General features: G+C 33.1%; 62 protein-coding genes and 1 pseudogene (1 of these 63 running past the window's edge). 10 read left to right on the plus strand and 53 right to left on the minus strand.

Annotation, left to right across the window (positions count from 1 at the left end; translation table 11 throughout):
- Positions 1 to 56 precede the first annotated feature (56 nt).
- From J2S15_RS06000 to J2S15_RS06035, 8 genes are all read right to left on the minus strand, one after another.
- A complete protein-coding gene (locus J2S15_RS06000; RefSeq protein WP_307406410.1) occupies positions 57 to 890 on the minus strand; it encodes a tyrosine-type recombinase/integrase in 834 nt (277 codons plus the stop codon).
- A 603-nt stretch (positions 891 to 1,493) separates the two neighbouring features.
- Complete coding sequence (locus J2S15_RS06005) at positions 1,494 to 2,561, minus strand: MraY family glycosyltransferase (RefSeq protein ID WP_307406411.1); 1,068 nt, start codon at positions 2,559 to 2,561, stop codon at positions 1,494 to 1,496.
- Between the two features lie 14 nt (positions 2,562 to 2,575).
- Positions 2,576 to 3,565: a rod shape-determining protein gene (locus J2S15_RS06010; RefSeq protein WP_307406413.1), complete on the minus strand. Its 990-nt coding sequence runs from the start codon at positions 3,563 to 3,565 to the stop codon at positions 2,576 to 2,578.
- Positions 3,566 to 3,706: 141 nt separating this feature from the next.
- The gene (locus tag J2S15_RS06015; RefSeq protein ID WP_307406414.1) at positions 3,707 to 3,907 is read right to left on the minus strand and encodes a DUF1146 domain-containing protein; all 201 of its coding nucleotides are present in this window, start codon (positions 3,905 to 3,907) and stop codon (positions 3,707 to 3,709) included.
- Positions 3,907 to 5,136, minus strand: coding sequence for an O-antigen ligase family protein (locus J2S15_RS06020; protein ID WP_307406416.1), 1,230 nt, complete (start codon positions 5,134 to 5,136; stop codon positions 3,907 to 3,909). Before J2S15_RS06020 ends, J2S15_RS06015 begins: the two co-directional genes overlap by 1 nt.
- Before the next feature lie 131 nt (positions 5,137 to 5,267).
- Complete coding sequence (locus J2S15_RS06025; protein WP_307406418.1) at positions 5,268 to 5,777, minus strand: hypothetical protein; 510 nt, start codon at positions 5,775 to 5,777, stop codon at positions 5,268 to 5,270.
- A gap of 40 nt (positions 5,778 to 5,817) precedes the next feature.
- Complete coding sequence (locus tag J2S15_RS06030) at positions 5,818 to 7,404, minus strand: PTS transporter subunit EIIC (RefSeq protein ID WP_307406420.1); 1,587 nt, start codon at positions 7,402 to 7,404, stop codon at positions 5,818 to 5,820.
- A gap of 101 nt (positions 7,405 to 7,505) precedes the next feature.
- The gene (locus tag J2S15_RS06035; RefSeq protein ID WP_307406423.1) at positions 7,506 to 8,870 is read right to left on the minus strand and encodes a Sapep family Mn(2+)-dependent dipeptidase; all 1,365 of its coding nucleotides are present in this window, start codon (positions 8,868 to 8,870) and stop codon (positions 7,506 to 7,508) included.
- Positions 8,871 to 8,961: 91 nt separating this feature from the next.
- Between J2S15_RS06035 and J2S15_RS06040 the strand changes: the two genes are divergently transcribed.
- A complete protein-coding gene (locus J2S15_RS06040; protein WP_307406424.1) occupies positions 8,962 to 10,503 on the plus strand; it encodes a BglG family transcription antiterminator in 1,542 nt (513 codons plus the stop codon).
- Between the two features lie 6 nt (positions 10,504 to 10,509).
- Here the strand turns inward: J2S15_RS06040 and J2S15_RS06045 are convergent, their stop codons facing one another.
- The gene (locus J2S15_RS06045; RefSeq protein WP_307406426.1) at positions 10,510 to 10,986 is read right to left on the minus strand and encodes a PTS sugar transporter subunit IIA; all 477 of its coding nucleotides are present in this window, start codon (positions 10,984 to 10,986) and stop codon (positions 10,510 to 10,512) included.
- A gap of 211 nt (positions 10,987 to 11,197) precedes the next feature.
- Here J2S15_RS06045 and J2S15_RS06050 point away from each other — a divergent pair, with 211 nt between their 5' ends.
- Complete coding sequence (locus J2S15_RS06050) at positions 11,198 to 11,914, plus strand: ribulose-phosphate 3-epimerase (RefSeq protein ID WP_307406428.1); 717 nt, start codon at positions 11,198 to 11,200, stop codon at positions 11,912 to 11,914.
- A 38-nt stretch (positions 11,915 to 11,952) separates the two neighbouring features.
- Complete coding sequence (locus J2S15_RS06055) at positions 11,953 to 12,576, plus strand: YitT family protein (protein ID WP_307406429.1); 624 nt, start codon at positions 11,953 to 11,955, stop codon at positions 12,574 to 12,576.
- A gap of 37 nt (positions 12,577 to 12,613) precedes the next feature.
- On the opposite strand, the gene J2S15_RS06060 is transcribed toward J2S15_RS06055, so the two are convergent.
- Both J2S15_RS06060 and J2S15_RS06065 read right to left on the minus strand, forming a co-directional pair.
- Complete coding sequence (locus J2S15_RS06060) at positions 12,614 to 13,426, minus strand: Cof-type HAD-IIB family hydrolase (protein WP_307406431.1); 813 nt, start codon at positions 13,424 to 13,426, stop codon at positions 12,614 to 12,616.
- Between the two features lie 3 nt (positions 13,427 to 13,429).
- The gene (locus J2S15_RS06065; protein WP_307406432.1) at positions 13,430 to 14,557 is read right to left on the minus strand and encodes an iron-containing alcohol dehydrogenase; all 1,128 of its coding nucleotides are present in this window, start codon (positions 14,555 to 14,557) and stop codon (positions 13,430 to 13,432) included.
- 201 nt (positions 14,558 to 14,758) lie between these two features.
- Between J2S15_RS06065 and J2S15_RS06070 the strand changes: the two genes are divergently transcribed.
- Positions 14,759 to 15,385, plus strand: a complete 627-nt coding sequence (locus tag J2S15_RS06070) for a transaldolase family protein (protein WP_307406433.1) — start codon at positions 14,759 to 14,761, stop codon at positions 15,383 to 15,385.
- A gap of 35 nt (positions 15,386 to 15,420) precedes the next feature.
- Here J2S15_RS06070 and J2S15_RS06075 read toward each other — a convergent pair whose 3' ends face one another.
- Entirely contained in the window at positions 15,421 to 15,900 is a 480-nt protein-coding gene (locus J2S15_RS06075; RefSeq protein WP_307406435.1) for an FUSC family protein, read from the minus strand.
- A gap of 88 nt (positions 15,901 to 15,988) precedes the next feature.
- A complete protein-coding gene (gene nagA, locus J2S15_RS06080; protein ID WP_307406437.1) occupies positions 15,989 to 17,131 on the minus strand; it encodes an N-acetylglucosamine-6-phosphate deacetylase in 1,143 nt (380 codons plus the stop codon).
- 188 nt (positions 17,132 to 17,319) lie between these two features.
- Between nagA and J2S15_RS06085 the strand changes: the two genes are divergently transcribed.
- Positions 17,320 to 17,919: a hypothetical protein gene (locus J2S15_RS06085; RefSeq protein ID WP_307406439.1), complete on the plus strand. Its 600-nt coding sequence runs from the start codon at positions 17,320 to 17,322 to the stop codon at positions 17,917 to 17,919.
- A gap of 46 nt (positions 17,920 to 17,965) precedes the next feature.
- Here the strand turns inward: J2S15_RS06085 and J2S15_RS06090 are convergent, their stop codons facing one another.
- The gene (locus J2S15_RS06090; protein ID WP_307406441.1) at positions 17,966 to 18,844 is read right to left on the minus strand and encodes a PhzF family phenazine biosynthesis protein; all 879 of its coding nucleotides are present in this window, start codon (positions 18,842 to 18,844) and stop codon (positions 17,966 to 17,968) included.
- Between the two features lie 80 nt (positions 18,845 to 18,924).
- Positions 18,925 to 20,241: a class II D-tagatose-bisphosphate aldolase, non-catalytic subunit gene (locus tag J2S15_RS06095; RefSeq protein WP_307406443.1), complete on the minus strand. Its 1,317-nt coding sequence runs from the start codon at positions 20,239 to 20,241 to the stop codon at positions 18,925 to 18,927.
- 169 nt (positions 20,242 to 20,410) lie between these two features.
- Here J2S15_RS06095 and J2S15_RS06100 point away from each other — a divergent pair, with 169 nt between their 5' ends.
- The 4 genes from J2S15_RS06100 to J2S15_RS06115 all read left to right on the plus strand — a co-directional run bounded on the left by J2S15_RS06100 (position 20,411) and on the right by J2S15_RS06115 (position 24,603).
- Positions 20,411 to 21,136, plus strand: a complete 726-nt coding sequence (locus J2S15_RS06100; RefSeq protein WP_307406445.1) for a MurR/RpiR family transcriptional regulator — start codon at positions 20,411 to 20,413, stop codon at positions 21,134 to 21,136.
- Between the two features lie 116 nt (positions 21,137 to 21,252).
- A complete protein-coding gene (locus J2S15_RS06105; RefSeq protein WP_307406448.1) occupies positions 21,253 to 22,794 on the plus strand; it encodes a PTS transporter subunit EIIC in 1,542 nt (513 codons plus the stop codon).
- Between the two features lies 1 nt (position 22,795).
- The gene (locus J2S15_RS06110) at positions 22,796 to 24,133 is read left to right on the plus strand and encodes a 6-phospho-alpha-glucosidase (RefSeq protein WP_307406450.1); all 1,338 of its coding nucleotides are present in this window, start codon (positions 22,796 to 22,798) and stop codon (positions 24,131 to 24,133) included.
- Positions 24,115 to 24,603 carry a PTS sugar transporter subunit IIA gene (locus tag J2S15_RS06115; protein ID WP_307406452.1) on the plus strand — a complete coding sequence of 163 codons (489 nt, stop codon included), beginning with the start codon at positions 24,115 to 24,117 and terminating at the stop codon, positions 24,601 to 24,603. Before J2S15_RS06110 ends, J2S15_RS06115 begins: the two co-directional genes overlap by 19 nt.
- 27 nt (positions 24,604 to 24,630) lie before the next feature.
- On the opposite strand, the gene pfkB is transcribed toward J2S15_RS06115, so the two are convergent.
- From pfkB to J2S15_RS06250, 27 genes are all read right to left on the minus strand, one after another.
- Positions 24,631 to 25,557 carry a 1-phosphofructokinase gene (gene pfkB, locus J2S15_RS06120; RefSeq protein ID WP_307406454.1) on the minus strand — a complete coding sequence of 309 codons (927 nt, stop codon included), beginning with the start codon at positions 25,555 to 25,557 and terminating at the stop codon, positions 24,631 to 24,633.
- A gap of 9 nt (positions 25,558 to 25,566) precedes the next feature.
- The gene (locus J2S15_RS06125; protein ID WP_307406456.1) at positions 25,567 to 26,370 is read right to left on the minus strand and encodes a PTS system mannose/fructose/sorbose family transporter subunit IID; all 804 of its coding nucleotides are present in this window, start codon (positions 26,368 to 26,370) and stop codon (positions 25,567 to 25,569) included.
- Positions 26,370 to 27,140, minus strand: coding sequence for a PTS mannose/fructose/sorbose/N-acetylgalactosamine transporter subunit IIC (locus J2S15_RS06130; RefSeq protein ID WP_307406458.1), 771 nt, complete (start codon positions 27,138 to 27,140; stop codon positions 26,370 to 26,372). Before J2S15_RS06130 ends, J2S15_RS06125 begins: the two co-directional genes overlap by 1 nt.
- 1 nt (position 27,141) lies before the next feature.
- Complete coding sequence (locus J2S15_RS06135) at positions 27,142 to 27,615, minus strand: PTS sugar transporter subunit IIB (protein ID WP_307406460.1); 474 nt, start codon at positions 27,613 to 27,615, stop codon at positions 27,142 to 27,144.
- On the minus strand, positions 27,593 to 28,030 hold the full coding sequence (locus J2S15_RS06140; protein WP_307406462.1) for a PTS sugar transporter subunit IIA: 438 nt from the start codon (positions 28,028 to 28,030) through the stop codon (positions 27,593 to 27,595). Before J2S15_RS06140 ends, J2S15_RS06135 begins: the two co-directional genes overlap by 23 nt.
- A gap of 1 nt (position 28,031) precedes the next feature.
- A complete protein-coding gene (locus J2S15_RS06145) occupies positions 28,032 to 29,093 on the minus strand; it encodes a tyrosine-protein phosphatase (protein WP_307406464.1) in 1,062 nt (353 codons plus the stop codon).
- Positions 29,094 to 29,344: 251 nt separating this feature from the next.
- Positions 29,345 to 30,145 (minus strand): MurR/RpiR family transcriptional regulator, encoded by an 801-nt coding sequence (locus J2S15_RS06150; protein ID WP_307406466.1) that lies wholly within the window; start codon positions 30,143 to 30,145, stop codon positions 29,345 to 29,347.
- Positions 30,146 to 30,322: 177 nt separating this feature from the next.
- Positions 30,323 to 31,237, minus strand: a complete 915-nt coding sequence (locus tag J2S15_RS06155) for a GNAT family N-acetyltransferase (RefSeq protein WP_307406468.1) — start codon at positions 31,235 to 31,237, stop codon at positions 30,323 to 30,325.
- Positions 31,234 to 31,515, minus strand: coding sequence for a hypothetical protein (locus tag J2S15_RS06160; RefSeq protein ID WP_307406470.1), 282 nt, complete (start codon positions 31,513 to 31,515; stop codon positions 31,234 to 31,236). Before J2S15_RS06160 ends, J2S15_RS06155 begins: the two co-directional genes overlap by 4 nt.
- 18 nt (positions 31,516 to 31,533) lie before the next feature.
- Complete coding sequence (gene whiA / locus J2S15_RS06165) at positions 31,534 to 32,469, minus strand: DNA-binding protein WhiA (protein ID WP_307406472.1); 936 nt, start codon at positions 32,467 to 32,469, stop codon at positions 31,534 to 31,536.
- Positions 32,470 to 32,474: 5 nt separating this feature from the next.
- A complete protein-coding gene (locus tag J2S15_RS06170) occupies positions 32,475 to 33,416 on the minus strand; it encodes a gluconeogenesis factor YvcK family protein (RefSeq protein ID WP_307406474.1) in 942 nt (313 codons plus the stop codon).
- Positions 33,416 to 34,279 (minus strand): RNase adapter RapZ, encoded by an 864-nt coding sequence (rapZ, locus tag J2S15_RS06175; protein ID WP_307406476.1) that lies wholly within the window; start codon positions 34,277 to 34,279, stop codon positions 33,416 to 33,418. The genes J2S15_RS06170 and rapZ overlap by 1 nt, the downstream gene beginning before the upstream one ends.
- Positions 34,280 to 34,362: 83 nt before the next feature.
- Positions 34,363 to 35,016 (minus strand): MBL fold metallo-hydrolase, encoded by a 654-nt coding sequence (locus J2S15_RS06180; protein ID WP_307406478.1) that lies wholly within the window; start codon positions 35,014 to 35,016, stop codon positions 34,363 to 34,365.
- Positions 35,017 to 35,119: 103 nt separating this feature from the next.
- Complete coding sequence (locus J2S15_RS06185) at positions 35,120 to 35,365, minus strand: SemiSWEET transporter (protein ID WP_307406480.1); 246 nt, start codon at positions 35,363 to 35,365, stop codon at positions 35,120 to 35,122.
- 32 nt (positions 35,366 to 35,397) lie between these two features.
- Positions 35,398 to 36,816, minus strand: coding sequence for a glycoside hydrolase family 1 protein (locus J2S15_RS06190; RefSeq protein ID WP_307406481.1), 1,419 nt, complete (start codon positions 36,814 to 36,816; stop codon positions 35,398 to 35,400).
- Positions 36,817 to 36,959: 143 nt separating this feature from the next.
- Positions 36,960 to 38,336 carry a PTS cellobiose transporter subunit IIC gene (celB, locus tag J2S15_RS06195; protein ID WP_307406483.1) on the minus strand — a complete coding sequence of 459 codons (1,377 nt, stop codon included), beginning with the start codon at positions 38,334 to 38,336 and terminating at the stop codon, positions 36,960 to 36,962.
- A gap of 18 nt (positions 38,337 to 38,354) precedes the next feature.
- The gene (locus J2S15_RS06200) at positions 38,355 to 38,864 is read right to left on the minus strand and encodes a hypothetical protein (protein ID WP_307406484.1); all 510 of its coding nucleotides are present in this window, start codon (positions 38,862 to 38,864) and stop codon (positions 38,355 to 38,357) included.
- A 21-nt stretch (positions 38,865 to 38,885) separates the two neighbouring features.
- A complete protein-coding gene (locus tag J2S15_RS06205; RefSeq protein WP_307407286.1) occupies positions 38,886 to 39,200 on the minus strand; it encodes a PTS sugar transporter subunit IIA in 315 nt (104 codons plus the stop codon).
- Positions 39,201 to 39,227: 27 nt separating this feature from the next.
- Positions 39,228 to 41,225 carry a BglG family transcription antiterminator gene (locus J2S15_RS06210; RefSeq protein ID WP_307406485.1) on the minus strand — a complete coding sequence of 666 codons (1,998 nt, stop codon included), beginning with the start codon at positions 41,223 to 41,225 and terminating at the stop codon, positions 39,228 to 39,230.
- Positions 41,226 to 41,236: 11 nt separating this feature from the next.
- The gene (locus tag J2S15_RS06215) at positions 41,237 to 41,557 is read right to left on the minus strand and encodes a PTS cellobiose transporter subunit IIB (RefSeq protein WP_307406487.1); all 321 of its coding nucleotides are present in this window, start codon (positions 41,555 to 41,557) and stop codon (positions 41,237 to 41,239) included.
- Positions 41,558 to 41,746: 189 nt separating this feature from the next.
- Positions 41,747 to 42,613 (minus strand): PTS system mannose/fructose/sorbose family transporter subunit IID, encoded by an 867-nt coding sequence (locus tag J2S15_RS06220; protein ID WP_307406489.1) that lies wholly within the window; start codon positions 42,611 to 42,613, stop codon positions 41,747 to 41,749.
- A gap of 1 nt (position 42,614) precedes the next feature.
- Positions 42,615 to 43,403, minus strand: a complete 789-nt coding sequence (locus J2S15_RS06225; RefSeq protein WP_307406491.1) for a PTS mannose/fructose/sorbose/N-acetylgalactosamine transporter subunit IIC — start codon at positions 43,401 to 43,403, stop codon at positions 42,615 to 42,617.
- A 21-nt stretch (positions 43,404 to 43,424) separates the two neighbouring features.
- On the minus strand, positions 43,425 to 43,916 hold the full coding sequence (locus J2S15_RS06230) for a PTS sugar transporter subunit IIB (RefSeq protein ID WP_307406493.1): 492 nt from the start codon (positions 43,914 to 43,916) through the stop codon (positions 43,425 to 43,427).
- Positions 43,917 to 43,927: 11 nt separating this feature from the next.
- The gene (gene murQ, locus J2S15_RS06235; RefSeq protein WP_307406494.1) at positions 43,928 to 44,755 is read right to left on the minus strand and encodes an N-acetylmuramic acid 6-phosphate etherase; all 828 of its coding nucleotides are present in this window, start codon (positions 44,753 to 44,755) and stop codon (positions 43,928 to 43,930) included.
- Between the two features lies 1 nt (position 44,756).
- Positions 44,757 to 45,437, minus strand: coding sequence for a PIG-L deacetylase family protein (locus J2S15_RS06240; RefSeq protein WP_307406495.1), 681 nt, complete (start codon positions 45,435 to 45,437; stop codon positions 44,757 to 44,759).
- Positions 45,438 to 45,451: 14 nt separating this feature from the next.
- Complete coding sequence (locus J2S15_RS06245; RefSeq protein ID WP_307406497.1) at positions 45,452 to 46,390, minus strand: GNAT family N-acetyltransferase; 939 nt, start codon at positions 46,388 to 46,390, stop codon at positions 45,452 to 45,454.
- 86 nt (positions 46,391 to 46,476) lie between these two features.
- A complete protein-coding gene (locus J2S15_RS06250; protein WP_307406499.1) occupies positions 46,477 to 47,193 on the minus strand; it encodes a GntR family transcriptional regulator in 717 nt (238 codons plus the stop codon).
- 167 nt (positions 47,194 to 47,360) lie between these two features.
- Here J2S15_RS06250 and J2S15_RS06255 point away from each other — a divergent pair, with 167 nt between their 5' ends.
- Entirely contained in the window at positions 47,361 to 47,648 is a 288-nt protein-coding gene (locus J2S15_RS06255; protein WP_307406501.1) for a hypothetical protein, read from the plus strand.
- 69 nt (positions 47,649 to 47,717) lie between these two features.
- Here J2S15_RS06255 and J2S15_RS06260 read toward each other — a convergent pair whose 3' ends face one another.
- The 11 genes and pseudogenes from J2S15_RS06260 to hprK form a co-directional block, all read right to left on the minus strand.
- Positions 47,718 to 48,941, minus strand: coding sequence for a hypothetical protein (locus tag J2S15_RS06260; RefSeq protein ID WP_307406503.1), 1,224 nt, complete (start codon positions 48,939 to 48,941; stop codon positions 47,718 to 47,720).
- A gap of 16 nt (positions 48,942 to 48,957) precedes the next feature.
- On the minus strand, positions 48,958 to 49,593 hold the full coding sequence (locus tag J2S15_RS06265; protein ID WP_307406505.1) for an HAD family hydrolase: 636 nt from the start codon (positions 49,591 to 49,593) through the stop codon (positions 48,958 to 48,960).
- 10 nt (positions 49,594 to 49,603) lie between these two features.
- Positions 49,604 to 51,526, minus strand: coding sequence for a BglG family transcription antiterminator (locus tag J2S15_RS06270; RefSeq protein ID WP_307406507.1), 1,923 nt, complete (start codon positions 51,524 to 51,526; stop codon positions 49,604 to 49,606).
- Positions 51,527 to 51,587: 61 nt separating this feature from the next.
- The gene (locus J2S15_RS06275) at positions 51,588 to 52,001 is read right to left on the minus strand and encodes a PTS sugar transporter subunit IIA (protein ID WP_307406509.1); all 414 of its coding nucleotides are present in this window, start codon (positions 51,999 to 52,001) and stop codon (positions 51,588 to 51,590) included.
- Between the two features lie 55 nt (positions 52,002 to 52,056).
- Positions 52,057 to 52,854, minus strand: coding sequence for a PTS system mannose/fructose/sorbose family transporter subunit IID (locus tag J2S15_RS06280; RefSeq protein ID WP_307406511.1), 798 nt, complete (start codon positions 52,852 to 52,854; stop codon positions 52,057 to 52,059).
- Positions 52,847 to 53,635 (minus strand): annotated as a pseudogene (locus tag J2S15_RS06285) (PTS mannose/fructose/sorbose/N-acetylgalactosamine transporter subunit IIC). The gene J2S15_RS06280 and the pseudogene J2S15_RS06285 overlap by 8 nt, the downstream one beginning before the upstream one ends.
- 13 nt (positions 53,636 to 53,648) lie before the next feature.
- Entirely contained in the window at positions 53,649 to 54,143 is a 495-nt protein-coding gene (locus tag J2S15_RS06290; RefSeq protein WP_307406512.1) for a PTS sugar transporter subunit IIB, read from the minus strand.
- 170 nt (positions 54,144 to 54,313) lie between these two features.
- Positions 54,314 to 54,607, minus strand: a complete 294-nt coding sequence (locus J2S15_RS06295; RefSeq protein WP_307406514.1) for a helix-turn-helix domain-containing protein — start codon at positions 54,605 to 54,607, stop codon at positions 54,314 to 54,316.
- Between the two features lie 112 nt (positions 54,608 to 54,719).
- The gene (gene trxB / locus J2S15_RS06300) at positions 54,720 to 55,649 is read right to left on the minus strand and encodes a thioredoxin-disulfide reductase (protein WP_307406517.1); all 930 of its coding nucleotides are present in this window, start codon (positions 55,647 to 55,649) and stop codon (positions 54,720 to 54,722) included.
- Entirely contained in the window at positions 55,628 to 57,109 is a 1,482-nt protein-coding gene (lgt, locus tag J2S15_RS06305; RefSeq protein WP_307406519.1) for a prolipoprotein diacylglyceryl transferase, read from the minus strand. The genes trxB and lgt overlap by 22 nt, the downstream gene beginning before the upstream one ends.
- Positions 57,109 to 57,671: the 3' portion of an HPr(Ser) kinase/phosphatase gene (gene hprK / locus J2S15_RS06310; RefSeq protein WP_307406522.1), read on the minus strand. The gene runs 376 nt beyond the window's last position; only the last 563 of its 939 coding nucleotides appear in the window; the start codon falls outside the window, past its right edge — the gene reads right to left on this strand; it ends in the stop codon at positions 57,109 to 57,111. The genes lgt and hprK overlap by 1 nt, the downstream gene beginning before the upstream one ends.

The following is a 57,671-nucleotide window of genomic DNA, read 5'->3' on the forward strand; positions in this document are numbered from 1 at the left end:
TTAATATGTACAGAATTTACAACATAATCAGTATTATGTTGTTTTATTTTATCTTCCTATAGTAATAACTGCATTTTCTCTAAAATTCTTTGATGTTCTTCACCTGTTGAAATCATATAAATTCTTGTTGTATTAATATTGCTATGACCTAAGATATCCGCTAATTGTGCTATATCTTTTTTTATGCGATAAAATTGACGAGCAAATAAATGTCTAAGATTATGAGGGAAAACTTTACTTGGATTAATATCTGCTATTTCAGCATAATATTTCATTTTTCTCCATATATTGCTTCGATCATAAGGAACTGCATTTTTAGTTACAAAAACGGGTCCTTTTTTTATCTCATGTTTTGTTGCGTAATACTGTAGTTTTTGCTTTAGTCCTTTAGGAATTAGAATTGTGCGATTCTTTCCTTTCATTCTAATTTCAGCTTTACCACTTGTTATTGCTTCTATTGTAATAAACGGTAATTCACTAATTCGAATTCCTGTATTTCCTAACGTTTGAATAATTAAAAGCATGGTATGATCTTCACATTGCTTCACAGCCCTTAATAACTTTTCATATTCTCTTTTAGATAGTTCTCTTTCTTCATCACAAAATGCAGTGTGTTGAATTTTTAATTGTTTTACTTTTAAATCCAAACGATTTTGATGTGTAAAAAACAAATTACATGCCGCTAAAATAGAGTTAACACTGCGTGGTTTATATTTTTTGCACAAGTATTCTTTAAATTCAATCATATCTTCTTTACAGATTTTTGATTGTTTCATGAAATTTGCTAATTTCTTAATATCAGTTCGATATTTTAAAATTGTTTTTTTACAATATTCTTCATATTGTAAAGTATTGATAAATTCATTAATTTTTTCTTTAGTAATTATCATAATAACTTCCTTTTCTTTATATGTAACTATATATAATTTATACCTAATCCAAAGTTTCTAAGTATCTCCCTTTAGACTGGCAGTTTTCTATATTTGCACGTAATATAGATGATCTAAAAATTTATGACCTTTTTCATTATAGTAATCATTAAATATTTTGTAACAATTGTTTATCGATTAGTGTTACAAATGCCCCACTTTCAATGATTTGATCACTCACGTGTCTATATTCAATATAATTTAATTCCGTTTTCTGATATTTTCCTAAATAAAACAAATTATCTTTAATGCTTTCTTATAAGTCATGAAAAGTTTATGTATAACAAATACAGTGGATTTATAGAATCATTTTAAACTTTACTTTCCATATGTCTTATCTTTCGCCCAAGAAGTAACAACCGCCCTCCCTTCTCCAATTAAAGTCCTTTTACAAACAAGAAATGATCTATTATTTATCTTTCTTGTATATTGGTAGAATAAATTAATACTATTATTTTTTTGATTTTTTTCAAGCAACTAAAAAAGAGACTAAGGCCATTGGCCTTAATCTCTCTCTTTTTCTTTTTTATAAATTACAAAGTTGCTAAATTCAATCTTTGCATTTTATTCTTTCTCTTTTTGTTTTCGTTTAAATATCATTTCATAAATTGATACCAGAGGATGATAATTCTCAGATATCATATGCGTTTTTTCTATAAATATTTCTAGTGCTAAGAATAACAACGCCACTAACGCAAGTCCAACTGTCTTATTCATAATATAAATATATGCACTAACTCCAAATGCAATCGTAATTGCATAAATAATAAGTACTGTATTACGATGTCCAAAACGTTTCATCAATACATGATGAAAGTGTCCTTTATCTGCATCGGTAAACTTCTTACCACCTAAAAACCGTCGAACCATCGCACTTAACGTATCAATGATTGGAACTGCCAAAAGCAGCATTGGAAATCCTAATGTAATAAATGTAGATCCTTTAAATCCCATTAGCGAAATAGCCGCAACTGTATACCCTAAAAATAAAGCACCACAGTCACCCATAAATAACTTCGCAGGGTGGATATTAAAAAATAAGAATCCTAATGTTGATCCAGCAATAATCAAACTGATTATCGCAATATCAGGACGACCTTCTGCAATCGATGTCGCTGCAATTGTCAGAAACACAATTGTACTTACTCCACCAGCCAGACCATCAAGTCCATCTATTAAATTGATTGCATTGGTAATACCAATTACCCAAATAAATGTAACCAACAGAGAAACTATCCCCATATCAATTACAATCCCTAAAGGCAAGTGAATAATTCCTAACTCAATTCCACCAACTTTGATTAATACAATGGTTGCTACAATCTGAAACAGCAATTTAACAATTGCTTTCAAATCTACAATATCATCAATTAATCCACCAAAGAACATAATCGCTGATCCAATTAACAATCCTTGAATTGCATTGTCAATTCCATCAGAGAAATAATAAGTCATGGTTAAGATAAACGCTACATAGATTGCTACTCCTCCAATACGGGCAATTTTACCTGTATGAATAGTACGCTCATTTGTATGCGCATATATATCCAGTTTCATCGCAATCCAATTTACAAGTGGTGTAAGTATTGTCGATAAAATCAAGGGAACAACAAAGTATGCAATCCATTGCATAGTTTCACCTCGCTTTATCTAACTAAGTTTAAGTTTTCTAGTAATACTCCACAACCTTCAGCTACACAGCTAAGTGCATTTTCAGCTACATATACTGGTACATTTAACTCATTAGACAATAATTCATCTAACCCGTGTAATAACGCACCACCACCAGTAATAACAACACCACGAGTCACAATATCACTTGATAACTCAGGAGGAGTTTGTTCAAGAACAGTCTTACAAGCTGCAACAATTTGTTGTAGGCTTTCACGTAATGCTGTTTCAATTTCTTTACTAGTAAGTTCTACTTTGTGAGGTAACCCAGTAACTAAGTCACGTCCACTAACTTCCATTTTTTCTTGTCTAGAGTTTGCCCATGCAGTACCAACTTCTTTTTTGATGTTTTCTGCTGTACGTTCTCCAATTAATAATTTTTTATTTTCTTTTACATATTTAATAATGTCTTTATCAAGAGTATCTCCTGCAATCTTTAAAGATGTAGAAGTTACAATTTCTCCAAGTGAAAGAACGGCAATATCCGTTGTTCCCCCACCTATATCAAGTACCATGCATCCACTAGGTTTACTGATGTCTAATCCAGCTCCTACTGCAGCTACTTTTGGTTCTTCTTCAATATATACTTTCTTCGCACCAGCACGGTAAGCACAGTCACGAATCGCATTTCTTTCAACACTTGTTATATTAGAAGGACAACAAATTAAAATCGTAGGACGATTAAATAATCCTTTTAAGTTAATCTTTTTAAAGAAATAGTTCAACATAATTTCAGTAACTTCAAAATCTGCAATAACTCCATCTTTCAATGGACGAATAGCAAGTACTCTACCTGGAGTTCTTCCTAACATATCTTTCGCTTCATTTCCAGCAGCCAGACATTTCTTTGTATCTGCATCAATCGCAACCACCGAAGGTTCATTGACTACAATTCCCTCTCCTTTAACATATATAAGTAAATTTGCTGTACCTAAATCGATACCAACTTCTTTTGTAAAAAACATTTGTTACTCCTCGCTTTCTATTTCTATATTTTTTATGCTTTTTTATTATAGCATGAATAATCAAAATTTAAACATTTTCATAAAAAGACTGTCAGTTTTTTTCAAACTAAGCAGTCCCTATTTTTTTCATGCTTTATTATATCAACGATAGATGGTTAATGCAAAGATAAATTGAGAAACTACATATGCCAGTCCTGTTGACAACAAAATCCACAATAACTGTACTTTTGTTGGGTTACTGACATGGGTAAACTTATCAAACTTTACACTACTCAATGCATACATACACAAACAGAAGCTTGCAAAGTATACAAAATATTCAATCATTGTTTCTACTCTCATTACTCCACATCCTTTTTAAACATTTCAGTTGATCCAAGTAAGATTAAGAACAATCCACCTGTCTGTACCCAAAAGATTGGAAAATCAATAATACAGAAAGCAATTGTCATTACCACACAACCTAATATTAAGGATCCAACTGCTCGATCACTACCCCTTGTAAATAATCGAAACACACGACGCATCTGGCTTACCAGATACCAACCAATAATAGCAGTACCAATTACTCCAAATGATACCCAAGGTTCTAAAAACATTGAGTGGGAGTGTGGTGCACTAATACCAAGTTTATTTAACTGCTCACTACCATATCTTGCGACATAGTCATCATAATAACCATCATATAAATTAAAGTAGGTTAATGGACCATGTCCAAACAACCAAGTATCTTCAATCATCATTCCAGCCGCTTCATAAATACGAGCACGCCTTCCTAAATCCAAACCTTTACTTGCAAGTCTTGGAATCAACCCAGGTTTTGTTGCCAAAATCGCAACTCCTCCACCAATTCCCAGACATGCTGCTATAAATGTTTTATACCATTTATTCGTTACAATCATAACTAATAATCCAAGTGCCATGCACAACCAGGCAATACGACCACCAGTTAAGAATAATGCAAATAAATTTGCTAACCCTGCAGCAGTATATAACAAACGTTTTTTAAGTTTATTGACTGTCATAAATCGGTACACACAGAACATTTCAACAAACACAATCATCATTGAATAGTAATTGGCATTAAAGAAGAATGCATGAACCCGATGTTCCGGTTTATTCTGAATATCAAAGAATCCAGTCATCTTCTCTACTGTATTTAAATAATAGAACTGTTCAAATATTGAAGCTATTACACTGGCAATGCTTAGAATTATCATAACATCAATAATAATATCAAACATTTCCTTATGAATATACCTTCGATAATGTATAACATCTATAAATAATAGAATCATTCCTACACTAAGTAAGGCCCCCAGATAATTACCAAATATCAATGATACAACTAACAGGTAAATCCCAAATAACATCAGTAGATAGGATCTTCGAACGCTCTTTAATGTAGTTCTAAAATTACTTTTAACTAATATATATATCCCCATAATTACGACCACTGCTACAGTGATTGGATACGGTAAGAATAAAGATGCTGCCAGAATTACAATTCCTTTGTCATCAATCGTAAATACGTTTTTAAAATCATAAAAAAAACTTTGTAACAATCTCATAATTCTCTCCTCGTTTCCATATTATATCACGTACAACGACCAGTGTCTAAAAATCGAGGATTTTCTTCTATTACCAAAAAAAGCTAAACATTTTTTCATGTTCAGCTTTTCATTATAATAGATTATTTTAATTATAAAATTGATAATGAAATCGTAAATGTTAAGGCTATAAACAGACATAGAACTGCGCCAACTCCTAGCATTGATGTAAGTTTACTCTGCTGTTTAATAACTTTGAATTGTTGAGGCAAACGAAACTCATTCCAGTTAAAGAACTTCTTCAATCCAACAATCAGAAGAATCACTGAAATATAGTTTAATAAGAAACATTGAGCAATTACAATTACAATCAAAACCATTCTTGATAACTCAATGTTTTCGTATTGTTCCAGATAACCAATTATCTTTTTTATGATATACCAGATAAACAAGTTTGCAGTTGCGATTACAAACCCAATATTGATTACTGGATAGTTAGCAACAACCTGTGCATAATCTTCATTTAGTATCTGTGCAACCACAAATACATATATAAGGAAGGCTACTACAAGAAATACGCACATATTCTTTGCTCGTTTGATCCATTTCAATGCATCCATATTTTTTATTTTTTGTCTTTGTTTCTTATCTTGTCTTTTCATTTTACCACCTCAAACAGGCAGGATATCCTGCCTGAGAAAACTAATCAATATGTAAGATATCTTTTACGTTTGTTGTTATATTCTGTACTCGAACTCCATAAATAATCTGAATCGAGTTATCTGCTCGTACAACACCAAGTGCTTCTAAGTAGTCTTTCCATAAATCATCATCTGCTACAAGACTTCCATCTTTCGCTGTTACTCTAAGACGAGTAGCACAACACGTAACCGATTCAATATTGTCTGGTCCACCTAGCGCTTCAATAATACGAACCTCTAGTGATTCTTCATCACCCTCTTTTAGCTTCTTATATTCCTTTTTACTCATTAATTTAATTTCGTCATCATCTGCTTTACGTCCAGGTGTTTTAAGATCAAATTTTTCAATCATAAACTTGAAAGCAAAGTAGTAAACTGCAAAGATTAATGGCAGTAACCATAGTGCATGCATTGCATGTACTTTTTGCGGTTGGAATAAGTTTGGAATCATAAAGAATAATGCAGTACCGTTTATTGAAATCTGGAAGATTTCTGCCAGTACATAACACAATCCACAAAGTGGTGCATATACTAAGAAGTATAATGCTGGTGCCACGAATAGGAATGTATACTCAATTGGTTCTGAGATACCAACCATTGCTAGTGTAAACACTGCAGGTATTAATAATGATGCAACTTTCTTGCGGTTTTCTTTTAATGAACAGCGATACATCGCAAATGCTGCTCCTGGAAGACCTGCTAATTGGAATAATAAACGTCCATTAGTAAAGTTACGTGTAATGTATCCAGTTGCTGTTGCACTGGCTGCCTGACCGTTAATGATGTTCTTAACACCTTCATAAATAACACCATCGATTTCCATTACACCACCAACTTTAGAATATTCAATTGGGAATGCAATTAAATGGTGAATACCAAATGGCAACAACATCTTGTCTAAGGTACCAAATACAAATGTACCAAACAATCCACTTGAACCAATAAAACTTGTGATTCCTTGTAATCCACTTGCTACAAATGGCCATACATAATAGAATGCCAACGCTAATGGAATCGATGCAAGTGAAACCATGATAATAACAAATTTGGTACCCGCAAAGAATGCGAACATTGATGGTAATACTTTATCCACAAATTTGTTATGTACAAGTGCAGCAACGATACCAGAAACAATACCTGAGAAAATTCCCATATCATAGGTAAATATTCCTACATTAGTTGTCCACAATGCATTAAAATTCATTGCTGAAGTTTCGCTATAACCTGAACTCATTAATGCCTCTACGCTTGTACTTTGTGCATTCCATCCTTCAAAAGATGCCCATGTTTCAATTCCCTTAATGAAACAGAAGAACAAGATAAGTCCTGCAAATGCAGCCCATCCTTTTTCTTTTTTAGCTAATGTGAATGCAATCGCCACTGCAAACCAAACCTGAAGGTTGTTCATAAACAAGAATCCAAGGCTTGTTACCATTGAAAACAGTTTATACAGCAATGACCCTTCTTCTAAGATATAGTTAGTGAACGCACTCCCTATACCAACGAAGAAACCTACAAGAACAAGAAGTATAATTGGAACCATCATAGCTCCAGCAAATGTCTGTAGTTTTGCCTGAAATTTTTTCATTTCTAAGCTCCTCCTTATCAACTAATTTCATTCTATCATAGGCATTTTTTCTAATCTATAAACGAATATGTCGCACATTTACCCTATCAATATGGCAAATTTTACACGTCATTTTGATTACTCAAAAGATACAGTGCTTCGCAATAAATTTCCATTGCCAGAAGCAGATCCTTTTTTGGTATATTCTCATTTGCCATATGTACGCGAGTATTATAATCACCAAAGGTTGCACCAAAAACAATCCCTCGATCTAAAACCCTTGCATAAGATGCTCCACCTTTTGTATGCACCTCTGCTTCTTCATCCATCACATTCTTATATGCTTGCTTCAAAGACTGAATCAATGGTGAGTCCTCTTCTACATATAGTAATCTGCGTTCTTTTATAATATCGATTTTTATATTAATGTCATTAGAAATATGATGTAACTTCTCCAATATTGTTTCCATTGTCACACCTTTCACATAACGAACATCAATACACACTTCTTTTACCTCTTCATTCCAGGTAACTGACATTGGACACATACTAGTAGAACCCATGTCTTCATCAACATATGCAATTCCTAACTTTCTACCAACATTATCATCCAACAAGTATGTAATATAGAATTCTTTTAATTTCTGAAATTCATCATTAAAAGAATAGTCTTTAAAATCTTCAAAGAATAAATTCAATGCATTCACTCCACGTTGTGGATTTCGTGATAATACAATATCACCTCGATATATAAGATTCACTCTATCTATATTATAAGTAAGTGAATTCGCCTGTTTTGCATACTCTTTTACTTTAGCTAAATCATGAATAGGGAATTCAATTTCTACTTCTTCACATACATAATCCAAACGCTTTTTACTTTTAACTTTAATAGATGAGAAACCCTGAAACTGACAACTGACTTGAAGGATTCCTTTTTCTCCATTCACAATTGGAAAATTTCCATCAGGTGAAAATCCCCACTCTGGTTGTGGATTCTTTTTAAAGTAATACTCCATACATTCCCAAGTTGTCTCTTCTGCCCCTCCCGCAATCAAACGAATTGGTTTGGTTATCAATCCTTGTTCCTTTAGTATATACATTGCATACAGTGCAGCTAGTAATGGTCCCTTATCATCACTTACTCCTCTTCCGTATAAAACATCATCTTTTGTCTGCATCATGAATGGGTTACTGTTCCAGTTACCCTCTGCTTCCACTACATCCAAATGTGCCAATACTCCAATATAAGGAAGGTCCTCGCTCGTTACTGCATGGATTGCATAGCCATCAAAGTTAGTTACTTCAAATCCCATTCGTTTCGCAACTGTTTCAAACACATCAAAACTTCTGGCAATCTCTATTCCAAACGGTTTTCCTATTTCTTTTGTACTCAAGTCACGTACACTAGGTATTTCAATCAGTGATTGTAAATCATTTAAAAATGCTGTTTCATATTTTTCTATATATTTTTTAAAGTTTCTCATATACATTTCCTTTCTTATATCAAAATGCCAATACGCATTTCTTGACAAATTTCCAACTTATACTTATAGTTTGCGTAGAGGTGATTTCCTTATGAACAATAAACGAATTATACAAATTGTCGACATTCTTCTGAAGCAGGAAAACTATGTCACAATTGATGATATATCAAAACAAATAAATGTCTCTAATAAAACCATTCGTAATGATTTAAAAATCGTTGACCAGTGGTTATCAGAGAACCAGCTACATCTGGTAAAAAAGACAGGTGTGGGAATATGTATTGAAGGTGAACAAGATGCTAAGTTAAAGATTTCTGAAACAATTATGCAAAAGAATAGAGAACTGATTGATTATTCACCTGAAGCAAGAAAAATCTTTATTGCGATGCGATTATTAAACTCTGAAGAACACTATCGAATTTATGAATTAGCCAATGAACTATATGTTAGTAGAGCAACGATTCATAAAGATATTATCGAAGTAAGCGATTTATTCGAAAAAGAGAAAATCAAGCTTCATCGCAAAAACAATCATGGCCTTCAAATTGAAGGTAAGGAACGTAATAAAAGGAATCTATTAATTGAACTTATGGTTCAGGATAATGGTTATCAGATGTTTCGTAATATCGTAAATGATGATAACTACGAATGTGATGGATCGATTGTATTTGCAGGCCTTGATATCAACGATGATGAGCTAAATGAATTTGTTCGCATTGTTATGAAAAGTGATAATCCATATCTTATGGAACTGCCTTTTGATACCCTAGTCTTTGTATTATTACATATCTTTGTATCCTTTATTCGAGTATCACAGAAGCACACCGTAACTCTATCAAAAGAATTCTTGGAGGAGTTGCAACAACAACCATTCTTTGATGAAATCAAAGCAATTACTGATGTATTAGCTGACTACTATCACATCCAGTTTAATGAAATGGAAGTACGCTATCTTCAAGTCTATTGTATCTCATTACAGAACAGTAAGTCGACCAATGAGAGCGATGAACAGGAAGCAATTGAAGTTGCTCGGGCTCTTATTGATTCCTGGAGTGAACAGTTACAGTTACCTTTAAAGGATGATGAAGAACTATTTGATTCCCTCTATGCTCACTTGTATCCAGCTATCACACGGTTTCGTCACAATATCTTAATTGAAAATCCATTAATTCATGAAATACATAATCTATATAAGAATACTTATAAGATTGCAGAGAATAGTGTTTCTTATATTAATGACAGATATCAGATTCAAGTAAGCAAAGAAGAAATTGGTTATCTGACACTTCATCTTGCTGCTGCATTAGATTACTTTAAAGAACCACTTAAAACTATTCTGGTATGCAACAGTGGTATTGGAACTAACAATCTGCTCATCAATAAACTAAAGGAACAAATACCTGAAATCAATATAGTGGATCAGGAATCATTTGTATCCATTTATGAACGACCTTTAGATGATATAGAATTAATCATTTCAACGATTGAACTTCATCTAAAAACAACGAAACCAATTTTGAAAATAAGCCCATTACTTAAGGATTATGATCTTATGCGATTAAAGGAAATTATCCGTAAATTTTATAAGATTAAAAATGATCCACTATTACGTATGAATAAGACGCATGAATAATGCGCCTTATTTTTTATATACGGCAGCAGTGTCTTGTCCACCAACTACTTCTTTTCCTTTTTCAATCGTAAAACTCTTATAAGTATCAGAATTCGTAAATATAAGAACTGTTGTCATATCATATCCTTTGGCATCCAGGTCTTCTCGATTGAACTGTACAAGTAAATCTCCTTTTTTTACTTGTTGTCCCATCTCTACTTCACAACTGAACCCCTTACCTTCTTCATTTACCGTACCAATACCAATATGAATTAGTAACTCTAAACCATCTTTAGCAGTAATACCAACTGCATGCTTACTAGGAAAGGTCATAACGATTTCTCCATCGAATGGTGCATATACATAATCACTCATTGTTTTTATCGCAAATCCATCCCCTAACATCTTTTGGGCAAACACTGGATCATTTACTTTTTCCATTTCAATTACAGTACCATCAGTAACTGCTACTACTTCATATTCTTTCTTTTTAAAGCCAAACATTATTCCACCTCTTTCAAGTATTATCATACGTAATTTTATGATTTGCTTCCATATATAAAAGATTGGTTTTATTACCATTTACTTGTGGTAATTCCTGTCTGTAATGTTTAGTTATTACCTCAATAATGTGGCTATTATCTATCCGCCAAAGTCATTGATATATCAGGATGGATAACGTAAAATGAAGATGCTTAAGAATGGAGGAAGAGTTATGAAACACATTAAAATCGCCGCTGGACTAGCGCATGTAAACTATGGAAGAATTGCCGATTTAGTAAAAGAAGTAAGTGATGCTGGGGTAGACTATATTCACTCTGATGCTGCTGATATGCATGATCTTCAAAATATGAAACTAATGGGTGGTCACCAGGTAATTGCTGGGATTCGCCCAGAAACTGACAAACCAATTGAATGCCACATTTATACAGTAAGTATGGATAAAATGTTTATTGAACAAATCGATGAAGCTGGAGCTAATATGTTAATTTTACCTGCAGAACATTTTATCGGAGCACAACTTGCTTATATTATTAACTGGTGTCGAGAGAGAAAGATAAAGTTTGGTTTAACGGTTGGATGTTATACACCACTATGTTTCGTGGAAGAATCAATATATGATATTGATCGTTTACACATCGTTACGCATGGAGTAGATGAAACCGATGGTAAAGATAACTGGGGATGGCGTATGTCAGCGATTGACCTAGTAAAACGTGCACGTAAATTAATTGATGAAAAGAACCCAAATTGTGAACTGTCAATTGATGGTGGTTTGCGTCATGATAACATGGAACCATTAATTGAATGTAATCCTGATGTTATTGTTTTATCAAGTGCAATCTTTAAAGATCCAGATGGCGTTGCTGCTGGATACAAGAAATGTAGAACTGCAATTGATGAAGCCGCAAAGAAATTTGATTTAAAATAAAAACTCTCAATTGAGAGTTTTTTAAAAGAGGAGAACGAATGAAGTATCGATTAATTATTTTAGACTATGTTTGGATTAGTGTAGCATCCATTCTCACTGCATTAGCAGTCAATATGTTTTTTCAATTCACTGGGCTAGCGCCTGGTGGAATTACTGGATTAGCTATTGTCTTTTCCACGATTACAGGTATTCCAGTATCTTATATGACACTGGCAATATCTGTACCACTACTTGTAGCAGCAACCTTTCTGCTTGGTAAAAGTTTTGGTATCAAGACCTTATTTATAACCCTGGCTACCCCTGTATGTATGCAAGTAATACCTGCTATTCATATTACAGAGGCACTCCATAATATTCACCCAATATTAGAGTTAATAGTTGCTGGAGGTATTGGTGGAATTCTGGTAGGTCTTGCTATTGGTATCGCCTTAAATCATGATTGTGCAACTGGTGGTACCGATGTAATTGCCTTATTAATTCAGTATTTCTTTAAGAAACTACCATTATCAAAAATTCTATTATTCCTAGATGGGTTTGTGGTAATTGCTTCAGGAATCATTACAGAAAATGTATTAATTTCTGTATTCAGTTTCTTATCACTTCTGGTAATTATTCAAACGATTCAGTTTACAACATCTAAGAAACTGACGGTTTCTAAATAGTTCTAAAAAAGCTAAACTTTTTACGGTTTAGCTTTTTCTATCTCTTATTATATTTCCATATTGCATGTGCTACCCCACTATCATTATTGGATAATGTATGGACATCACATCGCTTTTTTATTGCTGCAGTTGCATTCTCCATTGCAACACACAAGCCACTCTCTTCAAACATAGATATATCATTCTCTGCATCACCAATAGCCATTGTCTCTTTTTTATGAATATTATGTAATTGATGCAATTCTTTTAAAGCTGAACCCTTACTCACTCCAGTCGCATTAATATCAAAGCTGATTTCATTGTAACTGGTAAGAGCCAACCCTTCTATCTTCTCTAGCCTCTCTCTTAAGGCTTTTAGTTCTGTTTTATCCATTGTATAAACTAGCACCTTAATAATCTCACTTGCACTCTCTTTCAGCTCTAAATAGCTCATATCAGTAAATGATGTTACTTGAATGGATGAATCATACTGATCATTATAATGACTATAAAGAAAACGCACATCATAGGGGTCTGTTGTATAGAAATTCTTCATCCCCTTAAAGAATGCATGCACTCCTTTATATTCACTCAAGACATCAATTACTTTCTTAAGTGCCTCATCATTAATCAGTTTAGTTATAATTCGATCATCAGTTTCAATCACTCCACCATTCGCAGCAACCACTCCTATTTCACGATTACACTTCATTGCTAAGTCTTTCACAAAGCAATAAGGTCGACCACTAACGAAGTATACTTTACTTCCCATATCCAGTGCCTTCTTCAACATATACTTGTTGTCTTCCGACACCTGCCCTTGGTCGTTTAATAGCGTCCCATCTAAATCAATATAAATATTCTTATACATAAATTAATAAGATGCCTCTAATACTGCTCTTAATTCTTCTGCACTTCCAAATGGTAAATAATTCAGAATTGGTGAATGAATAATTTCCTGGTATTGTTCATCACTCATTTCATAATCACTTAAACGTTTCTCTAAATTAATAGCCTTCATAAATAACTTCATATTTTCAGATAACGTTGCTTTTCCATAGTGAGGTACAAACAACTCATTGATCTGCTTAAACTCTTTTTCATACTTCGCTTCATATGCCTTGATAAACTGAGGGAATACAATCGCCAATGCTTCACCATGAGGAATGTGTAAAATACCTCCAATAATTTCTGATAAAGGATGTGGAACTGCTGCACCACCATTCGCCAATGCTCTTCCTGCCAATGTATCTGCCAACATCATGTTTGCACCATACGCTTGAACATCCTTATACTTTAATGCATTCTCTAAATTCTCAATCACCAAACGCATTGCCATTAAAGAATCCATCTGACTATATGGAGATGCCTTTGGATTGATAAAACTTTCAAAAGCATGGGTAAATGCATCAAAACCTGTAGCACTACGAATATGTGCAGGTAATGTTTCTGTAAGTTTTGAATCTAAGATACATTCTTTCGAAAACAGCAGTGGATGAAAGAATGTAATCTTTTCATTCCCTCTACTTAATACCGATGCCTGCGTTACTTGTGATCCGGTACCTGATGTTGTTGGTACACTAATAATTGGTAATTCTTTTCCTGTATATGATGGATAGTTTTCATATGGTGAACCATATTTCTCAAATATCTCATCCCAATTAATCTTCTCGATTCCATTTGTAAATGCAATTGCTTTGGCACAGTCAATCGAACTTCCACCACCAACTGCCAATACTACATCAACTGGTTGCTTGTTGATCAAAGCAACACCCTCTTCCACAATTGATACATCTGGATTTGGTTTTACTTTATCAAAACGCAATACCTCAATACCATTGTCTGTTAGTAATTTTGTTACTTGATCATACAATGGTTTCAGTACTCCATCACTTGTTGTTACAAGCAATACTTTACTTCCATATCTCTTTACAATATCTCCAAGTTCATTCAATCGATTTTCACCAAAATGAATTCTTGTTGGCTGATAATAATCAAACATATTAAACCTCCTATTACAGTTATAGTATAGGTTGTTTTCAGTTGTGAAACCAGTAAGCCATAGAGGAAAAAACGAGCATAACGATATGGCAATTTTTCAACATATGGTAAAAATTGACAAATTATTATGGTAATAAGAATACATATCCATCACTCCTCAAAATTCATTGTTTCCGATATGATAATAACAAAGGAGAAACCTATGAATTATATAATCGATCACGCCAATATAAATGAAATCAATGAAGTATTATCTATGGGAATTGATAAGGTTACTGCAAACCCAACGATGTATAAAAACAACCATACAACCTTACAAGATTTCATTGATTATTATAAGAATAAAGAACTGTCATTTCTAAGTGCAGAAGTAATGGGTTCTACATTTGAAGAAATGAAACAGGAAGTAGAAATCATTCTGGCCTATTATCCAGAAGCAGTTATCAAAATCAACTTCTCTAAAGATGGATTAAAGTTATGCAATTACTTACATAAAAAACAAATAAAAACAGCAATGACTCTTGTCTTTTCACTTGAACAAGTCCTCGCTGCAATTAATGCTCATGCAGATTATATTTTTTGTTTTGTTGGTCGTAATGATGAGAATGGAAGTGATGGACTGCAATTTCTAAATGATGCTCATCATGCTACAAATGGTACTCACACCAATATCATAGCTGCATCAATTAAGAATCTATTTCAACTTCAGGAGTTATCAAGAATTGGAATACCTTATGCAGCAATTCCATATGCACTTTATATGAAATCTTTAGAACATCCATTAACGAATAGTGGTGCTCAAACATTTAAAGAAGACTGGGCTTTATAATCATAAAGTTATACCTGCTATAAACACAAAGCTCATCATTTGATGAGCTTTTTAAAATCTATAGAATTTACTATTGTCGCTATGACAACACCAATTAACGTTTCAATTACACGAATTGATACATAATCAAATACAGGCTGATTGAATCGAATAAGGGTGATAGAGAAGAACACCACACATCCCATCGTTGTACCATTCTCAGGCATATGCACCAATTTGGCAAACCATAAAATCAGATATGCACATCCAACATTAATAAGAACCATTAATATAGATTCTTCATGAATTGGTGAATGTTTCACTAACATCATAATCAGATACCCAAGTAATCCACCAAGAAGGGTACCTAGTACCCTGTTCTTTCCATATTCATATGATTTCTGAGGATCTGTTTTCATCGATAATACAACGGCTACCGTCATGTAAAAACCAGATAATCCAAGTACATACTTACTTAAGATTAATGCGATTGCTACTGCTGCGATTGTTTTATATATTCTGGCACCTGGAAACATTTTTTCACCTCAATGTTCTACTATTATACCATTTATCTGGGAAATGGTAAGATATTTACTTGACTACATACAAAAAGTAGGCCTAAGCCTACTTACAAGCAACTCCTCTTGCATATGTTTGGATAACGTCATATTCTTTATCAAGAACAACGATATCTGCATCATGACCTACTACTAATTGACCTTTACGATCTTCAATGTGTAGTGCACGAGCTGGATTCAATGTACAAGAATTTAATGCATAATCAAATGGTACAAGTGCATCTTCAACTAAAAGTTTCAGACCTTTGTTTACATGTAATGTAGAACCAGCTAAGCTCTTGTTCCCTTCGATTAAGTGAGCACTTCCATCAGGATAGATTTCAATTTCGTGTCCACCAAACATATGGTGAGAACCAATTGGACATCCTTTTGCCATAAGTGCATCAGTAATCATAATTGTATGGTCTCTACCTTTTGCCATAAATAAGTTATTTACAGAATTTAAGTTCGAGTGGTTACCATCACAGATAACTTCTCCATACACATCTCTAAAGCGCATTGCTGCACCTACTAAACCTGGATTACGGTGATGGAATGGTGTCATTCCATTAAACACGTGTGTCATACTTCTTGCACCATGAGCAACTGCCATAACTGCCTCTTCATAAGTTGAAGCAGAGTGACCCATACTAATCATTACTCCATTTTGTGATGCATATTTTGTAAGTTTAAAGTCTTCATCATTTTCACAAGCCATTGTCATGATTTTAATCATTCCTTTAGCTGCTTTTTGATATTCTTTAAACTCTTCCACATTTGGTTTCTTAATGTGTTCAGGTGGTTGAGCACCTTTGTATTCCATTGATAAATAAGGACCTTCAAAGTGAATTCCTAAAATTTCAGCTCCTTCGTATCCCTTTTCCACTACATCTACAATGTTTTCTAATGCTTCTGTAAGAACTTCTTTACTTTGCGTAATTGTTGTTGGGAATAATCCTGTAACACCTTCTGCAGTAATGTTCTTAACCCAGTTTAATAACCCTTCAGGTTGTGCATCATTTGTATCAAAACTGTATGCACCATGACAGTGAATATCAATAAAACCTGGAACGATTCTATTATCATCATAGTCAGTATCAACTGGCTTTGTTCCATAATCGTAGATGTCTTTAATTTTGTCATCTTCGATTTCTATTTGAGCTGGGACAAATTGTCCTGCTATCCAAACCTTTTTACTCTGTATAATCATTTAAAATGTACCTCCACATCAATTATTATACACCTATTTTCCCCTCTATTCACGGTATTCACTTATCTTTTTGTCTAAACATTTTGTCTTTTTTACGATATTTGCGTTTTTTCAAATAAAAGTCACAAATACTTGCGATATTTCTTGGATATTCATGTATAATAATATTAAAAGACAAGGAGATTTTTATGGAATTTGCTGTTATTATAACAATCGTTGCAATTGTAGTTTTTTCACTAGGAACGTATTTATTAAAAAAGTTTAGATTTAAAAAATTAGTAATATTACTTCAGAGTCAACAATTTGAAGAATTTGATAAACTAGTTGATAAGTTTTCTACTCGTTATCTGTTTCCAAGATTCAATCTTGAATACATGAAATTGAACTCTTACATCTTACGTGTAGATGAAAAGAAAATTGAAGAAACATTTGATGCTCTATTTACATTAAGAATGTCAAAAGCTCAAAAAGAAGATGTATACATGAAAGCATTCAATTACTATGTAAGTATTGAAAGTGCTTCAAAGACAAAAGAGATTATTGAAGTTATTGAAGAATTTGATAACGAAGCGATGAGAAAAGAAGCTCGTACAATTTATGATATCTTTATCTTAAAACGTAGTAACTACATCGAAGACATGGAAGCTGCATTAGCTGACCAAGATGATGATGAAAAAGGAATCAATGAATACCTTCTATCAGTTCAATACAAAAATAAAGGTGATAAGAAGAAATCAAAAGAATACCTGGAATTATCCAAGAAACATTTAAATCCAGAAGATGTATAAGCAATATACAGATAAAGCGCTATGACACAAAAGTCATAACGCTTTTTTAATAGTAATATGTGCCATCAATGCGAATAGTTGCACTTCCACCAAAAAGAACTTTATTGTCTTTCATAGATAGGTAGATACTATTGAACACTCGATTTTCTCCACCTTGTTCAATGATGCAGTCGTTACCGTCCCACAACTTATTCTTAAGCATATAGTATCCAAAAGCACTATTTCCAGAACCTGTTGCTGGATCTTCAAGATAACCAAACTTTGGTGCAAACACTCTTGTATGAGCAATACACTCTGGGTTCTCTGTATCCTTAGTAAATATTAAAATAATATCAATCTCATTTTGTATACAAAATGATTGTAGCTTCTGCTCATCTGGGAATATGGATACTTCGGTTGCTAGTTCATTCAAAGGAACGATAAGAGTACGTAATCCCGCATCAATCAAATCAATTGAATGATTTAAATGTAAATCATCAACTGTAAGCCCTAGATTATCCGCAATTACCTCTCTACTAATATCACTACCTATATATTTTGGTTCAGGCGCACTAATTAGTACTGTATCATTCTCAAGCATTCGATTATAAACAGTAAGTTTCCCTTTCTTGTTTGTTTGTATCTCTATTTCACTTTGATTCCAAAGGTCCAGAGTATCCTTAATTAAGCTATATATACAAGCAATCGTTCCATGACCACAAAAGTCCACTTCACATTCTGAGGAATAATACGTAAGAAAAATACTATCCTCTTTATGCTCACAGTAAATTACTTCTGAAACAAATCCCTTGTGTTGTTTAGCAATATCCAGCATTTCATTGTCACCTAATGTCTGGTCTGTATCAAGATAGATACAAGCAGCAGGATTACCTAATGAGTTCTTTGATGTAAATGCATCTATTTTTTTATATTTATATGTGTTCATAGTTCTTCTTCCTTTTATTCATTAAGTTTATCACAGAGTATCGATGAAAACAAAAAAGCCGCGCTTAGCGACTTTCTATATTAGAATAAATCTTTTTGATTTGTTGCGTATAAGTATTCATCAATATTGTTGATGACACGATCACGAATAAGATCTTCAGGATTATTATCCAACTCTCCTTCTCTTACTTTTGTATATTGAATCGGCATATACTGACTTAATAAGTTAAGAGGTATTCCATCTTTTAGGTTTTCAATTAATACTGCAATTGATGCTTCAATTTCATCATATTGCATGTAATAACGAGAACGGTCTGAAAAAGAATATTTTCTCTTAATTCTAATTTCATTTTCAGTTCCAGTATAGTATTTATCCCATTTACCAGGATTCTTTACCATTACATCATCTAATACGTTAATGAAGTTACTTGTTTTTACATCTGTATTATAGTATAGTTCTTCTTCAATACGAGCAAGAGCAAATAATGCTTCACGAGCCATAAACGTTAATCCTGGACCAACCTTTAAGATTCCTACTCCATCTTCTACCAATTCTTTTAATTTTTCTTTGGTTTGATAATCACTTGAGTGACCTTCATAAATCAAGTTTGGATAGTTATCGATTTCAGCCATTAAATCTTTAGCTTTTTCACGATCATATTCTGTACATCCAGCATCTTTTTCTTCAATTCCAGGTTGTACAACAAATGCAATTACATTTTCCCATGCATCTTCTAATCCACTTTCCTTGAATGCTTTTTCGAATACTGCTTGTGTAGCTTTGAAATCTGCAACACTTGTAACTTGCATTCCTTCTCCATCACCTTGGATTCCTCCAGGAATCGGCACTTCACTACCTACAATATATACTGGGTGAATTGCAGTTGGATCTTTTTTCAATAATTCATGATAAGTTTCTTCAGCAACTGTTGCCAGACGTACTCCTCTTTGAGCAATTACTTCATCACTCAAACGAACATCTGGATCATCATCTGCAACTTTCATACTTGTATCAATATGAATCTTAGTGAATCCTGCACCTACATATGCACGAATTAAATCTTCTGCATTTTTCATTGCTTCTGCTTCTGGTAGGTGTGTCCAAGTTAATGGTCCTAAGTGGTCACCACCTAAGAATAGTTTACTTGTATCATAATCATATTGTTTTGCGACTTCTAACACAAAGTTTTTAAAATCGATTGGTTTCATTCCTGTGTATCCACCAAATTGATCACTTTGGTTTGCAGTACTTTCAATTAGTACACAAGAGTTATCTTGTTTTCCTCTTTTGATTACTGCTTCTATTACATATTTATTAGCACTACATGCTGAATAGATTCCTACTGGTTGTTTGGCTTTTTGCTTTACAACTAATTCCTTTAACGGGTTCTTGTTCATACATAATCCTCCTATTTACATTTGTATTATAGCACCAAGTAAGGGTATCCGCATCGATTGTCCTCAACTTTAATAATTAAGATAAATAAAACATTCAAAAAGACAAAACATTGATATCTCATTTCAAATTTTGGGTTTTCGTTTTATAATAACTATATGAGGTATGCCTATGAATATTAATCAAACATCGCTTACAGATACTGAAAATCTTATTATGAATACTATCTGGAAATATGTAGAGAAAAAAGAAAAAGTGAATGTATCAAAAGTAGCTGAAGAATGCTTTGTTTCAAAGGCTACTATAATTAAGTTAAGTAAAAAACTTGGATACTCTGGATATAGTGAAATGTTTTATATGATGCTTGCATCTAGAAAGAATGATTACTCACTGCCAACCAATGATATTGATGCATTATTTTCTGATGACTCTCAGGATTTATACATTCAGATGATTAGTGAATTACTGCGTTACTATCAAAATGAAAAGATTCTGGTTGATTCCTTAGGTTTTTGTGATGCAGCTCGTGATTATATTATTCAGAAATTATTAGTGTTTAATTTTAATGCGAATTTCTGTTATCATTTTGAGGCATTCAGCAACCCTAGTTTCCATTCTGGATTATATATTGTATTATCAGAGTCTGGTGCCAGAGGTGAAATCTTAGAAAAGATGAGTAGAGCAAAAGAAAATGGTTTTAATATCATTGCCTTTACTACTGATAATGATTCACCAGTTGCAAAGATGGCACACACTTCAATTGAAATCAAAAGTGTTCGCTCAGGCGCACATCATTATGAACCTAACTTATTTACAGCGAAGATTATGATTTTTATGGAGATGGTTTTAAGTTCCTACTCTAAACGTTTTATGTCGGATGAGCCAAAGAGTAAATAAAGTCACTTGAGGTTTACTAAGTTCACAAAGCAGCCAATTCTATTGTTGGAAATAGAATTGGCTTTTATAATGGGGTTATACATAAGTCGACGATGTATCATAAAGGAGAGAAATGTATGAAAGCAAAGTTTTTGGAATTAATGAATAAATTCTCTAGATCAATGACCGTACCAGTAATGTATCTTGCAGTTATGGGTACAGCGATTGCTCTAGCAACTATTTTACAATTAGAGTTTATGCCTGAACCAGTTGCCTTCGTTGGAAGCTTAATTAAATCAATGATGGATGCAATGTTAAATAACTTATCTTTGATTTTCTGTGTAGGATTGAGTGTTACCTTAGCCAAAACAAAAAAGGTGGATGCTGCACTGATTTCAATTATCGTTTATTTAATGTTCTTGGCAGTGAATAACACATGGTTATCATCTCAGGGACTTCTTGCAGAAGCTGGTGAGATGGGATTATTTGGAACTGGACAAGGAGTTGTACTAGGATTTCAGGTAACTGATATGGGAGTATTCCTGGGAATGATTCTTGGTTGTCTTACAGCATATGTATTTAATCGCTTTGGAACAAAAGAATTTAGTGATATGTTTCGTATCTATGGTGGATCAAGATTTGCGTTTATTGTAATGATTCCTGTAGTTCTTGTATTAGCAATTGCAGTTTCTTATATTTGGCCATATGTAAATAATGGTATTACAGCTACTACACAATTTATGAAAGATGCAGGCCCACTTGGTGTATTTGCCTATGCATTTGGAAACCGTTTCCTTATTCCTACTGGATTACACCATATGTTATGGATGCCATTCAGCTTCACTGGATTTGGTGGTACAGCAGAAATCGCTGGTACAATCTATCAAGGTGCAGCAAATATTTTCTATGCGGAAATGGCAAATCCTTCAGTAATTACAGCTATTGATGAGTCTGTACGTTTCGCTACATTTGGATTCGCAAAAGCGTTTGGGGTAATTGGTATCGCACTTGCATTTATCTATACCGCAAAACCAGAAAACAGAAAAGCTACGATCAGTATGTTATTACCTGCGGTGTTTGTTGCGGCAGTTGCTGGTATTACCGAGCCATTTGACTTTATGTTTATCTTTATATCACCATTCTTATGGCTGATACATGGATTACTAACTGGGTTATTTGAGATGCTGTTATGGATACTAGGCTCACGAACATTTATGATTTACGGTCTGTTAGATATGTTTATATCCAACCTGCCAATAGATCCAAGCTTAACTAAAATTTATATCTTCTTGATTATGGGTGTTATCGGAATCGTTGTATGGTTCTTAGTATTTACATTCTTTATTAAGAGGTTTGATATTAAAACTCCAGGCCGTGAGTTAATCGCCGACAATGGAATGACATTTGGTGAAGATGCAATCGAAGGATCTTCATGGACAGATGATATTATGGTTATTACTGAAGGTGTTGGTGGTGCTGATAATATCAAAGGTATTGAGAATTGCTTTACTCGTTTACGTTTAGAAGTAGCTGATTTGTCTTTGGTCAATGAAGAAAAAATTAAAGAAGCAAATTGTAAGGGTGTTGTGATAAAGGGGAATGTTGTTCAAGTCATCATTGGAATGAAAGTTCCAGATGTATGTGAAGAGATGAAACAAATACTAGGAAGAGAGGATTAGTATGAATAAGTATTCAATTTGTATTGTGGGAGGTGCCAGTCGCTATACGCCTGATATGCTGACAATGTTATGCAATCAGAAGGACCGCTTCCCATTAAGAAAAATCGTATTATATGACAATGAAGAAGAACGTCAGAACTTGATGGGTAAATATACAGAAGTATTGTTTAAAGATTATTATCCAGAAGTAGAAGAGATTGTATATACAACAGATGCGAAAGAAGCATTCAGTGATATTGACTTTGCTCTTATGCAAATTCGTGCAGGTCGTTTAGAAATGCGTGAATCGGATGAAAAGATTGCAATGAAACATGGCTGTCTTGGTCAAGAAACATGTGGTCCTGGAGGATTTGCTTATGGAATGAGAAGCGTTCCAGCAGTAGTAGATATCATTAAAGAGATTCGCAAGTATTCTCCGGATTCATGGATTCTGAACTACTCGAATCCTGCAGCAATTGTTGCGGAAGCAACAAAGCGTATATTTAAGGATGACCATAAAATCATTAACATCTGTGATATGCCAATCGCCATCATGGATATGTATGCAAATGTATTGGGTAAAACCAGAAAAGATTTTGAACCTCGATACTTTGGTTTGAATCACTTTGGATGGTTTACAAATATCTATGATGCGAAAACTGGACACGATTATTTACCTGAATTAAGAGAAATCTTAAAAGAACCAGTTGAATTTAAAACCGAAGCATTGTTTGAAGAACCATCTTGGAAATCAACATTTAACTTTATGAGTCAAATGATTAGAGACTATGATGAGTATCTGCCAAACACGTATCTTCAATATTATTTATATCCAAATAAAATGTATAAGAAATCTGATCCTGACTATACTCGTGCAAATGAAGTTATGGATGGAAATGAAAAGATTACTTATGAACATTTAGAAAAAGTCGTTGAATTAGGTCGTATCAAGGGTTCTGAGTATGATGTTGATCCTGATGCAGGATGTCATGCGGAATATATAGTAGATTTGGCGACTGCATTAGCCAACAACACAAAAGAAATATTCCTAATTATTACAGAAAACAAAGGTTCTATTGAAAACCTTGATCGTAATATGATGGTAGAAATTCCTTGTCGTGTTGGAGTACATGGTGTAGAACCATTAACCGTTGGTGAAGTTCCAACGTTCTATAAAGGAATGATTGAAAACCAGTATGCATATGAGAAACTAACTGTAGATGCATATATGGAAGGAAGTTATCAAAAAGCAATGAAAGCATTAGTATTAAATCGTGCGGTTATAAATACTGATGTGGCCAGAGCTTTACTAGATGATTACATTGTTGCCAACAAGGGATATTGGCCAGAATTAAAATGATAAATCCTTTTAAGAAAAAAGATACTTCATTTACTTCCCCAGTACGTGGTAAACTTGTACCATTAAGTGAAGTCAATGATGAAGTGTTCGCTACAGGAATGATGGGTTGTGGTTTTGCCATTATTCCTGAACATGGCGATTTATATGCACCATTTGATGCAACAATGAAAGCAATCTTTCCAACTGGACATGCTTATGGAATTGCTGGTAAAGATGGTCTTGAGACTCTTATCCATATTGGTGTAGATACTGTATCACTAAATGGTGAAGGATTCTCATCTTATGTAACCCAAGGTGAGAGTATTAAACAAAACCAAAAAATAGGATCATTTGATATTGAGTTTATTAAGCACAATAATCTTGATCCAATTGTAATCATTTTATTTCCTAACTTATCTGAAGTTACTGTAAACAATCTTCAGGAACTAGTTAAGGAAAACCAAGTAATTTCAATTCAATACAAAGCATAAGAAAGCTGCAAATAAATGCAGCTTTTTCTATATTTCTCCTATTTTTACTTGTTTCATTAAGGATTCAATCATCTCAAACTCTGGGGCAATTGTTCCTTTGGTTGTCACTGCTGCACTACTAGTAGCAGCACATAAGCGAATCATTTCTTCTAACTCATATTTATGTTCGTATGCATATGCCAATGCTGCCACAAGCGCATCACCAGCACCCACAGTAGAAGCAACTTCTACTGACAGTGGCTCTGCTTTCATTGCAGTATCTTTGGTCACATAAATTGAACCATTCTCACCCATTGATACAATCACTTGTTCAACTCCATCATGAATCCATTTACGTGCGTACTCTACAATTACTTCTTCATCATATGTTTCTTCCATCTGATAATACTGACATAACTCAAACACATTGGGTTTAATAATCGTAGGTAATGCTTTTACACCTTCTTTAAACAGTTCTCCATCTGCATCTAACAACGTGGTTACTCGTTTTTCTTTCATCTTAAGAATTAACCCTTTATAATAACTAGTTGGTGTTCCCTCTGGTACACTTCCACTAATTACTAGTAAATCACCTTCTTCAATTTCCTGATTCAATATCTTAATTAAGTTATCCAGTATCTTGTTATCTACTTTGAATCCTGGCTCGTTAATCTCAGTCAAACTATCTGCAGTTACAATTTTAGTATTCGTACGTAATCCTCCATTCACCTTGATTGGATATAATTCAATGCCAAAGTCATTCAGTTCCCTTTGAATAAACTGGCCATTTTCACCAGGTAGAAAGGTAATACATTTACTTTTGCAGGATAAGTTACTTAATGTCTTAGAGACATTAAGTCCTTTTCCTTCACTTGTTAGAATAATATTATCTAAACGATTTAGTTTCTTTATATGAAACTCTTGGATAAATCCTGTTTTATCAATCGCAGGATTCATTGTTAGTGTAATAATCATGAAGATTTTTTATAGAACTCCAAAGTATGTAAGTGCAATTGTTAGAATCATGATTCCTATAATCGTTGCGGCTGCATGATTTCCATTGTTTTTCTTCAACCAGCGATACACTAGGAATGTAATGAATAATCCAAGGAAGTTTGGCATAATCTTATCTAACATTTCCTGTACTTCAATCACGTTCTCACCAGCTGTTACAGTTAATGGAACAGTTACTTTAACTGATGTTGCAATCAACGATCCAACAACCATTAATCCTAAAACATTTGCCATATTAGAGATTCTTTTAATGATGTCATTATCAGAATTGTTTTGTAGGAAGTCTAATCCTTTTTCGTATCCATAAACAACTCCATAGTAACGACCACCAATGTTAATAATATTGTATAAAACAAACATTAGAATTGGTCCAATAATACTTCCATTCAACGCTAAAGCAGCACCAACACTACCAATGATTGGAACCCATGTAAATTTTACTAAACTGTCTCCTAGTCCTGCTAATGGACCCATCAGTCCAGTCTTAAGTGCCGCAATTGAATCCTTATCTTCAGGACCTGTTTTCTCTTCCATTGCTGCTGCAATACCAAGAATAATCGCATTTCCATTTACATGTGAATTATAGAATACCGATTCACGTTTCATTGCGTCTTTTAACGCTTCCTCATCTTCTGCATATATCTTTTTTAATGCTGGAGCAAGTGCTCTCATGAAACCTACCCCTTGCATTGATTCATAATTTAGAGTTAAACGCACGGTATTCAATCTAAAGAATAATTTATTTAAATCCTTTTTATTTAATTTATTTGCCATTATAAATCATAACTCCCTTCTACTACATCTTCTACTTCCCTTACCTGAGTTTTTGTTTCACTATTCATGTCATATAAATATGCAAACGGTAATGCAATTAGAGTAACCGGAAGCACAGATAATCCTAGGTATGAAGTTAATACAAAACCAAGAATTAAGAATACCCATAGTTTTGCATTTTTAATCATAATGATCATAAGCAATGCAATCCCTACTGCTGGAATAATCTTACCTGAGTTAGATAATCCTGTCATAATTACTTCTGGTAATGAGTTAACAATGTCTTCAATTGCTCCACTACCAAATTGTAAAGCGATGAATGCAGGAATTGCAAGGATTGCACCTACCATTAGTCCAGAAGGTACAATTAACCAGTTCGTTCCCTTTACATCTCCATTTTCCGCTAAGCGTTGTGCCCATGGGTTTAGTGCACAGTTTACTGTTTGCCATAAAATTAATAACTGTTGAGCAAGTAATGATGTTGGTACAGCTAATGTAATTGCTGTTGCTACTCCACCACCACTAGCAATTGCCAATGAACAACTGATGATAGAACCACTAACGATATCTGGTGCTGTATAAGCTCCAACGTTACCAATTCCCATCCACATAATTTCAAGTGTTGCTCCAATAACTAAACCTGATTGTAAGTCACCCATTAATAAACCAGTTACGGTACAAATTAATAATGGTCGACGAAACATTTGTGTTGAAGAATCATCAACACCACACAAGAATGCCCATACTGTGACTAATACTGTAGTTAACATATTATATTACCCCCTTTAGGTTTTCGGCACTGTCACTTGGTACCATTTGTATTTCTACTACTGTTCCCTTATCCATCAACTTTTTAAATACATCTTTCTCACTTGGAGATAGTGCAACGGCTTTTGTTAATCGTTCACGATCTCCATTTAAACGCATACCTCCAATGTTTAAACGTTCTAATGGAAACCCTGCATCTACAATTTTTTCTACATCAAATACTGATGAGAATAATAGCATTGTTGAACGCTTGATTGGATTTGTTTTAATAATTTCCATGAATTTCTCTGGTGAGAAAACATGTAGTTTAATGTTTGGTGGCGAACTCATTTTTAATACATTCGTTTGAATTTTATCTTTTTCCACTGCTTCATTTAAAATAATAATCTGTTCTATTTTATGAACATTGACCCATGTTGTAACTACTTGTCCATGGATTAACCTATCATCGATTCTACAAAATTTGACATTCATCATCTTCTTCACCTCTTTCTTCAAATAATTTATTTATATTGGTAAATCCTTGTTTATACGCTTCTTCTAGCTGAAGTGCGATTTGATTAAGTGGTTTATCTCGATTCAACAACAACTCAATTAGCATTGGCAGATTCAATCCACTAATGACTAATATATTGTCATTCTCCAAAAGGAAATTTCCACTTACATTTGATGGCGTCCCACCAAAAATATCTACAAGAATTACTAATCCATTTGAACAATCCAATTCATCGATTGTCTTTGCCATGTTCTTCTTTGCTTCATCTAATGTTAAATCCATTGTGACAGACATACTTCCACAGTTTTCTTGTTTTCCCACAATCATCTGTGCACTGTCTAATGCATACTTTGCAAACTCTCCATGACTTGCTACTACTATTGCAACATTTCCCATATTACATCTCCTCTAAATAACTTTCTCTAATTGTATCTATTTGAAAGTCATGTATTCCCAGTACATCCTTTACATAATTCTCAATCCCACCATATTCATGATTGATTCGATTCATACTTGCTTCAATATATTCTGCTCGAGTTTCAATCATCGACATTAAATAATCTAGGTAATCCTGATTATCAGTTAATTCTTTATATTGGCTTAGTTTGAAGTTGTTTCTTTCTTCCCTGATTACACCTGTCATAACGTAATCTCTTACAATATCCTCATCCCTTACTCCCAATAACATTAATAGTAACATCGAACCAAAGCCAGTTCTATCTTTCCCACCACGGCAATGTTGAATGCTTGGCATCAAGTTTGGATTAGCATAAGTCTCTAATACTTTTTTATATGCAATTTTACTCTTTTCACTATCCACTAAATTCTCATAACTTAAAATAACTTTTAAACCTTTTCCATTAATGTATTTGCTTTCTACTTTTCCTTGGTTTAAGTCATTCACTAAATTCATATTCTCACTGGCAAGATCAACTGCCTGAGCTGCTGCCTCCGAGAACGAAGAATGTGGATCACTGTGTACATCTTGAATTACCGTATCTAATTTAACATTTGGATTAATCATTCGTTCATGATCAGAACGATAATCAATAATTGTTTTAATACCAATCCGTTGCAGTAACTCTATATCACTTTGTTCAAGTTTTGATAACTGATCCCCTCTAAAAAGTAATCCCCATTTTACTCGTTTACCATCATTTGTTTTATAACCACCCATATCACGCACATTGATTGCGCCTTTTAAAGGTAGTTTACGTTCAGTAAATATTTCTTTTTTTCCATCACTCTCTAGAAGAAAGTAACAAGGCATCTCACCAACTGGCATGTCTAGTGTATACTCCCCAGCATCACCTTCAATGACTAACGTTGTTAGTTCTTTAACAATTGGTCGTTTACCTTTCCATATCTTGATAGGTGACTTAGCTTTTATATTCACTACTAGTTTGTCATCATCACGATACATTTCAATATCATCACTGATATATATTTGTTTACTCATCGTTTCAACTCCTCCTCTGTAAGCCTTTACATGCATAATTTATCATACAATAATTATTTTTACAATATCTTTTTTATGATAATTATTTTCATATTGGTTGATTATTCGTTTTTATTGTAAGCACTTACATGATGAGTAAATATACAAAAAAAGCATAATAATTATGCTTTTAGGTATGATAATACTTTTTTTCTTATGAAATAATTAACGTTAATTATTTTCATTTAGTTAATTTAATGAAAATAAAATTTTTAAATATCTCCTATACTATCTCTTGATTTGCTCATATTACTCATAAATTCTTTATCTTCTAAAATATAAGTAGTAATAACATCAATCAAATACATCATTGAAAATTGTGAGTTAACAAACTTCTGGTTATCAATAAACCTTGTACTATAGACATGCAATGATAAATCACTCAAATCGGCAATTGGGTTTTGAGTGAATCCAGTTATTGAGGCAATCTTTGCATTATTCTCTTTTGCCATTTTTAATGTATCAATTACCAATCTTGTTGTCCCTGTAGTAGAGATTGCAATGAACAAGTTGTTCTTCTTTGCAAGTTTTGCTCGCATCTTCATCCAGGAGATATCCGCATAGCTACTGGCAGTCAACCCCATTCGCATTAAACGAGTTGCCATGATACTAGCTGTAGTACCAGAACTACTTACACCAACAATTACAATTTCATCTGCGCTTTTGATCATCTTAATCAATTCATCCATTTTTTTCATATCAATCAGATTTTGTGTATTCTTTATTACTCGCTGATAATAGTTAAAAACATCATCTGCAATTCCTCTTGATGTCTCCTCTATTTTAGGAATCGATATCTGGTTAATTTGAAACTTTAAATCAACATAGGTTTTACATCCCATCTTTTTAGCAAATCTTGTGATCGTAGCATTCGAAGTTTCTGTCTTCTCTGACAACTCATTAATATTCATATTTTTAATTTCATCACCAGTTCGCAAAATATAATCCGCAATCTTTTTCTCCTGCTGAGATAAATTCAAAAACTCATTTTGAATCTTCATTATAATATCCATTACAACCCTCCTTAGTTATCCTCATAATATCACTTTTTTAGTTTTATGAAAACAATTATTGAAACTCTCTATATTTGATATCTATTTTCGTTTGAAAAATGGTACAAATATGGAATGCAATTCCCGATTTGTACCATTTCTCACATTAGGTAATATAAAAACTAAATACTTTCGTATCTAGTTTTTTTCATTGATTAACACTGGTTTTCTCAACACTTCAAATGCTTCTTCCACATTCTTGATTTTTGTATCATATAGTTTTTCAAACAATGAATAATTATTAATTCGAGCCATTACACAAGAACTTGTTCTTGGAATTGCACGTTTGAATATCTTTTCAATGCGTTCATTATTAGAAACTTCCAAACTAATATATGGCATGAACTTAATCGCAAATTTCAAAAGCTTGGTTAGACTTAATGAATCTAAGTAAATCACTTCTTTGATTTCTACCATATCTTCTCGTTCATAGAAAACACAGTATCCTGTAGTTTCCTGATTTTTATTTTTATAGAAAGCAATTCTTCCACCATTCTGTAAGATTGTTTCTACATAATTGTCATAATATTTTTCGTCACGTAAGTAGTAGCAATCAAAACGTTTCGCAAACTCATTGTATAGTGTTGCCATTTCTGCTGTATTGATTTGCTCATGTACACCATCTAAATTTTTTACTTTTAAATCTTGATTCGCAATCGTAAACTTCTTGCGATAAGATACCGTTTCAAATCCATATTTCTTATATAGTTTTGGATTATATGCTTCCACAAAACTAATCAAATAATTCTGGTTACATACATCTAGTGTATAATGCATCAGTCGATCCATAAATCCACGCATACGATAATCAACATGAGTAGCTACTCCAAATATATAGGAACATAGTAATACTTTGTTGTTGAATGATAATGCATGTTCTTGCATTTGCATACAAGCTACTAACTTGTCTTCTTCACGTATACAATAGCTTTTTCCATCTTCAAAGCAGTGATGAAAGTAATATTCAAAGAATGGCTGTTCTTTCGCTGGATGAGTTTGGATACAAAGCTCTAATAATTCATCAATATCTTTTTCTAGAGCAAACTCAATCATGATTCATCATCTTCCTTTTCTGTATACTCTACATCAATAACATCCGGATCAATGTTACGATTACTGTTTTGTCTGTTGTTTGTGTAATCATCTTGATACATATCTTTAAACTGTTCTTGTGCATCCTTCATCATACGACGATATTTCACTCTTGAGTAAATCGCAAAAATAGCGATTAAAATCAAGATAATGGCAAATAACCAAAGTAATGCAGGTAATAGGGCGATAAAAATAATTACCCCTAACACCATAATTAATAGTGCTCTAATATCTCTCATTTCTCCACATCCTTTCTTCTATTGCCTATATTGATCCGCGATATCACGGATTTTATTCAAACGATGACGAATACCTGATTTTGAGATTGGTTCCTGGTAGCGCCGCTCATAAATATCACAGAGCTCATTTAGATTTGCCTCTGGATTTTCTTTACGTAGAATTGCCACATTGTATAAGTTAGGTGCTAATCCATCCAACCCTACAAAGTTTTCAATTCGATCAATATCTTCTAACTGCTTTTGCGCAGCCTTTATACTTTTCATTTCATTCGCTAATTCACAGTTATCCAAACGAGTTAGCGAGTTCATAAAGTCTCTTTGAATTCTTGTATCTTCAAACTCAAACAAAGAAACACTGGCACCCACACATTTTAAGAAATCACTAATCTTATCACTTGCCTTAATATAGACAACTTCCTGATTTCTTCGTTTGATGTGTTTTGCCTGTAGATAAAACTTGTTCATCTGGCGCATAATATATTTCGCCAGGTTTTTATTACTACAAGCAATCTCTAAATGGTAATTACTCTTCACTGGTGAATTTACACTTCCACTCGCCAAAAAGGCTCCAGCAAGATATGCACGAACGCAGCAATCCTTGTGTACAATATTCTTACTAGGATGGTCATTCAATCCATTTTCACCAATAATTTCTAAGTCTTTTAGAATATCCATTGCTTTTGTTTTTATCTTAATAACATAAATGTTATTCTTCTTTAATTTCATCTTCTTGATAATTGATAGTTGTATCTCTACATGATACAACTCTTTCACTAATGTATAAATATACTTTGCAGTTGACACATTCTCACTTTGCGCAGTGATATGCATCCCTTCGCTTGTGAAGTTAAGTGATGCACTCATTTGTAAGAACGCACTTAATAAAGCCTTCTTACAACAGTCTTTCCATTCATACATGCTTATTTCTTTTTTTACATCACTTGTGAACGACATTCGCTTCACTCCTTCATGTCTAATATTTCTTCAAATGTTTCCTTTATTTTACCACTATCATGGCGTATTAATCCATCATCAAATTTTAAAAGATCTGACTTTATTAAATCATAGTCATGTTCCTTTTGACCAATCCAAATAGGAAAACTCTTTTCCTGTTTATATTTCTCCAATACTTCATCATATAAAATATTGTTATGTGTAACTACGGTATCAATAATTCCTTTAAAGGAATGCTTTTCAATTGCCTCCACATGATCTTCCATTGTGAAGTTATCCGTTTCACCTGGTTGAGTCATCGCATTACAGAAATATATTTTTTTCGCTTTTGTTTTCTTCAATGCACTTTTAATTTCTGGAATAATAATATTTGGCATAATACTTGTATACAAACTTCCAATTCCAAAAATAATATAGTCTGCAGATTCAATTACTGATACCGCTCTTCTAGTCGCATATACATGTTCCTGATAATACACTCGCTCAATTCGGTTATGGAACTTAGGAATATTGCTTTCTCCACGTACCTTTGTACCATCTTCCATAATTGCTATCAGATTAACGATTTGAGTTGTCGAAGGGATAATTTCCCCTTTTACTCGAAGTACTCTTGAAAATGTCTGAATCGCTTCCAAGAAGTTACCACTGATTTGTGTTAATGCAGTTAACAATAAATTTCCCAGGTTATGTCCTGCAACATCTCCATCACCTTCAAAACGAAAATCCATCAGTGATGATAATAAGGTTTCACTCTCTGCAAGTGCAACCATTACGTTTCGAATATCTCCCATTGCTGGCATTCGATAGTTTTCACGTAGTCTTCCTGTACTACCACCATCATCTGCAACTGTAACAATCGTATGTAATTTAATTCCTTCTATATTTTTCAGACCTCTTAAAATTACGGATTGACCAGTTCCACCACCAATTACAACCACCTTTTTCATCAGTCCACCTTCTTATCTCTATGACCTTTATGACACTGATATTTATTACGATAGTTGTCAAACAAGAAGTTTACCATGGATACACTACGATGTTGTCCACCTGTACAACCAATTGCTACAGTCAAGTGATTCTTCCCTTCCTTTTTATATTGCTTAAATGAATAATCTAAAAACGTTGTAAGTTTTCTTACATATGCTTTTGTTTCTTTACTATTCATAACATAGTCATACACATCTTTGTCATCACCTGTTTGCGAACGCATACTTTCAATCCAATAAGGATTTGGTAAGAAACGAATATCAAACATTAAGTCTGCATCTAGTGGTACTCCATGTTTATATCCAAACGATACAAAAGAAATCGCAAATCCATCTTTTGCATCAATTGATAATTTTGATTCAATCTGCTTTTTCAAAGCAGCTAATGTTAATTTTGTTGTATCGATATGAATAACTTTTCGATAACTTAACTCATTAAATAAATCACGTTCTTTTTCAATTGCTTCCTCTAGTGTATTTGCTGTTTTATTCACCACAAAAGGATGAGAACGTCGCGTAAATTTATATCTCAGTAATAGCTTCTCATTACTTGCATCCAAGAATAGGACTTTCACATTCATCTCTCTACCTTCAAAATAAGATAGAAACTTCTGATAATCTTGTGAAGACGTTGCCAATGCTAGGTTCTGATAACGGTCATCATGTTGATCACTAATTATTTTACCAAGCTCGCCAATCAACTGTACTGGAAACTGATCAATACAGTGATATCCCATATCTTCCAGAATACCAATTGCACTCGTTTTTCCAGCTCCAGACATTCCTGTAACTAAAATTACATTTTGTTTTTTTCTCTTTGGCATACATATCACCTCACTACGAATTATTATACCATATAATCACTCAAATACAGTACCACAACACCAAAACAAGAAGAGTAATATGATTACCCTTCTTGCTTGATTAGTCGCTCTATTTCACTAAATACTTCACTACCTAAAATCTGATTATGACCAGATACACAAGAAGCAACATCTAGCGCCTTGTACTTGTTTATTGTCTCAAGAAAAACTTCATCAGAAGTTTCCTGACTTGGTCTTAACTCTTCCATTGTATCACCAATGTTATCTCCTGCATTTAATACTTTATCTTTACGATCATACACACTGATGCCATCAATTGTATGACCTGGAGTATAAAACAGTAAGATATCATCATCTGGAAAATACAGTTCATCTTCGAACACTAATGTTGGGAGTTTCTTTTCCACTTCTCCATCTACATAGTTACCACATCTTCCCATCATCTCATCCCATCTGTCAATAATGATATCTCTACATTTCTTACTAGAAATAATAATACTATCTTCAAAGCAATGGTTTCCCCATATATGATCCCAGTGAAAATGACTATTAATTACGACAATCGGTTTATGGTCATCTTTTATATATTCTAAAATAGGTTTTACACTATTTGATCCTAATCCTGTATCGATGATGTAGTTATATAAATCACCCTTAATTAGATGTAAGTTTAAATCCCAATCATCTAGTTCAAATGTGAATACTACATTTCTTGTACCTAACTCTGTTATTTTCATATTCATTCTCCTGTTTATCTCACTATTTTTCTTTCTTTTAGTATACATGCTTTATATAAAAAAGAACATGAATAATTGTTTATTATCCAATGTTCCTTTTATGTTATTTATACTTTAATTTATAGGTTAATATAATCGATGCAAGTAAGAACGTAATTCCATTTGCCCCGATTAATGCATAATCATTTATATTAATTCCATGAATCGTCCACAATAGTACACCAATTACAAACATTGAATACATTCCTAAAGATATACCATTGGTGTCTTTTGTTTTAATAACCTGTAGTGCTTGAGGGACAAACGATAAGGTTGTCAGACAGGCAGCAACTACACTAATTGTATTCATTTACAATATCTCCTTATAACTTTAGTCATGGTTTAGTCAGTTAGGTCTGCTCCATTTGTTTCAATTACTTTCTTATACCAGAAGAAAGAATCTTTACGATAACGATTCAGTGTTCCTAGATCAAATTCATCACGATCTACATAGATGAAACCATAACGTTTTCTGATACCTTCATGAGTAGAAATAAGATCGATTGCTGACCAAGGACAGTATCCTAACATTTCACAGTCATCACTAATTGCCAGTTGTACTTGTGCAATATGTTCTCTTAAATAATTGATACGATATTGGTCATGTACTTTACCATCTTCTGTCAGTTTATCATAAGCACCCAATCCATTTTCAGTAACCAACATTGGTAAGCGATATCTTGAATACATTTCGCGAATTGTCCCTCTAAATCCAACAGGATCAATTTCCCAACCAAATTCAGTTTTTCCTAAATTAGGATTTGCTACACCTTTATACACTCCAGCAACTCCGTTAGAAGATTGCTGATCTGCACCAGCATCTGAAACAATACTGTCATCCGCTTCGCCAACCGTCATTGTATTGTAGTAGTTGAATCCAATAAAGTCCGGTTTTCCAGCTTCTAGTATTTCATTATCACCATCTAATATTTCTGGACATGCATCATGTTCTTCCAGATATGCCCATACAAGGTTGTTGTATTTTCCATAAACTGCCATATCTAAATATAACCAGTTACGAATTGCATTACAGTTTTGAGCTGCTAATACATCTTCTGGTTTAGATGTTGCTGCATACACTAGTGAGATATTAGGAGCTGGTCCTATTTTTGCATTTGGTAGCATTTCATGACATAGCTGCATTGCTTTTGATTGTGCCACTAACATATGGTGGTTTTGTTGGTATGTTTCTTTTAAGATATTTGTTGTTCCTTCAGGAATACGTAATGTTCCAATTACTGGTCCAACTAATGTCAGCATATTTTGCTCATTGATGGTTAACCAATACTTTACTCGATCTCCATAGTTTTCAAACATGATTTTAGCAAAGTTCACAAACCAATCTACCGAATCACGATTTGACCAAGAACCTTGTTTATCCAAAGCATCTGGCATATCAAAGTGGAACATTGTAACAATTGGTTCCATATTGTATTTTAAACATTCATTAATTAAATCATTATAGAAATCTATCCCTTGCTGGTTGATTTCTCCTGTTCCATTAGGAAGGATTCTTGTCCAAGCAATTGAGAATCGATAAGCTTTGAATCCCATCTCTGCCATTAGGGCAATATCTTCTTTATAGCGATGGTAGTGATCTACACAAACACTTAAGTCAGATGTACCTTCTGGTATTTCTTTTACATCCTGACAAGATGGTCCTTTCCCATCACTTAGATTTGCACCTTCTACCTGATAAGCTGATGTACTTGCTCCCCAAAGAAAATCTTTAGGAAATGGTTTTAACTTTTTGTGTAACATTATTGTTCTCCTTTTCTTCGTCATCTCTATTATATAACATTGTAGTTGGAATATTTTTTCAACTTTTTCCTTAGGCATAAGGAAATATGTTCTTCTTTACTTTATTAGTTTCAAAAAGGGTATTATAGAATACCCTAAACTTGCTAGCTAGCGCTTGCTGCTAATTCTTTTGCTTTCTCTGCTTCTTCATTTGCTAACTTTGTATCATACGCTTTGAAGAACGGTATGTAGATTATGGTTGCTACCGTAATACATATCAGTGCTAAGAAAATTGCTTTTACATCTCCACCGGTTCCCAGGAAGGCTCCAATACCAACAGGTGTTGGCCATGGTACCTGTGCAATCATTGGACTTACCAAACCTAAATCAATTGCAAAGAAGGCAATTAATGCACTTACAATTGGTCCCAGAATAAATGGAATAATCATATATGGGTTATAAATAATTGGTGCTCCAAAGATAATTGGTTCATTAATATTAAAAATTGCTGGTGCAATCGATACTTTACCTAATACTTTAAACTGTTCTGATTTCGCCATAAAGACCATCATTAGTACTAATCCCAACGTAGCCCCTGATCCACCAATCGTTACATAACAGTTATTGAATTCTCCTGCATAGGCATAGAAGTTACTTCCACCTGCCTGCATAACTTCATAGTTAATTGCCATATTTGCTAATACAATTGGATTGGTAAACGCAGTAATAATGTTTGCTCCATGAATACCAACACACCATAACGCTCCAATTAAGAAGTAAATTACGATTAGTCCATACCACGAGTTAACCAAGTCGGTTACAAAACTAAATGGTACTTCAATGATTTTATAAATGTCATATCCTAACATTACTAGTACTGCATTCAATGCCAATACAACGAATACAATAACGAATGTTGGAATCAAGGCAGTAAATGATTTTACTACTCCAGCCGGTACTGAATCCGGCATCTTAATTGTCCAGTTTCTTTTTACACATAATGCATATAACCATGTAGCCAGACAAGCCATTAGAATCCCTGTAAAGATTCCACTCGTCCCTAATCTGCTGGCAAAACTTCCCATTCGAATTCCATTGATAACATGCTCTGAATCGGTAATACTTTGAACCAGTGTCATGTATCCATCTTCAAAGATTAGTTCTGGTACGGTAAATAGGAATGCCATGAAACTTAATAATGCTCCATTCATAGGATCTAAATTTAAACCATCTTCTTCTGCTCTTATTTTAGTTAGTTCATATCCCATTACAAAACAGAAGTAAACGGCTAATACTCCCATTGTAAAGGTATTGGCAATCATATATAAATCATTAATTCTTACAAATGATGCATCCCAGAAACCTTGTAATGCAGGAAATGCCTGAGGTAATACTGCAAGAACCAAAAACATTGATCCAACTATCGTAAATGGTATGGATGCCATCCCAGCAGCCATAATTGCACGTACGAATCGGAATGTTGAAACTTTTGCCATTGGATTCATAATATACTTTTCAAGAAAATTAAAAATTCCACTCATAATATAGTTCTCCTTTTTTTAAATATTCATATTTGCTGTTTTCTCATATTGCTTAATATATAAGTATTTCTTATCACTGTTTTGATCAATCTGTTTTAGACGATACACACATGCAAACGCCATCATACCACCGATCAGATAAATACCTGTGGCAACAATACGAGTAATTACTACATCTACTAAAAACGGTAACAACAAGTGAAACAAAGGGGTCCAGATTAATATCAGACAAACAACATTTACAATCATCTGCAGTTGATAAAACCGTTTTGTCCATTTCATTTCATCCTGCTTCTTTCCATATACTTTAGCTACTTCAATACAACTGATCGCTCCTAAAATAAATAAAACCCCTGGAATTATCTTCATTGTATTGGTTGTACAAACAAACCAATAGAAGTTAGCGAACATAAAGATCGCCAAGAAATAGCGAATCATTAAATAGCGATTGTAATACATCTGCTTTGCTCTTGTCTTTTGTTGGATACTATCAACAAATTGTTTATCTCTTTTCGTCTTTACACTCATTACTATCTCCTTTTACTATTACTAGTTTGTTCTTTCGTATAAATACTTCATTTCTTTTGCTACTTCTAGCAATGTCATTGTAGTCATCAAGTGATCTTGTGCATGAACCATAATAATCTGAATCTCTATGGTTGTTCCATGGCTGAACTTATGAAGTAAGTTCGTCTGTGCTTGATGTGCTTGTACGAGTTCTTCCTCACCCTCGTTTAATTTTGCTTCTGCTTCTTCAAACTTCCCTTCCCTCATTAATCCAAGTCCTTCATGGACTAATGAGCGTGCTGATCCACTATGCAATATAATGGTGAATGCAACCTCCTGAGATTCTTGCTCATCCATCTTTGGCACTCTAACTACCTCCTTTCTTTACATCAAACTCAAAAATATATCTTGAAACGTTTCGAATGTTTGAGTTTCAATTAATGCATCCTGTAATTCAGGATGGTCGATAAATCGTACAATGGTCTGACCAATATACTTTATCTTCTGATTTCCAATCCGTGAGGGTGATATCAAGAATACAAACTTAATATTCTGATAATCGTCATCCCACTTAATTCCATTTGGGATAACTGCCAAAGCAACTCCACCTTTCTCTCCAACTGGTATTGCTGGATGAGGAACTGCTACACTGTCACTAAACACGATTTGACTCATCTTCTCACGCAGATCAATCTGATCCATCATGCTTGATGAGAACGATTCCTTTTCTTCTTTTTCTAAACAAGAAACTAATGCTTTTACAACTTCTGTTCGCATTGCTTCACCTTGAAAAACAAGAAACTTATTTTTCTGTATATAATTATGAAATATCTCTTCTTTTTCTAATTGAGATAGTTTCACTGGATATTCTTCTTTTGTTGGTTTCTTTCCACTTAAATTACCATCTACAAAGGTTCTAATCTTTGTAATATCTTTTTCACCTAAGAATACAGATACATGGATGGATGGTACACCTGTTATTACCGAAGAAATATTAACTGAAGAAATGATTAAATCGATTCCTTCTAGTATCTCTTCATTTAATTCAAAGTAACCAATCTCGGCAACAATATTTAACTTATCACCAAACTCTTTTTGAATCCTGCTCTTAAGTAGTTGCGCACTTCCATGCCCAGTCGAACAAATCACCAATGCCTGCAAACCACTTCGCTGTTTCATTCTCTCCATTGCAGCCATAAAGTGTAACGTAAGATACGCCCATTCATCATCGTCTATTTCTATTTTTGATAAACTAGGCATCTTACATAAATACGCTTTTGTGATTTCAAAGATATCTTTGTAGTCTCTTAAGATATCACTTAACAATGGATTCTTAAGATTTACAGATTGTTCCACCCGCATTAACATCGGTCTTAAGTGTTCAATCAAATTCTTTTTTAAGGCCCGATCACTGCTAAGTGAAAATCCTGTTTCTTCATCCATCATCTGTAATACTGATTCAAGTTCTTTTTCCATTTCACTCATACTAATCCCATTCACTTCAAATGTACGGTTATTTTTAGCACCTAAATGTAAGGTAAGATAAGCGATTTCTTCCGGAGGAAAACAGATATTCATTTCCTCTTCAATTCGCCTGATGATTCGCTCTGCAACAATCACTTCTACATTATCCGAATCAGAAAAATCTACTTTGAATTGTTTCCACTCTAAATCCTTATCGATTCTCTTGATACTCAGCATTAAATGAATTAATACATTCTGCACCATTACATCTGATAACTTAATTTTTAAATTGCGACATTCCTCAAGGATAATCATAATTAATTTCGCAATTGGCATATCATCAAAATAACTTGTCTGATATGCATATTCCTGAATCGAATTAAACTGTATTTCCTTAAAGAAATAATCCATAATAAACGACCGTTTATTACTCTCATCACCTACAATTCGAACCCCTTTATTTGATTTATTTAATAAGCACAAATCATATGGTTCCAATATCTTCTTTATGTAATTCATTTCTTTGGTTAATGTTGAACGTGATATATAAAGTTTGTCGGCAAGCGTCTCTAAAAACACTTGCTCTTCTCTTAGCAGCAATTTATTTAAAATATAATTCTGTCGTTCATCTGATGTATCTACAAAATCCTTTTCTAGTTTATGATCACAAGTATCAAAACGTTCCTTTTTTATAAACATTTCAAATTGCATTGGACGTTTTGTATTTAACTGATACCCATACCCTTGCTTAGCGACAATTTCCGCTCCATTCTCATCTGTGATAATCTGCAGATTTTTGATATACGTTCTAACTGTTCGCTCAGAGATTGATAATACTTTTGATAATTCCTTACTAGTTACAAATTGACCTTTATAGTTAAGTAAATACAGAAGTAAATCACATTCCTTCGATTTCACCTATCTTCTCCTTACGAAGGTAATTCATTCATAACTAAGTCGGCCATCTTTTCGATTCCTGAAGGAATTGGAACATATGCCTGAGGTGGAATCTCAACAACTGGTTTTCCTGCACGTTCTCCTGCAGCTTTTAACTTCGCATAGTACATCTTCGTTTGAGGACTTACCAAGAACAAATCAAAGTCACTGTTCTCAATCATCTTCTGTCCTTCTGTAGCACTTACTGCATCCATGAAAATATCTTTTCCATTTTCTTCAAACCACTGTGTTGTTTTCGCAGCCATCATACTTGATGACATACCTGCTGCACAAATTATTAATACCTTTTTCATTTCTATATCTCCTTTTTTGTGTAAAATAGAACCTCATACACTTTTTCTAAACTTAATATAACATAGGTTAAGGTCATCCATGTTGTACACTTTTTCCGTATCACTAAGGCAAATCCAGATTAAACACATACAAAATAAAAAAGGATAAAGACTTTTTTCATCTTTATCCTTATACTTTAAATACTTTGCTTATGCATATACTCCAGTCCAATATCCTAAAGCAGTTAATACTCCAGCAAGTATTAAGATTAATGCCATAAGTTTTAATGGAGACCAGTTTTTCTTTGTATATAAGTAATATACTGCGAGAGTTAATAATAGTGGTAATAACTTAGGGAAGATCGAATCTAGGATTGCATCTGCATTAAATATTACCTGATCAGTAAGTACTTCATTGGTTGTCGCATCATATACATCTCTAACAATTTGAATTGGAAGTGATAACGCTACAAATGATGCACTAAGTGCTCCGACAACTAATAACCCAAGAATTGACATAGTTCCAGTTAATGTATCTAACTTACCTGTCTGCATCATTTCCTGCATTCCTTCTAATCCTGATTTATATCCTAACTTAAACAAGAATCTACTGATTAAACCGGTTGCAATTGGATATAATACCATATAAAGTACAGGGCCTAACCATACCATTGTTGGTGACGCCTGAGAAATTGATAAACAAATTGTTAATAGAATTGGAATGATGGTTGCCACCCACAGCGAGTCTCCAATTGCTGATGTTGGTCCAATAAGGGCAACTTTTACACTGTTGATTACTTCTGGAGTACAGTTACCATTTGCATTAGATTCTTCTAATCCGCAAACAATTCCATTACAGATTGATCCAACTTGTGCTTCCGTATTAAATAATGTAATGTGACGTTTCAATGCTTCTGCTCTCTCTTCAGGAGTATCATATAATTCTTCAATAACAGGTGCAATTGAATGAGCAAACGCCATTCCTAACATACTTTCTGCTTGTTGCGAACAACCATTCCAAAAGAACCAAGTTCTAAATGATTTATCTAGTGTCTTTTTACTAATTGTCTTTGCCATGTTAGTTTGCCTCCTTTTCTTGTAGTGAAGTGATAACCGCATAATAGATTACTGCTACTAGTACTCCAATGACTGCAATTGCCATTGTATTTAATTGGAAATATGTAACCAATATAAATCCAACTAGATAAATCGCGAATTGATATTTCTTTTTAATTAAGAATGATAGAATAATTCCCATTCCAAGTGCAGCCATCATACCACCAAACACACTAAGCATTGTTGTTACCCATGATGGAATAATCGTAGCGAAGTCTGCTTGTCCACTTGCAGCAGTTGCTGAAGAAAGAATTAATACAGCTGGTATAAAACGACACGCAAAACCTATTGCCTGACCTAATACTACGTTTGGAATATACATTTTTTTGGTGTTTCCTTCATCTGCATAACGTTGAGCAACACGGTTAATTGGAAGATTTAATGCATAAGATACATTCCATGCAATTTGTCCTACAAGCCCACCAATTCCTGCAAATACAACTGCTAAACCAATTACTCCAGTTGTATCCATTCCTTGTCCAAATACGATTGCTGCTGCAGTTCCTATATAAGTTGCATAAGACAAGTCCCAGGCAACTGCTCCTCCTGGTGTAACATTTCCCATATACATAATTTGTAGAGGAATACCCACAGTCATTGCTGTATTCACATCACCTAAAATCACTCCTACAACAAACGATGCTACTAATGGTCTTCCTAGTGTATACCATCCAATTGTATTCCCAACAATTGAACCAATTGATCCTAAATATATAAATAATGCGATTAAAATTATTTGAATAATTGACATATTATTTACCTTTCTGTCACCCTATTTAATTGACGACTTAAATGCATCCCAAGTTACTTCCTGTGTACTTGGTAATTGCTTAAACAACACTTCTTTCCCTTTTGATACGATATCATCTAATACTTCTACATCTTCATCACTTAGATAAAAGATACCAGTAGCTCCACCTAGTTTATGTGGTGTATCTTCACGCTTCGCTAGATTACCTAAAATAATCCCTTCAGATGTAAGCACCTCTTCTTTCAATGCTTTTAGCGCTTGTGGATACTTCACAATAATCAGGCGATTCTCATCACGATCTGTTTTTAGAATATCCTTTGCTTCCTCTAATGACACAATATTTGTAATATAATTCTTTGGAACTCCCATTGTCATAATTGATTTCAACATTGGATTTTTACTACTTTCATCATCGACTGCAATAATCTCTTTAATTCCTAGTGATGGACACCACGCTACAATCGTTTGGCCATGAATCAAACGGTCATCTACTCTAATAAATACTTTTCCCATATGGACTCCTTTCAGTCTTCTAAACTATTTCTAACAAAACCTTGGTTTTTATTTAATTTATTTTCTGCTTCTATCTTGGTACATGACGTTAATATCATCACGATTGCTACTTTGATATCACCAGCTTCTTTTAATTTATCATTGCTTGGTTTCATATCTACCATCAGATTTCCATATACTTTACCAATACGAATCATTGATACCGTTGATATCATATTTAAGATAATCTTTTGTGCAGTTCCTGATTTTAACCTTGTCGATCCACTCAAGATTTCTGGTCCTGCATCTACTTCAATAGATACCTCTGCTAAGTCTGATATTTCAGCATTTTTATTGCAAGACAATGCTATGGTTGAAACCTGGATACTTTTCGCATAGTTTAATCCACCAATCACATAAGGAGTTCTACCTGAAGCAGCAATTCCCATTACTACATCATTCTTTGTTAACTGAACACTTTTTAAATCTTCTTTCGCTAACTCAAGTGAATCTTCTGCTCCTTCTACTGCTTTCACAAATGCTTGTGTACCTCCAGCCATAAGGGCAATAACTTCATCTGTGGTTGAGAAGGTTGGAATGCATTCTACTGCATCCATTATTCCAATTCGACCTGATGTACCTGCACCTATATAAATGAGACGTCCACCTTCGTTTAGCTGTCTTACAACTAATTCAATTGCTTTTTCAATATCTGGAATTGCATCTTTAACTGTTGATAAAACATGTTGATCTTCTTCATTCATAATTTTTAATATTTCATTAATAGAAAGCGTATCAAGTTGCATTGTTTTTTGATTACGTTTCTCAGTAGATAACCTTTGTAATTCTTCTTTCAGCATACTACCACAACCTATTTTCAATTAAACTTGCATACATATAACATACGGTATAGCCATTTGAGTTACTTTCAATCATACGTACTTTTCCATTTGTTGGATAGTATTGCTGATATGGGAAATCATTTACTTTTCCTCTAAACACCTGATATTCATTTAATCCTTCATACCACTGTTTTACTTCTTCTTCATTTAACACAAAGTATGCTTGTGGAATAAATCCTACTAAATCTTCAAATGTTTCTCCATACATCAAACGTATTGTACTTCCTTTTTCACGAAGTCTCTTTACTGCATTAGTTACTGCATCATGTGTATTGATATGTCTTGGATGCATCGAACCACGCCAATGTGTAATTACTAAATCTACTTTTTCTTCTACAAAGTATTCTTCCAAACGTTTTGCAAATTCTTCTGTTGAAGGCATGTTGTTTGATACATAACCAAGCCACATGGAATCTGCTCCTAACTTTGATGCTGCACGATTATTCTGACTCAATAAATCTTTCAGATAAGCATCATTTTCTTCCTTTGTTGCATTTGGATCTTCCAGTCTTCCTTGGGTTACATGCATACATGTACATTTAGCACCTTGTTTAGAATACTTCACAAACAAAGGTCCACCCAATAATTCAGCATCCAAGGAATGAGCACCAATACTTACAACTCTTTTTACTTCACTCATGTTCTACTTCTCCTTTATATCTCTTTCTTAAATCCCACATATGTTCTTATGAGAGTTAAGTCATGTCTTTCATAGAACCGTTTCCCTGGTTCATCAGTTGATAGAAAGAACATATGGTAAATTCCTCTTTTCTTCATTTCCAATTGCATTAAGTCCAGTAAGATTCCACCAATTCCATAATTTCTTGCTGTAGCTTTCACGCCAATTGGACCAAAACGCATTGGATTTCCATCAATCATCCGCATACAGAATCCGACAATTTCATTATTCTTATCTACTACAACAAGTACTCGATCTTCTGCCGTACCATCTTGCATTGATAGCAATAAATTACGTTTCCAACCTCCACCAAACTCTTGTTTGGCAAACTCTAACAAATCCAGTGCATACTTATAATCAAAGTTTAGAAATTGAAATCCTTCAGCTTCAGCACTTTCTTTTTTCCTGATAGCTTTATCATCCATTTCATAAAGATGTAGGTCTTTTGCCATCGAGTAACTTTCTTCACTTTCCAAATAACCATGTTTTTTGAAGAACGCTCTTGCTGGTTGATACTGTTCTATATCAACACCAGCGAAGAAGTAATTAGGACTATATGCTGCAATTGTTATTTCACTTACACCTAAATTTTTCAAATCATGCTCTGCTTTAGCTAACAGTTCACTTCCAACACCTTGATGCTGATATTCTTTTTTTACAAACATTACGCTAATCCATCCACGATTTGGTTCAAGCCCTCTTTCCAGATAAGGAAACTTTCGTTTAATCGCTAACAGAAAACCAATTACGATATTCTCTTCCAATGCTACATAACACAATGATTCATCAAAGTTTTCATCAAACAATGCTTGCCTACGAAACTTGGAAACGGTAATCGTATCAGCAATAAGTTCTCGGTTCCACAAGTCTACTACCTGTGCTTCATATTCCTGCGAATAATTGACAATCTTCATACTACCTCCTATTTAACATGTTAACATGTTAACATGCTAACTAATCACATTATAAGATATTGTAAGCGGTTTCGCAATATCTTTTTTTAAATTTTTATATTTACAGTTACCGAATACCAATCTTTATTGAAGTAAGTCTCACTATATTCCACCATTTCATCTTGATTATTATAAGCAAAACGTTTAACAAAAAATGAGCTTGCTCCCTTTTTTACATTCATATAATCTGCAACTGCTTTATCTGTGATTTCCTTTATTGAATAATTTTCATTAGCCCATCTAGGTACCACTCCTACATCTGCTAATGTTTTATAAAAAGACTTTGTATCTTTCAAAGACTCAGCATCTTTTACTCCTAATAAATCCGCACTAACATAAGAAGTTTGATATGCAATTGGTTCATCATTCGCAAGACGAATTCTCTCTACACAAGTAATCTTTGAATCTAGATCAATACCTAAAGTCTGAGTAATACCTTCATCTTGTATTACTTTTACTCCTACAACTTTCATATCAATCTTATAGCCTTGTTGAACTAATTCATCGCTGAAACTGATGGAAGTTAATCCTCTAACCATTTGACGTTTTGCAACAAACGTACCAACTCCCTGTTTCCCATATAAATAACCTTCATTAATTAGATCTGTAAATGCTTTTCTAACCGTAATTGTAGAAACATTGTATCTTTTCTTTATTACTGATTCACTATCAATTTTATCTCCAGGTTGCAAAGTACCTGCCTTAATAGCTTCAATAATATCATTTTTAATCTCTATATATTTTACTACCTTCTTATATTCCATAAGTCACCTCTCACTTAATATGTTAACATATATTCTTCACTACTTCTATATTATGAAATTGTAGTAAAAAAGTAAATAATAAAAATATTTAAATTTTTATCGTTTGTTTACATTGAGTTGAACTTCATCGTTTATACTACAATTAAGAAATATCACAAGGAGGTCCTATGAAGATATCAGATGCAGATGTTTTATTCGCTATTTACTTACAAGATAATAATTGTACTATTGAAAAATTAATGGACTTTTTCTACAAAACTAATCAGGAAGAAAAGTCTGAAATTACAAAAGAAGTAAACTCACATCTTGAAAAATTGTATATGTTGGATTTCATTCACTATTCTCTATTAGATGGTAATTTCAATATTCAACTTACAAAACAAGGAAAAAGTTTTACGGTAAAAAGTGCTAATAATTTATCAAAATCATTACTGTCTACACAAATTAGCATTTAAAGATAAATTATAGTAAGACTTTTAATCTACTACATAAGAAAACAATCCTCATATTTGAGGATTGTTTTCTTACAGATGTTCAATAATAAAATTTTTGTAATCTTCACCAACACCTTTAGGATAAATAGATATTCTGCTTTCAAAGGAGTCGCTATCATAACCATCATTATCTATTATATAGCTTAAATTAGCATCATTTGCATAACCCCAAATAATACAATATTCACTTGAACTTCTTTTCTTTATCTCCATTCCTAAATAAGAACTAAGTTCACCTGGAACAACAATTAACTGAAGTTCTCCCATTTGAATGATTTCAACCTTCATCGTAATCTGTTTCTCTCCACTACCTAAATCAGCCTTACGATGATAATTCTTTATTACCGAATTTAAAATTTTTCTTTCATCTATTGTCTTAGCAGACTTCAGTTTATTTTCATATTCTTTTACTTTATCTTCATAAAAAGATGCATCCAATATATAGTGCTCATCTAAATAATACACTTTATAATCATAAGTATCGAACTTCACTGATTCCCATTGAATTTTTTCTTTAATTTGCTGGAAGATTGCATCACTTTGGTACTCTAAAGCCTCAAAACCATTTCCCAATCTATATTGTCGGTTTCCCATATCGCCAGCATTTCCCTGAGCCATCAAAATCGGAATACCATATTCTATTTCCAATTTTTTCCTTAATGCTCCAAATAAATCTGCACTCAGTTGAAAGTTATCTGGACCTAAAATCGTACAATGATGCGAAAGTGTTACATGTATTGCTTGTAATTGATCTTGATGAAAAAAGCCAATTAGATGGATATATTTATCGCATAGTTTTTGTTTGTCATTTCGATTAGAATACAACCCATCTATATATATTTTTGAATACTTCGTTGTTACCTCAACTGGTTCAGTTTGATAAGCTTCTTTTATTCCTTCAGCAATTTTATTTGCTGCATAACATAAATAATCGTAATCAGCACGATCTGGTTCTTTATCAACATAGATATTAGGGCCACTATGTGTATGTGAACCTCCTAAAACCAAATGATCTTTCTCTAAATGTATATTTTTTTCTTTTAAATATTCTAACACCTTATCAATTAATATAGTTGTTCCATTGCTTAGATCTACTCCAATCCAAACATATTTTTCACTATTAATTGTTAATACAAATATGGAAGCCATAATTGAATCATGTATAGAATCATACACTCTATCCCGAGTATAATATCCACCTTGAAATACCGGATTTTGTGGTGTGATATCACATATATTAACTTGTAATTCCATTCTTTTCCTCTTTTCCTTATCCTATATTTACTATATCCAATAGTTCTAAAAGGTTATCTATATAGTAATCTGCACCAATTTGCGAAAGATTATATCGATTCTCTTTACGGCAAACCACTTGGCATTCACTTGCTTTTCCTGCATCTATACCTATTTGTGAATCCTCAACTACTAGACATTCTTCTGAGGTAAGATCTAATAAACTCATTGCCTTTTCATAGATTTGAGGATTCGGCTTACTTTTATTTACCATATCAGCAGCCACTATTAAATCTATCTCATGATATAAATCTATTTCATTTAAAACTTGTTCTATTCTTTGTCTTGGACGATTTGAAACAACTGCAATTTTTAAGTTATATTTCTTCAATGAAGAAATAACTTCATAGACTTCTTGAAATACTATATTTTGTAAATCCTGTTTTTCTCTAATTTCTTGGAGTTTACAAAATACGTTTTTTTCCTCCTGAAATGAAATATTTGGCATTAAATATTTAATTGATTGTTTGAAATTCATTCCACTCGTTTTCAATATTTGATGAATATCAATTTCGGGAAATAGCTTCAGAAATAATTCTTGCTTGACCTTATAAGACTGATATTCTGTATCTATTATTGTTCCATCCAAATCAAATAGTACTGCTTTTATCATTCATTGCTCCTTATTCATTGAAATATTTCTCAATTTTATCCAAAGAAGGTATTGCTATAAAATGATTGATTGCTTCAATATCTTGCAAAAACAAAGTTAATGTTCCTCCAAGACATCTAAGATTTTCAATTTTAGTATTTGTTACATACACAATTACTAAATTAACATAGTTTACATGCCACATAATTGGTTTTTCCAAAATTATAAAATACATTTTGCTTTGATTAACATACTCGTCTCTAATACATATAAGAGCTGTTCTATTTCCCAATTCATATGGAAAACGTTCTTCCCGATGCGTTAAATTATCATAAACTTTGCGTTTTCCAGAAACTAATTTTCTATATAATCTTTCTACATATTTAAACACTTCTTCTTTAGTTTTTAATTTTAATCCATTTTTTATACTTTCATTATCAATTATTTTCATCTCAGATGAGGTGTTCCTACTTTGTCTAATAAACTTTATTAAATACTTTATTTCATTAAATTGTACATAACTGTCAGCAAAGTATATTGGTTTATCTTTCACATTTATTTGTTTATAGTCTGTAACCACCAAGTCAAAGTCACCACTGTTTGTTTCTAGTTCATATGTTTCTATTGGCTCAAATGAACCATTAAACTGTATATAATTAACTCTTAACATTTCTGCAACTCGATTTGATTCAACCATGCCCAATTTTGAGGCAACAGCTATTTTATATTTGGAATTTGTCACATTAATCTTTGCATACCAATTGCTTAAGCATTGTGATAGAAAAATCACTTCTCTTTCCACAAAGGGGAAATTAAAGTTTTTACACATTTCACTGTAAAGATCATATGATAATTCAATTGTAACCGTTCGTTTACGCTTGAACTTTAATGGAGCTAAAACAAAATCATAAGTTTTAAATGCATCTCTCACTCGTTTAGAATATAGATATGCATAAACTTGACCCAACATATACAAATCATCTTTAAAAAATGATTCATTTGTATGAACACACATCCACTCCATTATATAATCAGCTATTTCATTTAGTTCTTTATCATTTGCGTATAAGTTTTTACGTTTAGGATAGCAAAAAGAAATTATTAATACTGTAAAAATATCAGCATCTAACTGTAAAAACTCATAATTAAACTTTAATTCTATAACTTTCAAAATTGATTTTGACAACTTAATCTCTTCTGTATATTTTTCTATTAATTTCATTTTTCTTTTTGAAATAGGCTCGATAAAATAATTATCATTATTACGATAATTTGAAAAATACAAATAAATAGATAATATTTTTAATACTTCTCTAGATAAACTAACATTGTTATTTTTCATTACTTCTTTTATCATAACATCAATAAAACTTGATACTTCTGCATCAATTAACTCTTTATCAAACGTATCCTCAAATATACTTTTACTATATCTTTTAGAATTCACTAAAAATGTAAGTAATAATCGTTTATGATATTCTTGACCTACTATGTAAATCATTTCTTTTTCAATATGTAAGCTCAAATAGAAATGAGAAAGAATAGATTTTACACTCACTAATTCCATTCGCAGGACACTTTTACTAAAAAAGAATACTTCTTCTAAATGCTCAAATGTAGATTCATTTTCATTTACTAAAAGAAAAAATGTTAGTTCATAAAAACGCATTCTTTCTTTCCGTACAGAGTAATCATTAATTTCATCGTTATAATTAGAAATAAACTCATTAAAATCATCGTAATTTTCAATAATCAATTTATAACCACGATTCGCTTTACTACTAATATGAAAATTATAATCTACGGCTATTGTTTTTATATTATTAATATCATTACGAATAGTTTTTATTGATTTACCAATTTGATTAGCAATTTTTTCACCTTTCACATAATCATTTGCTTTAAATAAAATTTTTAGAATTTCCGTTTCTCTACTACTTAGATCATTAAACATTGTTCATCACCATTTTTATCATAGTAGATATCCTCACTTATTACCAGTAGTAACTTTTTTTTTATTCATCCATATTGTTCTGTACAACTTCATAATCATTCATATATACAATTGATTTAGTACAGTCCAATACTTTTTCTTTAATAAACTCAGATGTAATACTATCAGGATTACATGCAATAAACTCTAAAATTAGTGGTAAATTACATCCTGATATAATATGAACATTATTTTTTTCATTCATATTTGTTATCATTGCTTGATTGACGCTACCCATCATAACATCTGTAAATACTATAACTACATCCTCATCTTTTATCATGTTTATATAATTGCTTAACATTCCTTCAGAGTCTACTCCTTCAACATAATAAGGAATAGTTTCAACATGATCTAAATCATTGGAGAATATTTTTAGAGTATCTAAAATACCCTCACACATTCTTCCATGTGTTGCTATCAACATCTTATACATATAAACCTCTTTCTTATATATTGAGAAGAAAACACAGGGTCTCTTCTCAGTATGTTTAAGCTAAAATACCTAAATACGACAGAATCAAACTTATAAATACAATTACCCAAACCATTCGAACTGTATTCATCTTCTTTAAATCTAATCCAAAATATACTGCAGCAACAATTATTACTGGTATTAAGTTTGGTAAGATTCCATCAAATACTTCCTGAAGTGGTTTTATTGATTCTCCGACTGTAATTTCAATTGGTGTAACTACTCCGATATTTGATGCAATCAATGCCCCAACAATCATAATTCCTAGTATTGAGACTGTTTGTCTAATATTGTTTAACTGACTTTGTTTTTCTGAAATAAACTTAGCTCCCTGATAAAATCCTGTTTTAATTAATAACCATCTTAGATAGAAAATTAATCCTCCTCCTAATAAACACGTTAATAATCCAGTTACAAAATCTCCTTCAATTGCAGCGTATCCGCTCATGGCAGCTAAAATAACACGAGGCAGCGTTCCAAATAATGCATCACCAATTCCTGCAAAAGGTCCCATTAGTGAAGTACGAATTGCAATAGCTGTTTCCGTACAGTTTGGATCTCTTGTTTCTTCAATTGCCAAAGTTGCAGCTAGTATCGCAGAACCGAATGTTGTTTGTGTATTGTAAAACTGCAAATGAGCTTTGAATTTATCTTTTAACACATCAGGATTATCATCATATATTTTCTCTAATAAAGGTCCGATGGCAAAAATTGCACCTGGACTTTGCATTGTTTCATAATTGAAACACGCTTGAGAAGCAATCATATACCTTCTTGAGAATCTTGCTAGATCCTTTTTAGTTAAATCACTCATCACCAATTCCTCCTGCAGTCACTGACATCTTCGCTTCTTTTTCTAAGTTGTGATAAATTGTAACAGCAATTACCACCCCAATTAAAGCAATTGCTAAGATTGGTAAGTTCACATATGAGAATAATACAAATCCTAAAATTAAATATTGGAAATTTCCTTTTAGTGGTAAATATTTTAATAATATAGCCATACCAAGTGCAGGCAATACTTTACCAGCTGTTGATAAACCAGTTATTAATTCTTGTGGAATCACCCCTAATATATCGTTAATGAATACTGATCCCAATACTAAATACAAAATAATAGGTAGTACATTAGCGATTAAAATTCTTCCACCAAAGAAATTTCCTATTAAAACGGTATTATACACACTTTTGAATTTACCTTGCTCTACATATTTTTCAATTCTATGTAGCCAGAATGAACCAGCCATTTTTGCCAGAACATCCAATGATGTTCCCAATGTAGCAGTTGGAATACCAGCAACTAAAGCTACCTCTAATCCTCCACCTGTTGCAATTGCAAATGCTGTTCCAATACATGTTCCAACTAAATAATTTGGAACTCAAGCTCCACCAAATCCAGACACTCCAAGTGCCATTAATTCGAATGTTCCTCCAACTAATAATCCCATTTGATAGTCCCCCATAATAAGTCCAACCATCAAACCGGTACATACCTTTTCTCCAAAGCATTTAATAAACTGTTGACTATTATTCATTTCAAATTGAATAAAGAATGCAACTAGCGCTATTAAAATTATTTGTATAACACTAAACATAACATTTTTCTCCTTAAATTTTCACTTTCATTAATTCATAAAAATCAGATGGTACATCATCTGGAATCAATTGTATTGTTAATGAGACTCCTAATTTGTGTAAAGCATCAAAATTCTTAATATCATTCTTAGAAACTGAAAGATAATTTGTAATTGATTTTCTTTCCTCACTTTTATCAATAATTCCTAAATTACCCATTACAATCTCATTAAACACGATTCCTGCATCTCGCAAGTTTAATAAAATATCAGGTGTTTTCACAATAATCATTAAACGTTCATTTCCATATTTTCCTTCTTTTAAATTATTGATTGCTTTCTCTAATGGAATGATTGATAAATAGACATGACTTGGTGTTGCCATTCGTAGTGCACTCTTTATCATTGGTTCCTCAGCACTCTTATTATCGATACAAATTACACGATCAATTTTTAATTTTGGTATCCAAAAAGTTGCAACTATACCATGTACTAATCTTTCATCAATTCTCACATTAACAATATTCATATTTGTTCCTCCATCTTAAAGACTATCGATATCTTTAACTTAATTATATGAATCATTGATAGCGTTTTCAAACCGGTGATTACCACATAATTGTGGCAATTTCTTTTTTTAGATGTGGTAAAAAAAAATAGAAGAGTATTAAATATTTCTTCCATTTTAAGTATTTGTAATTATTCAAATGTAATTTTCACCTTCTTATTTAAAGGTTTTGCAAGTTTCTCCAACATTTCAAAAGATGGATTTAGCCTTCCATTTTCCAATTTTGAAATATTACCTTGATCAATCCCAGTCAGTTTTGCCATCTCTGCTTGAGTTAGATTTGCTTCGAGTCTAAGATTAATGATTGCACGAATAAGATTATATTCATCTTCTAAATTATCATATTCTTCTTTGAACTCTGGATCTGTTTTCAATTTCATATTTAAATAATCATCATAACTTGTAAATTTTACTTTCTTTGCCATAATTTTACTCCCCTTTATTTAATTTTTATTATATGTAATATATAACATTTTCCTTAGTGAATTACAATACTTTTAAAGAAAAAAAGGAACAAACTTAATTGCTCCTTCTTGACTATATACCTTTAATTTTGTGAACTGCTGATTGAGCAGCAATTGCTCCATCATTTGTAGCAGTTACAACTTGGCGCAGATGTTTTTGAAGTACATCACCAGCGCCATAGATTCCAGGGATTGATGTTTCCATATGTTCATTCACGATCATATATCCTTTATCATCTGTAATTCCCATGTCTTTTAAGAATCCTGTAATTGGTACAGCTCCAATATATGGAAACACTGCACTTACTGGGATTTCTTCTTCAGCTCCATCTTTTGCTTTTACTTTTATACCTGTAACCTTCATTCCATCATCTAGAATTTCACTTACCAAACGTTCTTTCACAAATTCAAATTTATCATTTGCCATTACTTTGTCAATAACGATTTGGTCAGCTCTAAATACATCACGACGAATTACAACATATACTTTAGATGCAAATTGAGCAAGATACAACGCTTCTTCTAATGCTGCATTACCACCACCGATAACTGCAACATCTTTTCCTTTAAAGAACGCACCATCACAGACTGCACAGTAAGATACTCCACGTCCAATATTTTCTTGTTCACCCTTTACTCCTAATAATTGCTCCTGTGTTCCAGTTGCAATAAGAACTGCTTTTCCTGCATATACATTTCCATCTTCACAAACAACTCGATGAAAATCATTATCTTCTTTTGATTCTTCAATTCGAACTACATTTCCATATACATATTCAGCTCCAAAAGAAGTTGAATGAATAAACATTTTATTTGCTAGTTCAAACCCATTCACTGAAGTAATTCCTGGCCAGTTACTGATTTCATCAGTTTTTGTCAGTTTTCCCCCAGGTGCACCAGCTTCAACCATAATTGTTTTCAGTCCTGCACGAGAAGCATAAATTGCTGCTGTCATTCCCGCAGGTCCAGCACCAATGATTACTAAATCACAAATTCGTTCCATTCTCGATCCTCCTTGATAATATCTTTGATTTCTATTAAATCATATACGATACTACATGGTTTTGTCTCTTTTAATGCCTGCTCTCTTTTTGGATCGCTGACATAGGCAATACTATAGGCACCCATATTTTTGGCTGTTTTCACATCCACATCACTATCACCTACATAAATAAGTGAATCATGAGGCACCTGCAATAGTTCACATGCTTTTAATAATCCTTCTGGATTAGGTTTTGTATGTTCTACTTCATCTCCAGCAACAACTACTTCAAAGTATGTAAGTAAACCACTGCGTTCTAAACCTTGATTTACTAATTTCTTAAATTTATTCGATACCACTGCCATTTCATAACCTTCTTCTTTTAAATAAGAAAGTAACTCTTTCGCATGTGGTAACGGTTTTATATAGTCATCATGCTTTGCATGATTAAAGTCACGATACGTTTGTACAACTTCATCGACCATTGATTCATCAAAGTACTTTTCAAAAGTAGCTCTTAATGGTGGACCCATAAAACTGCACAGTTCTGCTTCTTCTAATTTATAATCTGGTTTATAAATACTAAACGTATGAATAAAACTATCCATAATCAATTGTTGTGTATCGATTAATGTACCATCTGCATCAAATAAGATAACTGGTTTTTCTTTACGAAATGGATAAAACTTCTTAAATACTTTATTGTATACACCTAAGATTCCTAACAATCCGATTAAAATAAATCCAATTGAAGTTAATTGTGCAACTCGAATACCACCAAGCATTAATGCATCAGTTCTGAATATCTCTACAAAGAAACGTACGATTCCATACCATACTATATAAGCATAGATTAAATCTCCACTACGTTTTCTTCCCCAACGTTTATAGACAACTGTAATTAGAAAAAATCCAATTAAGTTTCCGATTCCTTCATACAAGAACATTGGCTGACGATAAGCACCATTGATGTACATATTATCTTTTATAAAAGATGGGAACCCATTAAAGTAATCAGCACTTACGATTTCACCATAAGCTTCCTGATTCAAAAAGTTACCCCAGCGACCTATTACCTGTCCTAATAGAACATTTGGCATAATACAGTCACCAACTCTTAATAAATTTACTCCCTTTTTTCTGAAATAGAAATAGGCAAATACAATACCAGTCACAAGTCCACCATGAATGGCCAATCCACCTTCCCAAATCTCAAATATCTTCATTGGGTTACCACTGTATTGATCCCATTCAAACACAACATACCAGATACGAGCACCAACAATTACTAACGGCATCATCATAAAGAAGAAATCCTCTAATAACTGTTTGCTGTATCCTAGCTTCTTAGCATTTTTTACTGACAAATAATACGCAAGGATTGCACCAGTTAAAATTAACAGTGCATACCATGCAATATTTAATGTAAAACCACCAAGTTCTATTCTTAGAAAGGTTCTTAAATCCGGAAAAAACTCCATTATTCTTCTCCTTTTTGATTACCAATAAAGGAAAGTACTCTGTTTTCGAATTCTTTTGCACTATCATATCCTTCTTCTTTTAGAACGATATTGGTTACTGCACTTTCAATAATGGTTGCCATACTTCTACCACCACGTAATGGTAAAATGATTTTTGGTATTTCAACACTTAGTATTTCTTCATACTTTGTCTCTTCAATACCAACACGATCATATTCCGCACTGCTATCCCAAGACTTTAGTTCAATCACAAAATCAACTTTTGTTTTTGGTAACGTACAACTTGATCCATATAACTTACGAACATTGACGATTCCAATTCCACGCAGTTCAATAAATCCACCTTCCAATAACTTTGGTGGATATCCAATAATTTCATTATGAATCAGATAACAATCTACAAGATCATCACTGATTAATTGGTGCCCACGACGTACTAAGTCCAAAGCCACCTCACTTTTTCCCATTCCACTTTCTCCACGAATAAGTACTCCTTTACCATAGATACTTAATAGTACCCCGTGTAAAGAATCAATATCCGCTAACTTTTCATCCAGATAAG

The organism is Breznakia pachnodae, from assembly GCF_030814225.1.
Taxonomy (GTDB): Bacteria; Bacillota_I; Bacilli_A; order Erysipelotrichales; family Erysipelotrichaceae; genus Breznakia; species Breznakia pachnodae.

What these genes read in the sequence shown, in the direction of transcription:
- J2S15_RS06000 (WP_307406410.1), bottom strand. Translation starts at nt 890, where the DNA reads ATGATAATTACTAAAGAAAAAATTAATGAATTTATCAATACTTTACAA.
- J2S15_RS06005 (WP_307406411.1), bottom strand. Translation starts at nt 2,561, where the DNA reads ATGCAATGGATTGCATACTTTGTTGTTCCCTTGATTTTATCGACAATA.
- J2S15_RS06010 (WP_307406413.1), bottom strand. Translation starts at nt 3,565, where the DNA reads ATGTTTTTTACAAAAGAAGTTGGTATCGATTTAGGTACAGCAAATTTA.
- J2S15_RS06015 (WP_307406414.1), bottom strand. Translation starts at nt 3,907, where the DNA reads ATGAGAGTAGAAACAATGATTGAATATTTTGTATACTTTGCAAGCTTC.
- J2S15_RS06020 (WP_307406416.1), bottom strand. Translation starts at nt 5,136, where the DNA reads ATGAGATTGTTACAAAGTTTTTTTTATGATTTTAAAAACGTATTTACG.
- J2S15_RS06025 (WP_307406418.1), bottom strand. Translation starts at nt 5,777, where the DNA reads ATGAAAAGACAAGATAAGAAACAAAGACAAAAAATAAAAAATATGGAT.
- J2S15_RS06030 (WP_307406420.1), bottom strand. Translation starts at nt 7,404, where the DNA reads ATGAAAAAATTTCAGGCAAAACTACAGACATTTGCTGGAGCTATGATG.
- J2S15_RS06035 (WP_307406423.1), bottom strand. Translation starts at nt 8,870, where the DNA reads ATGAGAAACTTTAAAAAATATATAGAAAAATATGAAACAGCATTTTTA.
- J2S15_RS06040 (WP_307406424.1), top strand. Translation starts at nt 8,962, where the DNA reads ATGAACAATAAACGAATTATACAAATTGTCGACATTCTTCTGAAGCAG.
- J2S15_RS06045 (WP_307406426.1), bottom strand. Translation starts at nt 10,986, where the DNA reads ATGTTTGGCTTTAAAAAGAAAGAATATGAAGTAGTAGCAGTTACTGAT.
- J2S15_RS06050 (WP_307406428.1), top strand. Translation starts at nt 11,198, where the DNA reads ATGAAACACATTAAAATCGCCGCTGGACTAGCGCATGTAAACTATGGA.
- J2S15_RS06055 (WP_307406429.1), top strand. Translation starts at nt 11,953, where the DNA reads ATGAAGTATCGATTAATTATTTTAGACTATGTTTGGATTAGTGTAGCA.
- J2S15_RS06060 (WP_307406431.1), bottom strand. Translation starts at nt 13,426, where the DNA reads ATGTATAAGAATATTTATATTGATTTAGATGGGACGCTATTAAACGAC.
- J2S15_RS06065 (WP_307406432.1), bottom strand. Translation starts at nt 14,557, where the DNA reads ATGTTTGATTATTATCAGCCAACAAGAATTCATTTTGGTGAAAATCGA.
- J2S15_RS06070 (WP_307406433.1), top strand. Translation starts at nt 14,759, where the DNA reads ATGAATTATATAATCGATCACGCCAATATAAATGAAATCAATGAAGTA.
- J2S15_RS06075 (WP_307406435.1), bottom strand. Translation starts at nt 15,900, where the DNA reads ATGTTTCCAGGTGCCAGAATATATAAAACAATCGCAGCAGTAGCAATC.
- nagA (WP_307406437.1), bottom strand. Translation starts at nt 17,131, where the DNA reads ATGATTATACAGAGTAAAAAGGTTTGGATAGCAGGACAATTTGTCCCA.
- J2S15_RS06085 (WP_307406439.1), top strand. Translation starts at nt 17,320, where the DNA reads ATGGAATTTGCTGTTATTATAACAATCGTTGCAATTGTAGTTTTTTCA.
- J2S15_RS06090 (WP_307406441.1), bottom strand. Translation starts at nt 18,844, where the DNA reads ATGAACACATATAAATATAAAAAAATAGATGCATTTACATCAAAGAAC.
- J2S15_RS06095 (WP_307406443.1), bottom strand. Translation starts at nt 20,241, where the DNA reads ATGAACAAGAACCCGTTAAAGGAATTAGTTGTAAAGCAAAAAGCCAAA.
- J2S15_RS06100 (WP_307406445.1), top strand. Translation starts at nt 20,411, where the DNA reads ATGAATATTAATCAAACATCGCTTACAGATACTGAAAATCTTATTATG.
- J2S15_RS06105 (WP_307406448.1), top strand. Translation starts at nt 21,253, where the DNA reads ATGAAAGCAAAGTTTTTGGAATTAATGAATAAATTCTCTAGATCAATG.
- J2S15_RS06110 (WP_307406450.1), top strand. Translation starts at nt 22,796, where the DNA reads ATGAATAAGTATTCAATTTGTATTGTGGGAGGTGCCAGTCGCTATACG.
- pfkB (WP_307406454.1), bottom strand. Translation starts at nt 25,557, where the DNA reads ATGATTATTACACTAACAATGAATCCTGCGATTGATAAAACAGGATTT.
- J2S15_RS06125 (WP_307406456.1), bottom strand. Translation starts at nt 26,370, where the DNA reads ATGGCAAATAAATTAAATAAAAAGGATTTAAATAAATTATTCTTTAGA.
- J2S15_RS06130 (WP_307406458.1), bottom strand. Translation starts at nt 27,140, where the DNA reads ATGTTAACTACAGTATTAGTCACAGTATGGGCATTCTTGTGTGGTGTT.
- J2S15_RS06135 (WP_307406460.1), bottom strand. Translation starts at nt 27,615, where the DNA reads ATGATGAATGTCAAATTTTGTAGAATCGATGATAGGTTAATCCATGGA.
- J2S15_RS06140 (WP_307406462.1), bottom strand. Translation starts at nt 28,030, where the DNA reads ATGGGAAATGTTGCAATAGTAGTAGCAAGTCATGGAGAGTTTGCAAAG.
- J2S15_RS06145 (WP_307406464.1), bottom strand. Translation starts at nt 29,093, where the DNA reads ATGAGTAAACAAATATATATCAGTGATGATATTGAAATGTATCGTGAT.
- J2S15_RS06150 (WP_307406466.1), bottom strand. Translation starts at nt 30,145, where the DNA reads ATGGATATTATAATGAAGATTCAAAATGAGTTTTTGAATTTATCTCAG.
- J2S15_RS06155 (WP_307406468.1), bottom strand. Translation starts at nt 31,237, where the DNA reads ATGATTGAGTTTGCTCTAGAAAAAGATATTGATGAATTATTAGAGCTT.
- J2S15_RS06160 (WP_307406470.1), bottom strand. Translation starts at nt 31,515, where the DNA reads ATGAGAGATATTAGAGCACTATTAATTATGGTGTTAGGGGTAATTATT.
- whiA (WP_307406472.1), bottom strand. Translation starts at nt 32,469, where the DNA reads ATGTCGTTCACAAGTGATGTAAAAAAAGAAATAAGCATGTATGAATGG.
- J2S15_RS06170 (WP_307406474.1), bottom strand. Translation starts at nt 33,416, where the DNA reads ATGAAAAAGGTGGTTGTAATTGGTGGTGGAACTGGTCAATCCGTAATT.
- rapZ (WP_307406476.1), bottom strand. Translation starts at nt 34,279, where the DNA reads ATGCCAAAGAGAAAAAAACAAAATGTAATTTTAGTTACAGGAATGTCT.
- J2S15_RS06180 (WP_307406478.1), bottom strand. Translation starts at nt 35,016, where the DNA reads ATGAAAATAACAGAGTTAGGTACAAGAAATGTAGTATTCACATTTGAA.
- J2S15_RS06185 (WP_307406480.1), bottom strand. Translation starts at nt 35,365, where the DNA reads ATGAATACAATTAGTGTAGTTGCTGCCTGTCTGACAACCTTATCGTTT.
- J2S15_RS06190 (WP_307406481.1), bottom strand. Translation starts at nt 36,816, where the DNA reads ATGTTACACAAAAAGTTAAAACCATTTCCTAAAGATTTTCTTTGGGGA.
- celB (WP_307406483.1), bottom strand. Translation starts at nt 38,336, where the DNA reads ATGAGTGGAATTTTTAATTTTCTTGAAAAGTATATTATGAATCCAATG.
- J2S15_RS06200 (WP_307406484.1), bottom strand. Translation starts at nt 38,864, where the DNA reads ATGAGTGTAAAGACGAAAAGAGATAAACAATTTGTTGATAGTATCCAA.
- J2S15_RS06205 (WP_307407286.1), bottom strand. Translation starts at nt 39,200, where the DNA reads ATGGATGAGCAAGAATCTCAGGAGGTTGCATTCACCATTATATTGCAT.
- J2S15_RS06215 (WP_307406487.1), bottom strand. Translation starts at nt 41,557, where the DNA reads ATGAAAAAGGTATTAATAATTTGTGCAGCAGGTATGTCATCAAGTATG.
- J2S15_RS06220 (WP_307406489.1), bottom strand. Translation starts at nt 42,613, where the DNA reads ATGGCAAAGACAATTAGTAAAAAGACACTAGATAAATCATTTAGAACT.
- J2S15_RS06225 (WP_307406491.1), bottom strand. Translation starts at nt 43,403, where the DNA reads ATGTCAATTATTCAAATAATTTTAATCGCATTATTTATATATTTAGGA.
- J2S15_RS06230 (WP_307406493.1), bottom strand. Translation starts at nt 43,916, where the DNA reads ATGGGAAAAGTATTTATTAGAGTAGATGACCGTTTGATTCATGGCCAA.
- murQ (WP_307406494.1), bottom strand. Translation starts at nt 44,755, where the DNA reads ATGCTGAAAGAAGAATTACAAAGGTTATCTACTGAGAAACGTAATCAA.
- J2S15_RS06240 (WP_307406495.1), bottom strand. Translation starts at nt 45,437, where the DNA reads ATGAGTGAAGTAAAAAGAGTTGTAAGTATTGGTGCTCATTCCTTGGAT.
- J2S15_RS06245 (WP_307406497.1), bottom strand. Translation starts at nt 46,390, where the DNA reads ATGAAGATTGTCAATTATTCGCAGGAATATGAAGCACAGGTAGTAGAC.
- J2S15_RS06250 (WP_307406499.1), bottom strand. Translation starts at nt 47,193, where the DNA reads ATGGAATATAAGAAGGTAGTAAAATATATAGAGATTAAAAATGATATT.
- J2S15_RS06255 (WP_307406501.1), top strand. Translation starts at nt 47,361, where the DNA reads ATGAAGATATCAGATGCAGATGTTTTATTCGCTATTTACTTACAAGAT.
- J2S15_RS06260 (WP_307406503.1), bottom strand. Translation starts at nt 48,941, where the DNA reads ATGGAATTACAAGTTAATATATGTGATATCACACCACAAAATCCGGTA.
- J2S15_RS06265 (WP_307406505.1), bottom strand. Translation starts at nt 49,593, where the DNA reads ATGATAAAAGCAGTACTATTTGATTTGGATGGAACAATAATAGATACA.
- J2S15_RS06270 (WP_307406507.1), bottom strand. Translation starts at nt 51,526, where the DNA reads ATGTTTAATGATCTAAGTAGTAGAGAAACGGAAATTCTAAAAATTTTA.
- J2S15_RS06275 (WP_307406509.1), bottom strand. Translation starts at nt 52,001, where the DNA reads ATGTATAAGATGTTGATAGCAACACATGGAAGAATGTGTGAGGGTATT.
- J2S15_RS06280 (WP_307406511.1), bottom strand. Translation starts at nt 52,854, where the DNA reads ATGAGTGATTTAACTAAAAAGGATCTAGCAAGATTCTCAAGAAGGTAT.
- J2S15_RS06290 (WP_307406512.1), bottom strand. Translation starts at nt 54,143, where the DNA reads ATGAATATTGTTAATGTGAGAATTGATGAAAGATTAGTACATGGTATA.
- J2S15_RS06295 (WP_307406514.1), bottom strand. Translation starts at nt 54,607, where the DNA reads ATGGCAAAGAAAGTAAAATTTACAAGTTATGATGATTATTTAAATATG.
- trxB (WP_307406517.1), bottom strand. Translation starts at nt 55,649, where the DNA reads ATGGAACGAATTTGTGATTTAGTAATCATTGGTGCTGGACCTGCGGGA.
- lgt (WP_307406519.1), bottom strand. Translation starts at nt 57,109, where the DNA reads ATGGAGTTTTTTCCGGATTTAAGAACCTTTCTAAGAATAGAACTTGGT.